Origin of the sequence: Shewanella sp. 10N.286.51.B2, assembly GCF_041469265.1 — a bacterium.
GTDB lineage: Bacteria > Pseudomonadota > Gammaproteobacteria > Enterobacterales > Shewanellaceae > Shewanella.
The window spans coordinates 5,234-50,673 of the sequence record NZ_JBFRKH010000060.1 but is presented as its reverse complement, the minus strand read 5'-3'; the positions used below and the strand labels follow the sequence as shown (position 1 = coordinate 50,673).

Genomic DNA, 45,440 nt, shown 5'->3' with positions numbered 1-45,440 from the left:
GTATCAGCAATACGGGTTAACTCTGTTTGCAATGCACCTAATTCTTTTTGCATTGCATCACGATCAGCTGATGAATTTGAGCCATTGGCTGATTGCAGTGACAAATCACGCATACGTTGCAAGATGTTGGTGGATTCTTGCATCGCGCCTTCAGCGGTTTGCGCAATTGAGATACCGTCATTGGCATTACGCATTGCCACCCCGATACCATTGATTTGGCTGGTCATACGGTTTGAAATTTGCAGGCCTGCTGCATCATCTTTAGCGCTGTTAATGCGCAGGCCAGATGATAAACGCTCCATTGAGGTTTGCAAGTTGCCATTAGCGCCATTTAAACTGTTTTGCGCTTTCATTGCGGTGACGTTGGTATTAACTGAAATAGCCATGATACTTTCCTTTTTTAGTAGCATTGCCAAGGCTAAGCGCTTGGCTAAACTTGTTAATAAAGTTATTGACCCAGCCGCTCTATCCCTATTGATTTGCGGCTGAAAACGGTTGACTCAATAACCTTTAAACAAAATTAAATGAATAAATTAACATTAAAAGTTGTTGTTAGCTTTTGGGTATTGGTTGCTATTTTATTTGGGCTTTTATTGATAAAACGATTAGTTATATCAGCCTATAAAACACCCTTACCCAATGACTGACATTGCAGTTTCATCGCGCTTGTTAAATGTAATCAAACAAGCTCGTTGAACCCACCTTGCTGAAAACACTTGATACGGCATTAAGTGCTAACTGCTGTTTTTCAAACTCAATAATGGCTTCGGCATAATCTAAATCTTCTAACATCGACAAGGCTGATGCGTTGATCACCTTCTCGTCGGTGTGATTCGATTTGTACTGGTCCATTACTTTTAAGCTGTTGCCAACCTCACCGCGCTTAGCGCTCATTTGATTGACACCACTATCGATATTATTCAACAACTGTGCCAACTCCGCTTTACCTTGTGGGGTTTGTATCTTGTCGCCACTTTGCAGCAAGCTAATTGCCTGGCTAAAACTGTCTAAAATACTGACCTCAGCCATAGGCTCAAGGGTAAAACTGTCGCCCGCCATCGGCTCGCCATCTAGCTTTACTTCCATGCCATTTATCTTAATTGGCATTGAACTATCAAAATCTGCCACTGTTGTCAGTACGTTATTGGCGCTGTCTCTGACTTCAACATCCACCCCACCTGCTCCATTGTCGATAAAAGCAAACTGATAAGTATCTGCATTATGTCCTGCACTATCGGTAATTTTGGCGCTATCGACGCTAAACTCACCTTGCTGGCCTGCCATATAATTGGCGCTATAATCGCCCATGGCATTGAGCGCGTTCATAAAAACAGCATCACCGGGCATATTGGTATCAGTGAGTACCCCTGAGGCAATAATGCTTTCGCGGGTGCCTGAGTCGCCGTTGTAAATAATTTGACCATTGGCATCAAACTCAAATGGTGCGCTGCCAGTTTTATTGCCAGCAAATAAGTAATTGCCTGACTCATCTTTTTTGTTGGCAATGGCCAACATTTGATCGAGCGTTTTTTGCATTTCATCGGCAATAGTTTGCCGCTCGTTGTCGGTCATGCTGCCGTTTGAGCCACGCAATAATTGCTCTTTCATGCTGCCAGCTAAATTATCTAAATCCCCCAGTAAGGTTTCTGTTTGATTAAGGTGGTTTTCACCGTAATCAATATTTCTTAAATACTGATCAACCAAGTTATTTTGCTGGTTTAACTTATCGATACCAATGGCGGCCACGGGGTCATCACCGGCGGTATTAATTTTTTTTCCTGTGGCTAATTGCAGGAGGGTTTTGCTGGTCTCAGATTGGCCTTTGGCTATGCTGTAGCTGTTTTGCTGAAACATTTGCGCCGTTGAAATTCGCATAATTAATTCTCCTAGCGAACTGAGCTAAGTAATGAGTCAAACATCTGCTGGGCAGTTGTCATGATGCGAGCTGAAGCTTGATACGATTGCTGAAAGCGCATTAAATTGGCCGCTTCTTCATCTAAATTTACCCCAGACTCGCTTTGCACTCGGTTATAGGCTTGCTGATACATGGCATCATTTGAGGCCAAGCTCACCGCTGCAGCTTGCGTTTTGCTGCCGATATCCAGTTTGGTGCCTTCAAACACCCCGGTTAAGGTGGTTGAGCCATTATTCATAATGTTGGCATCGGCCAATTGCGCCATTGCAACTGCATTACTGTTGTCGCCTTCGGCAAACGATAAATCAAAGCTGTAACTGTCAGTCACGCCAGCGGCAGATGAGTCGTCAATCTCAAAGCTAAAACCAAAGCCGGTGTCAATTTGCGGTGGGGTAAACGTGGCTGATGGCCCAACGATAGTGCCGTCGGCATCAATTACTTGAAAAGTGTTGTTGGCGGTATCAATTTTAACGGTGAGCTCACTACCCGTTTCAGGGAAGCTGGCATGAGTTCGGTCAATGTCTGTGAGCTTTACACTGGTGTTACCTGAGTTGCCTGAGTCAGCTGAGATATTAGGCCCAGCTGCAGCTATGCCTCTTGGATCTGTCATTGCCACATTGAGCCCTGCTGCAGCGCCCGCGTTAGGTCTAATTTCAAAACGGTCGCCATCAGCAAAACTGCCAGCATCAATTTCAATACTAAAACCATTGCCGCCTTCAAGCTGATTGCCATTAAGGGTTAGTGGCTCAACTTTGCCTGTTTGGGTGTCTTTAAGCTCATAGGTGTTTGGCGCAGTGAAAGATAATTCGTATGCGCTGCCGGTTAATTGGCCTACATCGTCAATATTAACTTTCAGATTGGCGTCACCAGTGTTGGTACTGTAGGCACCGACTCGACCTGCGGCCATGCTGGGGTCGTTAATATCAGTAAAAATATTGCTGCCAATATTGCCGTCTAGGTCAAAACCATTTTGCTGCATTTGGTTAAAGGCATCTGCCACGCCTAAGGCCAGTTGCCCTAGCTCTTGAGAGGCTGGAATTAAGGTTTGATCACGAAAGTTAAATAACTCGCCTAATTGGCCACCTAATTTAGAGCCGTCAATCACTAACGTGCTATTACCGGTTGATGTGGTTAGCCTTGGCTCATTCGAAAAGGGATCGCCTGTAGTGGTGCCGACTTGCATCGCCACTTCACCGGACACTAGCATCACTGAGCCGCCGAGCATGACGCTTTTAGCGCCATTATCTAGCGGGATAACATTAACTTCAGAATATTCGCTTAGCTCTAAAATCAGCGCATCTTGTCGGTCTAATAATTGGCTGTCAGCCCCTGGCGACTTCATGATCTCGAGGTTGATGTTGGCAAGCTCAGTACTGATCTCATTAATGCGATCAGCAACCGCGCCGATTTGCGCATTGGTTTGCTTCATTTGCGAGTCAAGGTGGCTTTGCATTTGATTAAGGCTGTTAGCCACTTGCCCGGCAGAGCTAAGCATGTTGTTACGCATACCGAGATCTGTCGGTAAATCGCCAACATTATTAATGCTGGTAAAAAAGTCATTTAAACTGGCTGGCACCATGGCGCCAATTTGCGAGAACAGCTGATCCATTTCGTTCATTTTGCTGTAACGGGTTTCAGCACCACTCATGGAGGTTTGGCCAATGCGCAGCTCTCTTGCGGCATATTCGTTATAAACCCTTTTCACATCAGATACGTAAGTACCTGTACCATAAAAGCTACTACCGATTTGTTGGGACCCTAATGACGATTGCTCTGCAACTTGGCGGTGATAGCCCACGGTATTGGCATTGGCAATGTTATTACTGGTGACGCCCATTTGCGATTGGGCTGCCATAACACCTGAACGGGCAATGTTTAATAAATCGATAGCCATTAGTTAGTCTCTTTTGGTAATACGGACTTAAGTCCATTGGTTACTGACTCCATGACTTTCAACACTTTATTGGCGTATTGAGGATCAGTTGCGTAACCTGCTTGTTGTAGGGCATGAATAAATTTGGCGGGCTGTGCTGCCACTTTTTTGGCTTCTTGGTAGCGCTCGCCATTGGAGATGAATGACACAAAGTCATTAAAGCTTTGTTCAACGTTGTCGTACATTCTGAAGTCTGCTTGTTGTTTTACTGCCACCCCTTGCTCAAACTCTAAGGTGCTGACTGAGGTTTTATCGCCGTCCCAGCGTCTGTCGGCTTTGATATTAAACAAGTTGTTGCTGGCTGTGCCGTCATCACGACGGATCATTTTTTGACCCCAGCCAGTTTCTAATGCCGATTGCGCCAGTAATACTTCAGGGGTGGTGCCAAGCTGTTTCGCGGCCTTTTCAGCATGGGGATAAAGCACTGAGACAAAATGTTGCGGGCTGTCAAACTGATTCGGCGTTGGTGCCATCGATTGCGGCAAGCTATTGCCACTAGTGGCAACACGATCACCAGCCAAAACTTGATCTAATTCTTGGCTATCAATTATCGGCTTAGCCATTGCAGCGTTCGCAGTTGAGATATTAACAGTTGAGTGATCAGACATTGAGTGATTAGGCATTGTGTGGTTAAACATTGACTGAGCAGCCTCTGAGCGCTCAGGGGCAGAATTTGCACTCACCACTGTGCTAAGAAAATCTACCGGCTTATTCGTAGAGTTAACTAATGACTGTGCACTGTTAGCGTCAATATTACCGCGCAGCACTGAGGCTGGGGTAAAACCGCTTTCTTGGGGAGAAAGTTGCTGCACCATCATGTCTGCGATGCCCAACATACCTTTGTTTGATAAATCCACCGACATTTGTTGATCGCGCATGTTTTCAAAAAATTCGGTGGTTTCACTGTTCATCGGGCTGTCTGATTTAAAGACTGCGTTAGCTTCACGCATACTTTTCATCAGCATTTGAATAAATATCCCTTCAAACTGTTTGGCGACTTCTTGTAATGCCGCCTTCTCGTCTTTCTGGGCCTTGGAACGTAATGAGTCTAGTCCCCCTAGATCCAGATAGTTCGATGAATTTGACAGCTTTTCCATATTCATACCGACAATTTTTAGATGATGATAAGCTCTCCATGCAAAGCGCCTGCCATCTTTAACGCTTCTAATATTGCCAGTACATCTGAAGGGGCAGCGCCCACCAAATTTACCGCTCTGACTAGCTCATCGAGCGAGGTGCCAGGGTCAAATAAAAACATTCGGCTATCGTCTTGGGCAACATCTATGGTGCTATCGGTTGTAACAACCGTTTGACCATCCGAAAACGGATTAGGTTGTGATACTTGGGTCGCTTCAGCAATGGTGACGGTTAAGCCACCATGGGTCACAGCTGCTGGCATTAAGCGTACATTTTGCCCCACCACTATGGTGCCCGTACGCGAATTGACTATCACTTTGGCTGACTCATCGGCCATATCAACTTGAATGTTTTCAAGGGTCGATAAAAATGACACTCTTTGGGATGCATCACGAGGCGCACTCACTTGCACCGAGGTAGCATCAAGCGCCCTTGCCATACCGGGGCCAAGCAAATCATTAATGGCTTGTTCCATGTTTTTGGCGGTTGAAAAATCTGCACGGCGCAAGTTAAAGGTGAGGTGATCGCCACTGGCAAAAGGTGACATCACGCTGCGCTCCACAATAGCGCCGCTAGGAATACGCCCAACGGTAGGAGTATTTTGTATCACCCGTGAACCGTCTTGACCTTCTGCGCTAAAGCCACTGACCACCAAGGTGCCTTGGGCAATGGCGTAAACATTACCATCAACCCCTTTTAAGAAGGTTTGCAGCAAGGTGCCGCCACGTAAGCTTTTTGCTTCACCAATACTTGATACCGTGATGTCAAGATTTTGACCGGGCTTAATAAAGGCAGGCATTTCTGCATGCACGGCTACCACAGCGGCATTTTTGGTTTTAGGGTTAACATTATCGGCTAAATTAATGCCGAAGTTTTTTAGCATGGTTCTAAAGGTTTGTTCGGTATAACGGGTTTTTTCACCTGTGCCGGGTAACCCCACCACTAAGCCATAACCAATTAATTGGTTACTTCGTACCCCTTGGACATTGGCAATATCTTTAATGCGCTGGGCTTGAATTGGCTGTGACAGCAACACCATGCTGAGCAATAATAAAATGAGGGATTTGATTTTCATGGTTAACTCCTTAGAAAGGCCACCATTGGCCCATAAAGAAGGAGCTTAACCAACCCACTTTTTGGACATCGGCAAAAGTGCCGGTACCGCTATATTGAATCCGAGCATTGGCAACACGGGTGGATTCAACGGTATTATCAGGAGTGATATCTTGACTACGTACCATGCCAGTAACGCGAATAAACTCATCACCATTATTAATTGAAATCCACTTTTCGCCGCGAATAACTAAATTGCCATTGTTAAGCACTTGCATGACATTGGCTGAGATGCTGCCGTCTAAACTGTTTGACTGATCGGCATCTGACTCACGCTTGGTATTCATGTCATCTGAATAACGAAAATCTAGCGGAATTCCTTTAATCGACAGATTGCTGCCACCGGCATAAACCGGATCGACGCTTAAATCAGAGCCTCTTTTAATTTCGTTATTGGCACTTTTCTTCGCTTGGGTCGACTCATTAAGCAATACGGTAATAATGTCACCCACTTTGTGGGCACGAATATCCGAGTACAAACTGGATGATTGATGATCCATGTAAATTGAACCCGTTGACACCATTTGGGTTGGCGGCGCTTCTGGGTAAACAGGCGCATAAAATGGATCATCGGCTATGGGTTTTTGCTGAGTTGAGCTGCAACCCAGCATCACAAATGCTGATGCTAAGACTAAAACCTTATTCATCATCCCCTCTCTTATCATCAAAGCTTATAAGTTCTGTGTTACGTAAGACATCATCTGATCAACAGCTGATATCACTTTCGAGTTCATTTCGTAATTACGTTGACTTTGGATCAAGTTAACCAGTTCTTCAGTCACGTTAACGTTTGACGTTTCAAGCGCCCCTTGACGAATAGCCCCTAAACCATCCAATGAAGCCGTGCCCTGAATCGGCGTGCCACTGGCACCGGTTTCGGTGTAAAGGTTTTGCCCTAGTGGGTCTAACCCTGATGGATTAATAAAGTCGCTCATGGCTAACTGACCAATGACGGTATTTTCTGTAGCACCTGAAAGTTTCACTGAAACTTCACCTTCAGATGACACTGTGATTGAAGTGGCATCATCAGGAATGGTGATGGCAGGCTGGATGACATAACCCGAACCTGGGGTCACAATTTGGCCATTTTCATCTAGGCTAAATTGGCCGTTACGGGTATAAGCTGCGGTGCCATCTGGCATTTCAACTTCAAAAAAGCCTGGACCTTCAATCATTAGATCTAAGGCATTGTCTGTGGTTAACATATTGCCTTGGGTAAACATCTTTTGCGTGGCAACCACTTTGGTACCCGCACCGAGGTTTAAGCCATTAGGTAGTTTGGTGTTATCAGCACTGACGCCGCCCGCTTGGTTAACGGTTTGATAAAGCAAATCTTCAAACACTGCGCGGCTTTTTTTATAGCCAATGGTACTGGCGTTGGCCACGTTGTTAGAAATAACCGAAATGTCGGTTTGTTGGGCATCTAGGCCGGTTTTACTGATCCATAAAGCAGGATGCATAATAATTACTCCTAACTAATTCTCATTAAAGCTGACGAGGCGCGATCAAGATCTTCGGCGTTTTTCATCATCTTCACTTGCATTTCGTATTGGCGCTGAATATCAATTAGCGCCACCATTTCAGATACCGCATTGACATTACTGCCTTCAACTGCGCCACTTTCAACTTGAACATTGGGATCATTAGGGATGTTTTGCCCTGTGGTTAAACGAAACAAGCCATCCTCACCGCGCATCATGTCGGCGTTGTTGGGGTTAACCAATTTAATCCGCGCAACTTCTTCGACTATGTCGGCTGTGGCGCCTTGGGGTCTAACCGAGATAATACCGTCAGGGGAGATTTGCACTTTTTCAACCGGCAGTGGCAGCACAATTGGCCCAGCCTCCCCCATAATCGGATTGCCACGCGCATTAGTGAGTAAGCCGGTAGTGTCAAAATTTAGACTGCCTGAACGGGTATAGGCTTCACCGCCATCAGCAGCTTGCACAGCTATCCAGCCTTTATCTTTAACGGCAATATCTAAATCACGACCTGTGGTTTTAAGTGGGCCTGAGTCAAAGTTATGCCCGGGGCTTTCTGTCATTGCAAAAACACGAGTCGGTAAACCTTCGCCAAAAGCTTGCATAGAGCGTGCTTGAACCAAATCAGCTCTAAAGCCGTCAGTATTCACATTAGCTAAATTGTTGGCTCGCACCGCCAAAGCATTCATATTCTGCTTAGCGCCGCTCATGGCAACATAAAGTAATTTGTCCATTTACCGCTCCGTCAAACTTTCTTCATAACAAAAGATATACACAGAACTAGCAATCAACGTGCCAAAAAATTAAGGGTTTGAGTTTTAGATGAAATTTGCAGTTATAAACAGCGGGGAAATTTACAAGATAAGCAATATTGGGCAGGTTAATGGCTGTAGTAACGAGGTGAAGAATGAGGTGAACAATAAGGCAAAGAGTTGCCATGGCGGCAACTCTTTACTAAAGCGCGAGATTACTAAAGCGCGAGATTAATTAGCGGATCTGCAATACCGTTTGGTTAAGGGTATTGTTCACTTCAAGGGTACGTGAGTTGGCTTGGAAGTTACGTTGAGCTGAAATCAAATCCACCAGCTCGGTGGTTAAATCAACATTTGATTGCTCAAGTGCTGACGAGCGAATACTACCAAAAGTGCCGCTATTGGCCTCACCTGCTAGTGCTGGGCCTGAGTCTAAGCTGGCTTTCCAAGAGGTATTACCTACTTGAGTTAAGCCTTGCTCATTAGAAAAGCGTACTAATGCTACCCGAGCTAATGGCACGGTTGAACCGTTACTGTAACTGGCTGTTACTAAACCGTCATCGCCGACACCGACATTGGTTAAGCGCCCGACTGTGGTGCCATCTTGGGTTAACTCTGTCACTTCAAACGGTGAGGCGTATTGAGTAGGATTATTAAAATCGATGTTCACCTTTTGCGAGCCGTCAGCGCCGGTGCCGATAACACCTGCGCCATTACTACCTAGTTCAACCGTAGACACTACCGCAGGATCAGATCCTGTATAAGTTCCAGCATCATTAAATGTAAGTACTGAGCCTTTCCAGCCGGATGCGTTTTCAGCGGTACCAGTTGAATCAGCAATACCATCACCAGTAGTATCTGTTGGGAATGAACCACCCGTTGGCGCATCAATATCCACTTGCTTGCCATCAACAGCATAAAAGGCAACCCAGTTATTCTCACCAGTATGGGAACCACCTTCTGGTTTAACAAAATAAGTGGTCAAGATATGAGCCTCACCAAGTGAATCATAAATAGTTACTGAGGTTGAGTTATTGTAAGTATCTGCGTCATCTGGATCAAAGTTTGCGGGATCAAGTTCTTCATCACCAACATTGAGGTTCATTTGAAAACCAACGTTACCGGTTTTCACTGGGCTACCTGCAGTATCGGGGATTTTAATCGGTTGGGTGGTGGTTAAACTCACTGAAGTCGAATTACCATCAGCATCCACAGGGAAACCCTGTAAATAGTTACCGGCTGAATCTGTCATAAAACTTTCTGAGTTTACTTTAAATGCACCAGCACGGGTGAATGCATGATCTTGGCTGCCCGCTTCAGATGAAGTAACAAAGAAACCACCGCCACTAATAGCCATATCTAAGGAGTTGTTGGTAAACAGTAAGCTACCTTGCTGAAACTGTTGCGCTACGTGAGTTGTGGTTGCGCCGCCGCCCACTGCGGTATTACCATTTGAAAAAATTGAATTAGCATAAACATCGGCAAATTCAGCGCGAGACTCTTTAAAACCAATGGTATTGACGTTGGCAATGTTATTAGCCGTGGTGTTGAGATCTTTTTGAGCAGCTGCGATACCACTCAATGCAATATTAAACGACATAAATCACCTCTTAGCGCTTTAAATTAGGTTCTGTGTGGCTGCCAGATTTCTGGCAGCTTATTATTGTTTGTGTTATTAACTTTCTGCCACTGCCAGTACATCAGACAATTGAATACCACCTAGGCCTCTGAGGTTAAGGATCGGACCGCTGGCGACACTGCCTAAAGACACACTAGTGACATGGGCATAAGTTGAAACCGCTAAATCTTCGGCGTTGCCATCAACTTTACCGTTAGCTTTAATGGCATACATGCCTTCTTCTACGGGTTCGCCATCTTTATCAAGGCCATCCCAGCTGACATCAATGTTGCCGCCTGCAGAGCCATCAACCTCAAAAGTTTTAATCACTTGGCCTGACTCGTCTTCAATGGTGACGGTAATGGTATCGATTGGCTGTGGCGTACTAATGACACCGTTAATGACTGGGTTTTCTTCTGAGACATGGCCAATATCTGATGGAATGAGCACCTTTTGCCCCACTAAGCCCGAGGCTTGTAATGCCTGACTTGAGCTCATCACACTGTTCAAATTCAAAATTTCAGCATTTAAGTTGGCAATACCATCAACGGTCGCGAAGGACGCCATTTGTGCGATCATCTGATCGTTTTCAACAGGTTTAAACGGGTCCTGCATTGACAGCTGTTGACTCAAAAGCGCAAAGAAATCCGATTGGGTTAGCTCTTGGCTTTTAGCTTCTCCGGTTTCGGTGGTGCTAGCTGATTGCGCAGCGGTTAGGCTATCTAAAAAGCTACTGTCTGATACCTGTGTAGTTTGTGAGTTTGTCGCCACTGAATTAGTGGAGACGGTGGAAGCCGTGGTAGACGTCTGCAACTGCGGTAATGACTGACTACTGTAAGGATTAACGAGGCTCATTGTTTACCTCCAACTAAATTCATATTACTTACCCATACGAAGCGTTTGCTGCAACATTGATTTGGCGGCATCAGCCACTTGAACATTCATTTGATATGACCGAGAAGCAGAAATCATATCGGCCATTTCTTCCATCACATTGACATTGGGTTTATAAATAAACCCATCGTTATCAGCCATTGGATGATTAGGTGAGAATTCTTTTAATAACGGTTTATCGCTTTCTACAACGCCTTTAACACTGACACTATGAGAACTATTTTGCTGATGACTGGCTTTGGCCATTTCAGCCTCAAAAATAGGATGACGAGCTCTATAGGTCTCACCGACACTGCTTGATACTGTGTTGGCATTAGCAATATTACTGGCGGTGGTATTTAAGCGCACCGATTGCGCAGACATACCCGAGCCTGACACATTAAAAATATTAAAAAGACTCATAATTAATCACCTCTAATGGCTTTACGCATGCCAGAAAACTTACTTTCAAGAAAGCCCAGTGACATTTGATATTCCAAAGAGTTTTGCATAAATGCAGATTGCTCTTCTTGCATATCCACCGTATTACCGTCACCTGTGTCTGGCTGATTTGGCACCCGAAACTGCACATGCTCTTGGCTTAACGCTTTAAGGTCAAAGTGCTTGTCAGTTGTTTGACTCATTTGCAGCCCTTGCTGATGAGAGCGGGCGCTATTCATGGCAGAGGCAAAGTCTACATCACGGGCTTTGTAACCCGGGGTATTGGCATTGGCGATATTACTAGATAGCACTTCAGCCCTTTGAGCACGTATGCCCAACGAGTATTGATGTACCCCTAAACCATTTTCAAAATTAATCGCCATAAAATTGCCTCCATCAGCTAACTGTCACTAACAAAGCAAACCTTATGCCAAAATATTGCGGTTTTAAGATGAGAAAGGATAAAAATGAAAAATGCCGACGTTAGTCGGCATTTTATTAACTAAAAACATATTAATTCATAAACTTACAATATATTTTTCTTTTGATAGTAAATCCCTGGGTTACAACGCACCATCGTAAATTCATCACTTAAACCTGAGATAGATTCTGACGCCCCTAAAAATAAAATCCCATTGGGATTAAGGGCGGCAGCAAATTGCCGCAAAATTTTAGCTTTTGCCTCTGGAGAAAAATAAATCAACACATTACGACAAAAGATAATATCGAACTTACCCAATAAGCTATAACTTTCAAGCAGGTTATGACTTCTAAAATTCACTAACCGCTGAACATTATCTTTCACTTTCATATGACCTGACGGCATTGGATCAAAAAATTGTCGCTTTCGCTCATCTGATAGCCCACGGGCTAAGGCTAAGCTGTCATATTCGGCCTTTTTACAACGTGCTAGCATTGAAGGTGATAAATCGGTGGCTTGGATCGTCGCGCTACCAGGCAATGCCCCCGGCTTACGCTGCTGATACTCTAAAATAGTCATTGCCAATGAATAGGGCTCCTGCCCTGACGAGCAAGCGGCTGACCATATTTTTAACGGCCGACCTAAGCGGCTATATTCAGGTAATAAAGCATCATGAAGTAATTCAAACGGGTATTTGTCTCTAAACCACAGAGTTTCATTTGTGGTCATAGCGTCAATCACTTCCGCCCGTAAATGCCGCTCCATTGGCTTCATTGAGCGCTTAACCACTTCCGATAATGAGGGCAAATCATGCTTGCCCATTAAAGGCGCTAAGCGACTTTTTACTAAATATTGCTTGTTGTCACCTAATACAATGCCACTGTGTTGCTCTAAAAAAAGCTTAAACTGATTATATTCTGCTTCAGCAAGTGATTTGTTCGGCACTTTTACATCCTATTTTAAAGAGGCGCTTTACATTGTTTGCAATTTAAAGCCGCCGCTTTGTTTGGTTACCGAGCGCTTGGTAACAAACGTGAAATCTACAACCTATGGTGAATCATCAGCCCTAGGTTGTAGATTGAATTATTATAAAATGAGATGTTTGTTGACCGCTGACGCTAACTCATCGGGATTAAACTTAGCGATAAAGTCGTTTGCGCCGACCTTTTCAACCATGGCCTGATTAAACACGCCACTTAATGAAGTATGCAGCACCACTTTAATATCTTTAAGTTTTGGATCGTCGCGAATTTCCGCCGTTAAGGTATAGCCATCCATTTCTGGCATTTCAATGTCTGAAATAATCAGTGGAATTTCATCGGCAACATTATCCATCTCAGTGGCAATCGCTTTTAATTTCTCTAAGGCATCTTTACCATCAATAGCGGTGTCAATTTGCAGGTTCAATGACGATAATGAACGGATAATTTGCTTACGAGCAACTGCAGAGTCATCAATCACCATAATATGGTAATGCTGCTCTTTATCAATGGTAATAGCATCACTGGCAGCTTGGCTTAATTCCGTTTTTACTGGTGATATTTCATCAAGAATTTTTTCAACATCTAAAATCTCAACCAATTCACCTTCGATTTCGGTTACTGCAGTTAAATAAGAGTTGCGCCCAGCCCCTTGTGGCGGTGGCATAATTGATTCCCAATTCATATTAATAATGCGCTCTACTGAGCTAACCAAAAAGCCCTGAATACTGCGGTTATACTCAGCAATAATGATGAAGCAATTTTCAGTCGATGCCAACGGACGGCCACCGGTTGCCGCACTTAAATCAATCACTGAAATAGTCGAGCCCCGAATGTGAGCAATGCCTTTAATCATTGGGCTTAAACGGGGTAACTTTGTCAGTGGCGGACACTGTAATACTTCTTTTACTTTAAAAACGTTGATACCGAAACGTTGGCGACCATTAAGTTTAAAAAGCAGTAACTCCAGTCTATTTTGGCCTACCAGTTGGGTACGTTTATTAACTGAATCAAGAATGCTCGACATAACCCTGCCTTGTTTTATGAATGCTTTCCCTAGTGGGATTTATTATTAGAGTTCACTGTTAATCAGTGTTTTAAAGCGACAGTAAAACCATTTTCGCAAATTGTAACACAGTAATTTATGCCAATTTGCTGGTTTAGCGCTTAAATTTAGCTATAGGCATAGTTTTTGCTTGATTGTGGTCACATCGCATTTAAGCGACGATTTCAATGAAAAAAGTCAAACTTCTGACAAAGATAACATTGAGAATGTTTAGCCTTATCATTGCTAATTAAAATTGAAGTTTAGAGGTAACCTGGCCAATCAAGCTAGTTAGAATATTATGAAGAAAAACATTCTACTATTGATCATTATTTTTTTATCTTTACCGGTTAACGCCAGTGAAGATGCCACCATAACTTACTCTCTATCGACCATTACTGAATTAGCTAAAGAGGTAGTAGCAAAAAAAATTGCTAAAAAGCCCAATGCGGTGATCAACATTAGCCCGCAAAATCTTGATGGCCGATTAACACCGCCAAGATGTTTGCCACCCATTAGTGTTGAAATGGCCAGTGACCGCGAAATTAGCCGCACCAACACAGTCAAAATTAGCTGTATCAGCCCTGATTATGACTACCCATGGCAAATGTTTATCTCGGTTAAAGTTGAGGTTATGTATCCAGTGGTGACAGCATTGGGAATTATTGAAAAAGGTGAGTTAATCACAGCAGATAATGTGGCAATTAACTATGTTGACCAACACAGTATCCGCGGGCAGTTTTTTTCTGAGATCTCACAATTACTCGGTACCCGCTCAAAAAGGCGTGTGTCAGCTAAAGCGCCTTTGCTAAACAATAATTTATGCTTTGTTTGCAAAGGAGATTCGGTATCTATTTATGCTAAAACAAACGCATTTGAAATAAAAACTGCCGGAGAAGCACTAAGAGATGGTAATATTGGCGATGCTATTAGAGTCAGAAATAGCAATTCTAACAGGCGATTAGATGTCATTGTCACAGGCGTTGGCGAAGTTGAAGTTAGAATGTAAAATATTCTAAAGTTTTTTCTGACAAGGCCGATAACCTGTTTGGAAAACCCTAACATTACGCTGGAGCCTCACATGGCAATTGATATTAACCATCTAAAAACAGCTTCTCATGCTCAGTTGCGCACCAATCGCGACGCAGGAGCAACAACGCAAACAGCTGACTCAGCGGCTAAGACCACGGCTGCCCCAGTAAAAACGGATTCGGTCAGTATTACTGCACAAGCGCAGCAGCTGCAGGGAGTGCAGAGTAATATGGCATCTTTACCAGAAGTTGACCAAAGCAAAGTTGATGCAATTAAATTAGCAATTTCAGAAGGTCGCTACAAAGTCGATCCTGAAAAGTTAGCTGCTAACATTGCTAGCTTTGAAGCTGATCTTGACGGATTAAATTTCGACCAAGAGTAACCTCATCGTTACTCTTGATATTATCGGCCACACATTACTTAACGGGTAATGTGGGTTTTAATAAAGAGTAACTTATGACTGAATTACTACAGCTGTTATCTTTTCAGCACGACACCTTGTCGTCGCTGAAATTACTTGTATCTGAAGAAAAATTAGCCCTTACTGAACGTGACGCAGATAAACTACTGTCACTGGCAAAAGACAAGGTTGACTGCCTAAACAACCTCAAACTTAATGATGAAAAGTTAGCCTCTCACCCAGAAAAAGCATTATTAAACGCTGAGCCAGAACTAATTGTTAAAGTCGAAGAAGCCAAAGCGATTCTAGACGAGTGCAAGGCCATCAATAGTCAAAATGCCAGCTTAATTGAGCTTAATATAGCCAGCCTTAATCGCTTCTCTCAAGCGCTGCAAATGAGCCGTAATGCATCAAGCCTGACCTATAATGACAAAGGCCGAACTTCAACGATTTCCTCTTTAGGGCAAAACCTTAAAGCATAATCGAGGCGGTAATTAACTGCCCTGCGAGTTGCTAGATTGTGTTTTAAAAACCAAAAAACCGCTCAAAGAGCGGTTTTTTTGTACTTCAGTTAAGTTAATTTAAATGACTGGATTTAAATAATTAAATTTAACTAAAAGTAAGTCACATGCTTAATCGTTCTAGGCCTATTTTGCTGCTGATATAGGCTCCATACCTGTGAAAAATCCAGTTCTAACTCAGTCACATACATATCACCAGCCGGATAGCTTTTGACCACTTTAGCGCCTTTAATCATGCCCGAGACACTGGCGGTAACGGTTTGCTTATTCAGCAACCAATCATCGACCTGGCTACTGGCATCAATCTGCTGGCCATACACTTGCTCAGCCAGTTCACGATAAGCGGCAATTTTAGACGCTTGCATCGCCATTAACACCTTGTGAGATTGCTCTGTTGCCGGTTGCGTTGCTAACGGCGCATAACCAATAGCGGTTAGTTTAGGAAATTGTTTAGGCGCCTCGGTTTCCCATTGCACATACTTGTCGTTTACCGCACACCCGGACAAGGTGAGGGCTGCTGTCAGGGCTGCAAACAGTATTGCCTTCATTGGTTATCTCCTAAAATAGTCACGCTTGCCATACCTGCATGCTCGTTTCGATACAAGATGCCGTCTTTTGAAATCACCTTATTGGCAGGTGTTAAATAGCCTGGCAGGCTGTGGGTTTTAACAAAGGTTTGTACCGCTGACACTACTCGATTATTGCTAGTATTGACAATTCTGGCATTGACCACCACACCCTCTGAGGTAGTGCCCATTGTGGCTACGACCACATGGGATACCGCTAAATCTGTGGCAAGCTGCTTCCAGTCGCGGCTTAAAATAAACTCACCCTCCGCAGTGGCGCGAAGTGAACTAGCCACATTCATATCAACAAGATTAAATTCATTGGCATGAAATGCAGTCAACATGCCTTGCTGCAATTGCTGCCCCAGCAAATTAGTTTGTCCGTAATCATCAAGCATGACAGGTGTGGTGATCAGCAGTGGTTGATCAGCTCGTAAGCTGTCGTTTTGTAGCACTAATTCATTGACAATTTTTTCCGCCAAGCGGTTAACCCCAGCTTTGGGCGCTATGCCTGACTGCTGAATATCGTAGCGAATAACATGATCCGTTTTGGGCTCAGACTCATACCAAAAATTCATCTCATAGCCTTCATTGACATAAGATAAATCATCATACTCTGTCGGTTGTGAGCCAGCACAAGCTGTCATCAACATCATGATTGGAAGTAAACCAATTCGGCGCATATTGCATTCCTGTATTTAACTCAAGCATTGCTATGGGCTAAGGCGTTTGAGGCCTAAAGGTTAAAAATGAATTCTAAAAACACTATCGGCAATCAGGATAAAAACTTTAGATAATTAATCCCTTTCAGCATTGGCTTAACGACTTATATATTGAAAACCAATAACAGGCACATTATTTGCATTTATTCTCAAACAATCGCTCCTAGTACTTTAACGCCATAAACTTGGCACTGTATTAGTCGTTCATCGTTATCTTTAAGCAAGTGATTAATATGAAAATATGCAGTAAAACAACCCAGCGACTCTACTCCGCAGCCATATTGCTGTTTGTCAGTATCTTGAGTCTGCCGTTAAAAGCTGAAATTATTGAAGTAACAGGCCATGCGAATATCATTAATGGCAATGTAGATAAGGCGCGTGAAGTGGCGATCAGCCAAGCGCTAAGCTATGCCAGCATGCAAGCTGGGGTTGGTGTTAACGTTAATAGTCAATACATCTCGGGTCAGGGGCAGTTAAGCCAAGATGCATTTCAGTTTAGTCATATAGGACAAGACAATAATATTGAACTGGTATCTGAAATGCTCACCAGCACTGACATTACTGTATTACTAAGATTAGATCTTCAAGACGACTCAGCTCAGCAATGCCGAGGTCAGCAATTAAGAGCGGCAATAATGGTGCCTCAGGCCAGTATTCAAGATCGCGCTCAATTACGTTATGGTCAGTTATTAAACTTTACTCAAGCACTATCACAACAGTATGGCGTGCTACTAAATAGTCACTCCCATAATAGCTTTGCCCGCATTCACGCCGATGAAGCACTCGATCACAGCAATGAGTTAATCAATTTTAAAGGTAATCGCATCCCAAGTTGGTTAGGCGAAATCACCGATAGCCAATATATCTTACAACCAGAAATCCTCGATATGTCAACCGAGCCCACCTCAGGATTAATATTTGGCTTATTTCACGGCTATCCACAAAGACAAATCAGCTTTAAGTTAACTTTGTATCACGCTATTAGCGGTGAAAAAGTCTGGAGTAAAGATTACTCAGCACAGGCGCAGTGGGAGTTTAAACGTGACGAAACCGTATCACCCACCACTAAACGTTTTTGGCGCTCAAGCTATGGCCAAACGGTTAACCAGCTTATGCAGCAAAGCACTGCTGACATTGATAATTTGCTAAATTGTCGCCCGCTGCTGGGACAAATTGTGGCTAAACAAGGCAATAGAATAATTATTAACTTAGGCCGTAAGCACCATGTGAGAGCCGGTGATAGCTTTCAAATTGTATTGCAACAAAATATCCCAGACAGAGTGAATTTAATGCGCGCCGTTGCCACACCAAACCGCGCAACAGTCACTATTGATCAAGTATCAGAAGAAAGTGCCACCGCAGTATTACAAGGCATAGACGCAACAGGGAATATTCAAATACAAGATATCGTGATTAAGATTTAAGCAACTAAATTTAAAGCCTTTTAATCAAGATTAAAACTTGTATAATTGCGCTTAGTCTCCCTATAGCTCAACAGGATAGAGCAGTCGCCTCCTAAGCGATCGATCAGGGTTCGAGTCCTTGTGGGGAGACCATATTTTTTATTGATCGTTCGCTATCCTTCGGATTTTCAGTTCAAGTTTGTAACGCTCAAGCACCTTCCATTTTATTGCTGAAACTCAAACTAAAGTTGCTACCGCTAAACGTTCTTTTTACTAGACTTAATTTCATAAAACATAGTGCATACCATTTTTGGTATGCACTAACTATATGCACTATAAGCACTATAAGCACTGTAATTAGGAGCGTGTTATGTCTGGATGGTTCGAGTTAAGCAAAGGCAATAATGGTCAGTTCAAGTTTGCATTAAAGGCTGGCAATGGCGAGGTGATACTGACCAGTGAGCTATATGCCGCTAAAAGTGGCGCTAATAATGGTATCGCCTCGGTGCAAGTCAATTCTCAAAGCGAAGATAAATTCACTAAAGAAACCGCTAAAAATGATAAGCCCTATTTCAACCTTAAAGCGGCTAATCATCAAATTATTGGTACCAGTCAGATGTATGCCAGTGTCGCATCACGAGATAATGGTATTCGTTCAGTGATGGATAATGGTAGCTCTACCACCATAAAAGATCTCTGTTAACTCGTTTTAAATATCATAATAAAAGCTCTCGAACCTTTTGCTTTGGGAGCTTTTACTATTTACAACCGATTAACTATCTACAACTGATTAGCTATCAACAACTAAATTATGCCAGCAGCATGCGCCACCACAGGCCCACTACGCTAGTCATCCCTGTTGTATAGGATGTGAGTTTACCTTTATTAAATACCATAATGGTTGGCGCGACTTGTACCGACCAGTCATTGCTGAGTTCACTTTGCTGATCGTTTATCACTTCAAAGCTATAGCCTTTATCATCAAGGTAAGCTTGTATTTCATGATTGTTGCCTGACGCCATTGCCACGCTGATCACCGGATAATAAGCCGACATGGTTTCAACGGCTGGGCTTACTGTGCGGCATATTGGGCACCAGCTTCCCCAAAAATACACCAACACCGGCTTATCTTGGCTAATCGCCAATACATCGACCCTTTCACCTTTAAGGGTTACTCCCTGTAATTCAGGTAAGTTATCATGCTGAATGTCTTTGCCGCGCCATAAATCCATTAAACCCGTAATGACCATCACGAACACAATCAGTATGACGATTTGCTTTAACCAGCCGAAGATCTTTTTCCCTAAAGGCACTTTGTTACTAGCATCTGGCAACTTACTATCTAGCTGGCTCTGATGTTGTTGTTTGCTATCAGAAGAAAACAAGCGACTCATGATTTACCTCTTTATATGTTTTACAAAATAGGGAAATGACAGGCACTTGATGGTGCAACCTAAAATCATTAATTAAATCGTTCGCGCTGCTGAATAAGCAGCCGGAAATTTACATTATTTATTGTCACATAAGCTAAAAAATATTAATTAGCAGCTCATTGGGTTTTAAAGTCAGCATCTAAAAGTGAAAGTAGTTTTCATTAAAGCGCTTTGTTTCGCTTATACGCTAGCATACTAAAAGCTAATGTCAGTATGTATCAGTTTAGTTACTGCTGATAAACCCCAACAAATACAACCAAACAAAAACACAATAACACCAAGCGTGAAACGTAACTTTAAAATAAAAAGCTCTGTGGAAACAAGCCAGTCACAACTTCAATTTATACTTGTTAGCCAGCTTTTCAGGTGTTTAAAATCCCTTAGCTTCCAAGAAAGGAGGCATATATTTATAATAATGGGGTTAAAAATGAAAGTGTTAAAAACAGCTGCTGCCATGGCAGTGAGTGTTGCTTTACTTGCTGGTTGCAATGACGAAACTAATAATTACTATCCAGGTGAACCAGCACCTGAAACAACTGATGTACGCATCGGTGCTTATAACTTGTCTTTCGATCGTTTTACTTATGAAGATCTTGTCGCTGAAATGGCGTTAACCGTCGCTGAGCAAGATGAATTAATGAATAAATGGTTCGATGAGTCACTTAGCGACGAAGAACTCGCTGTGGCAGAAAAGGTTATTCAAATTCGTAACGTTGCAGCAATTATCCAAACTGAACGACCTGCAATCTTATGGATGGGTGAATTCAATAACGATGGTACAGCAGAAAACCAACAAGCAATCCAAGGTTTCCGTTTAAACTACCTGACTGTGCCACAAAATGCTTTAGGTTCAACGTCTGAAGAATTTAAAGCCCTTGAGCCAATCCAGTTTGGTTATTTTGAAAACTTCGCCACTAATACAGGCCTATTAAGTGGTCACGATTTAAACCGTGATGGCAAAGTGGCGCTACCTGATGACGCCTGGGGCTTCGGTTTCTACCACGGTCAATATGCATTCAGCTTACTGTCTCAATACCCAATTGATACAGATAATATCCGCACATTCCAAGATTTTAAATGGAAGGATATGCCTGGTGAAACTAACCCAACAATTATTAATTGTGACGATGAAAACAATCCAATTCCGGAAGGAATGGCTTGTGGCGATGAGTGGTACACTGCTGAAGCTTGGGCAGAAAGACCAATGTCATCTAAAAACCATGTTGATGCACCTATTATTATTCCTACAGCAGATGGCGATAAAGTGATTCACTTATTAATGTCGCACCCAACACCACCTATTTTTGATACGGTAACTGAAAATAACAAGTTACTTAACCGTGCTGAAATCAAATTCTGGGACGATTACACATCAGGTGAAGGTAGCTATATTTACGATGATGAAGGTAACAAAGGCGGTATCGATAGCGATGCATCATTTGTTATCTTGGGTGATTTGAATGCTGATCCTGAAAGTGGTGACGGCTACTTAGATACCATCAAAGACTTAATGTACAGTGACCAAGTTAACCAACTTGCTACTCACGGAATTTACGCACCAAGTAGCTTAGGCGGACCAGAGTGTTTGTCTAACGGTGAATGTCGTGCAGAAAACTGGGACACTAAATACCCAGATGCGGTTACTAGTACTTCAGGTTTACGCTTAGACCATGTTATTCCATCAAGTGATTTGAATGTCACTGACTCAGGGGTGTTCTGGCCTGCAACTTTCGAAGAAGGTCGTTTAATGATGAATGACGAACGTGTAGGTAAATGGGGCGGCGGCGGAAAGTCGGTGTCTTCAGACCACCGTTTAGTGTGGATCAACGTAGCGCTTTAATTAGCACTTATATTAGCTCAACTGGTTTAACATGAGTGCTTTAAGCACTTGTGTTAACTACAGATAAAGCCCGCATTTGCGGGCTTTTTGTTTTAACTTTTTGTTTTTAACTATGCGCTCAATAGCAGCTAAAAGTGTTAATCAGGAAATATTACATCTTGTCGGCTTTCAAGCCATAGAGGATATTTAGTCATCACTTTACTGAACATTTTGCTTTGCAGATAAGCATTAAGCCATGCTCTTACATGTGGATATGGCGACTGCAAATACCATTGCCGCTCTACTCGGGCAAATTGCCTGATAAAAGGTAACAATGCGATATCAGCTAAACTCTCACGATCCGCAAACAAAAATTCATGCTCGGATAACAACAGCTCAAGTTGTTGTACGTAGACTTCACAGGCCAGACGACATTCCACAATATTTGATTCGCTATAGCGTTTGGCGCATTTGTAGTTTTCAAGGCAGGACTTAAATTCACTATCAAAACGATAGATAAGCGCAAGCATCGAATCAAATTTAGAGGCGTCAGTGGCAAACAGTAAATCATCAGGATCGCTTTGGCTTAATGCCCACAACATCACTTCATAACTTTCTTCTATCACCTGCCCTTTTGGGGTCACGATCACCGGCACTGTGGCCTTAGGGGAAGCAGCTAACATTTCAGCGGGTTTGTCACTTAATACAATATCTCTAAGCCAAATAGGCTGATTTGACTTATAAATGGCAATTCTTGCTCGCATGGCAAAGGGGCAATTCCTTAGAGAATAGAGTACAGGTAAATCTATGATTTTATTCATTGTTATATGTTAATCCCAACTACATATATGCACACTGGCTAATTAATTATCTACTTTAACCATATTCATTAGTAAAATATACGGGTAACATCCCTGCATTAAAATTAACGGAGCAAGTCTAAAACATGAAACCTAAGATTGAATTATTAGCCCCTGGCGGTGATGTCGAGGCGATTAAAGCCGCAATTATTGCTGGTGCAGATGCTGTTTATTGCGGCTTAGATACCTTTAATGCTCGTAATCGCGCTGCTAATATTTCTTTTGACCAATTGGTTGGGATCATTCGACTTGCCCATCAGTACGACTGCGAAATCTTCTTAACCTTGAATATCGTTATTCTTGAGCAAGAATTTAAAACCTTAATGAAGTTACTTAATAAGTTGGTAAATACCACCTTAGACGGCGTTATTGTGCAAGATTTGGGCTTACTGTATGTACTGAGAAAACATTTTCCGACTTTAGCTATTCACGCTTCAACCCAGTTAACCACCCACAATGCAGGCCAAATCCCGTTTTTAAAGCATTTAGGCGCAGAGCGGGTGAATTTATCCCGTGAACTAAACCTACGTGAAATCACTACCCTTGCAGAAGTTGGCCGCGAGCATGACATGCTCCTTGAAGTGTTTGTCCATGGCTCATTATGTGTGGCGTTTTCAGGTTTATGTTACTCAACCTCAGCCAGCGCGGGTAACTCAGGTAACCGAGGCCGCTGTAGCCAAGCTTGTCGTGAAGAGTATGAAACCACTGAATCAGGTAATAATTTTCCGCTAAACATTAAAGATAACTCCGCCTTTTTTGACCTACCGGCGTTAATTGAAGCTGGAGTGTATTCATTTAAAGTTGAAGGCCGTATTAAAGGTGCCAGTTACGTACATACTGTGATTGATAGTTTCCGTAAGCAAATTGATGGCTATGTTGAAACAGGTGAATTGACCCAAGATGGCGAGCGCTTATATAAAGTATTTAACCGCGACTTTACCAACGCCTTTTTACGCGGCGATTTAAACCAATCAATGTTTATTGATAACCCACGGGATAACTCTAAAAATCATTTGGTTGACCAATTAAAAGCAGAAAAAGGTGAGTCGATTTCAGTGGTGCAAATCCACGATGCCCAGCAGCAATTGCAAATCGATAAGCAGCAAATTAATGCCTCTGTGGATGATAAAATTGCCCACTTAAGTATTGAGAAAATCAAGCTATCATTGGCCTTTGCCAGTAAACAAGGTCAGCCCTTAAGCCTGACTGTTACCACTGAACAAATGAGCAGTAAACTGGCCTCGGCAGAGCAGCAAACCTTAGTGCTGCATTCAAGCAGTAGTATGCTGCCAAGCGAAAAACTCAGTGTTGACCAAGAAGCCATTGAAAAGCGTTTTAAAAATATCAATAACGCCAATTATGAATTAATCAGCTTAGATTGCAGTGGTTTAGCAGATGGCTTAAGTATTCCATATCGCGAGATCACCACCCTTAAAAATCAGCTGTTAGCTTATTTAAACGATGGCATTGAAGTGATCCCAACGGTTGAGTTACCAAAACTTGAACGCCACCCTAAAGTGGCAGTAAAAGCTGACGCTGAAACAGCCCAGCCACAGTTATCTATTTTGATTTGTGATGAAGCGGATGTGGCACTAGCCCAAGCAACCGATGCTGATATTTATTTCAAACTGCCAGATGCCTATAAACGTGGCTGCACTAAATATGTGGAATTCTTCAAGCAAAACCCACGCTTAATTCCATGGTTCCCGCCAGTATTGATTGGTAAAGATTACGATGCAGCGCTTAATATTTTACAACAAGTAAAACCTGAGCTTATCGTAACTAACAATACAGGTATTGCTTATCACGCCCAAAAGCTAGGTGTTAAATGGATTGCTGGACCATTTTTAAATACCACCAACTCATACGCTTTATTAGCCTTAAAAGAAGGCTTTGATTGTAGCGGTGCGTTTATTTCAAATGAAATTAACCGCCAACAAATGAAGCAATTAGCCCGACCTAAAGACTTTAAAATGCTTTACAGCATTTATCATCCAATTTTGTTAATGGCCAGCAGACAATGCTTCTTCCAACAAAGTGTTGGCTGTGAAAAACCACGTATTGATAATGGCTGTATGCTGTCTTGTGATAAATCCACCAGCATTAAAAACTTAAAAGGTGACTCTTTTGCCATTGATAAGCAAAAAGCTGGTTACCCAAGTATTTATAATCAAGACCAATTCTTGAACATGGATATCGTTGACGATTTAGCTGATTTATTTGACGGCTTCATGATTGATTTAACCAACATTGGTGCAGGCAGTCGAGTCTCACCTGACAAGCTGGCATTGATAAAACAGTTTGAGCAATTGCTACAAGGCAATCAAAACGTTAAGTCAGAACTTGCCGCCATGGTGCCAGAGTCAACGGTTGATCAGTACATCAACGGTTTGTAATACCAACCCGCTGATTTATTGATAACACAGTAACAAAGCCCTGATGTAGCTCGCGACATCAGGGCTTTTTTGTCTTCACAATATGATTTTTGGGGATAGGTAAGGTATTTAAAATCAGCAACTAATGCTAAAAAAATCCAAATATTACCACGTTAAATGTAACAATTTGAATCGCGCGTTGAATGTTATCAAAATATTTAAACGCTTGTTTTAATAGCTGCTTTTAATACACCTTAAATCCCTTCTCGATTTTAGCGTCGTAACTTACGGAATTTACACTGTTATTATTTGTTGCTTAAATTGCATTCACCTTAAAGTGAGGTCAGAATCACACCACCCAAGTTTACTTGATCTTAGTCACAAAATAATAAGAAAAAATATGACAGCACGTATAACAAGTAATAAAGAATATCTGTTCTCACCTGATAAACCATTAATTTCCAGCACTGATCCACAAGGGGTTATTACCCACTGTAACCAAGCATTCATCGACACCAGTGGCTATAGCCGAGAAGAGCTAATTGGTCAGCCGCATAACCTTGTTCGCCACCCAGATATGCCCAAAGCGGTATTTGAAACTATGTGGCAGACATTAAAGTCTGGCAAGGTATGGATGGGGCTGGTAAAAAATCGCCGCAAAAATGGAGACTATTACTGGGTGAGTGCTTTTGTCACTCCAGTTTATGATGGTAATAAACTGGTGGGCTATGAGTCGGTACGTGTGCAAGCTGAACCCGATGAAAAACTACGTGCGAGCAGTGCTTATGCGCGCATCAATGCTGGCAAGTCAGCATCATCGCTGCGCAGTCGCCTAAAATTGGGCTTCACTAAAGCATTACCAATTATTCTGCCCTCACTAATACTCACCTTAATGCTTGCTTGGCAAGGTAACAGCGTCGCGGCTACAGCCAGCTTAATCGCTGGACTAGTAAGCCTTGGCTGGAGTTTGCAGCAACAAGCTAGTCAGTGGAATAAACTACTATTAATTAGCCCTAAATCATTTGCCAATGAAACTGTTGCCCAAACCTACTTTGATGATACTGGCACCAGCGCCCAAGCTAAAATGGCTTTCATTAGTGAAATAGCCCGCTGCCGCACAGCATTAACTCGTATCGATGAGTCAGTTAGTGGCTTAGACAAAATTTCCAATATCAGTAAAACTCAAGTGTCAGTGACTCAAGCAGCGGTAGAGCATCAAGGCTTAGCGACTCAACAAATTGCCTCAGCGATCACCCAGATGTCCCAAGCTATTCAAGAAGTCGCCCAAAAAATTGAAGAAAACTCTCACAGTGCAGAAAATGCCATTAGCTTTGTTGATTCTGGCGCAGCGCTGGCCGATGAGTCCCTAAGCTCAATCCACCAGCTAAGTCATGCGGTTGACAGCATTGCTATTACGATTAAAGAGTTAGCCACCTCAACTGAAGAAATCGGTCAAGCGGCCAATTTAATTTCCTCCATTGCTGAACAAACCAACTTACTGGCTCTCAATGCTGCCATTGAAGCGGCTCGGGCTGGAGAGCAAGGCCGTGGCTTCAGTGTTGTCGCCGATGAAGTGCGCGCCCTTGCCTTAAAAACCCGTGAATCAACCGACCAAATCCACAGTGTCATTAAGCAGTTGTCGGCTCGTACTAATGCCGCTGTTGATATGTCACACCAAGGTGAAATTGCCACTAAAAATGGCCTTGAAGTAGTTGAGAAAACTCGCTCATCACTGGAAAAAATAAAAGGTGCGGTGACGAATATTACCGATATGACCTTTCAAATGTCCTCAGCAGTTGAAGAGCAAAGCGCTGTTGCAGAGCACATCAACCAGCAAATTATTGAAATTGCTGATGGGGCAACAGATACGGGCTCTGCGGCCAATAAGTCACTCAATGCCAGTGAAGAGTTAGAAAAAAATATCAAGGTATTTCACTCTCTTATTCGCCGTTTTAAATTATAAGCCGCTATAGGGAAAACTGATCTCAGTGCGCTGTATTGGGCGCACTGAAGTCATGATACCCCTCTTGGCAAGCTTGTGTAATGAGCCTGCTTCAATCTGCCTGTTTCAATATCAAGCGATGCAATACAGGCTGATCCCAAAACAAGCCAGCCTCAATAAAGCCCTTCTCTGTGTTCTTATCCCAAAGCTAGGCAATAGCTAGCACTATTTATAGCGAAAAGTTATAATTGGCCACTTAATTACCCTTTAAACCCTAGGAGCTATTTTTGGCACACACTTACATCCCGCTAGATGTGTATAAGCGCAAGTGGATTTTTAACCATAAAGATTTGCCTGTTGCTGATGAAGACAAAGCATTAATCAAACCGTTAACGGACAAAAGTGCCATGATGGTTTGGAATCAATGGATAAGTAATAAGTGTAATCGTGCTGAATTATTTTCTAAGGGTGACTGGGCAGCTAAGCAAGATGCTTGGAAGCAAACCGAGCACTGGCAAGCGGCATGGGACTCTGAAGATAATAACCTGCCAGAACCGATTGCTGAGTTTATTGACTGGAGTGACGATACCCAAGTATTTTTCTGTTATGAAAAATACCAAATCATCGAAACCACCTGGGCAGTGTTTGCTCAAAACTGGAAAGCCTTTTTGTTTTTCGATGATGGTCCAATTTTGATCGCCCCGAAAAAGAAACAAGCCATTATGTTCGAGCAAAATGGCCAATATAAGCTAGGAACGCGTTCGTAATCTTGTTGTGCAAAATCAGCACACAGCCCGTATAAATCACACTTTATAAAATGAGTTGCCCATGAAACGACTTTCAATAATTGCCCTCACCGCTGCGTTAGTGTTACCACAAATGGCTGAAGCTAAAACCGTTTCAGGTGTTGAGCTGGCGGATAATATGACGATTGCAGAGCAACAGCTTGCCCTTAATGGCGCAGGGGTGCGCAGCAAGTTCTTTATGGACTTATATGTTGGCAGCTTGTACTTAGCAACACCTGCAACCAATGTAGATGCGGTTATCGCCCAGCCGATATCAGTGATTAGGCTCAATATCACTTCTGGAATGATCACCGCAGATAAAATGACTGATGCCATTGTCGAAGGTTTTGATGCAGCCACCAATGGCGATAGCGCATCCATTCAAAGCAGTATTGATGCGTTTATGGGACTATTTAACGAAGAAGTCAGCAAAGGCGATCAATTTACCTTTGTCACCCATAAAGACGCTGGGGTAACCAGCTTTAAAAATGGTCAAGAACAAGCCACAATTGCCAATGAAGCGTTTAGACAAGCGTTAATCAAGATTTGGCTAGGCGATGAGCCTGCTCAAAAAAGCTTACGCAAAAACATGTTGGCAAAATAAACGCTGTTAATAGCGCTTAACCCACAGCCACAAAAAAGCGACCTGATGGTCGCTTTTATAGCTAGTTTTATGTAACACCTTTGCTAAAAGGCTAGTTAATAAAGCTTAAAACTTAATATCAATGGCTAAACCTGCTGCCGCTTGATTTTCAATATCATCAGACACCTTAGGTTGACTTAGCTCCATTTCACCAGCAAAGAAGTAACCACCATAGGCATTAATCGATACTTTCTTGCTGATATTCCAGCCCGCACGAATAAAACTAACCCACTCTTCTACTTCAATAGTTTGCTCAGCATCAGTCACTAGAAAGCGCTCGGTACGTCTTGAAGCCCCTAAACCAAAATTCCATTTGTCATCAAGTTTATAAGATAGCTCCAAACCTGCTGGGCCACTAAAGCCTGCTTGGAATGGATTACTTAACGACAGTTTATCGGTTATGTTCCATTTTACCGCTAGGTAAGGAATGGTTTTTACTTCAGAGATATCATTTAAGTACGCCACCCCAACCCCAAGCATGTTACCTGACTTAAAGCGGTACATACCTGAAGCCACAACCCCATAACTTTGCGCATCTGAAGACGATGCCGTATTAGCATAGGAATATTGTAATTTCGGTGCGAATAAAAACATCCACTGGGCATTAGGGCGATAACTTAAAGATAAACCGGCACTGTATTTATTGATGGAACTCCAAGGGGTAACGTTACCTTGCAGTAGGCCTGCGCCAACATTTTTAAAGCCATAATCGAGGTTGTCATAACCTACATTGGCGCCGATAGACCACTCTTTGCCAATAGGCATCGATGCCGACAGCTTCATGCGCCATACATCACGTTGCAGTTCGGTATCTGAGCTGCCGACTTGAGCCGCTTCAGTTGAAGTGCGCGATACATGAAACTTAAACGGTGAGTAATCGTAGGCAGAAGCGGTTGCGCTAAACGCTAAGCTAGACACTGCTGCTAGCTTGGCAACATAGGGAATAGAAAGCCTTTTTGAATAACGCTTTTTAACTTCAAAGGCAGTTTGCTCTGGCACGAGGGACAAACTTGAAATCGTTTTCATTAATCGCTTCCTTTCTCATTATTATATCGATCGAAATTATCAGGTATAAATCATAACGTCTATACTGGAACGCTTTTAAATTGGATCACTATTTCAATATTTTATGGCACTTTTTAGCGCTGATAACCATGTTATCTAAGCCAGTTTGCGATAACCCAGCTTACCGCTGCTACACTCGATGGGCTTTTAAAAACATCTGCGTGGTATCTTCAATATATTGCGCCCGTTTAGGCATTAAGTCTGTGGCATCTAGGCGCAGCTCTAGACGCAGCTTCAGCTCACCAAAAAGCATTAAACTTAAGCGAACGGCGCTGTCATGGGGCTGGGGGAAATAATACTCACCGTGCTGATTCACCGCGGTAAAGTAATCCGCCAGCAAGGCTAAAATATGCTTAGGGCCGGCATCAAAATACAGCTTTGATAGCTCTGGATGGGTATCAGCATGAGCAAGACAAGTTTTGAAAACTGCTAATACTTCTTCACTCACAACCAAATCACTAAACTGTTTCGCAAAGGTAACTATTGTTTGCTCAGCATTGAGTGAGTCACTTAATAAGTTGCCGGTCAGTTGATGCACCACACACTTAGATTCTATCGCCGCGACAAATAACTCATCTTTAGAACCAAAGTGTGAATACACCGTTTGCTTAGAGACTTCAGCTTTTTTCGCGACCAAATCCATACTGGTATTAGGAAAACCTTGCACGCAAAAAAGCTCAATGGCTGCATCTAAAATCCGCATTCGTTTTTGTTCGCTACGAGTTTTCACCGCACCATGATTGCACGGTGCTGAGTTTGCTTCATTTATCATAATCACATCTTCTTGTATTTATGTTTTTTTCGCTATAAGCGCAACCACGCCTTAACAATAAATAACATTTAATCACAAATTAGACTGGACAGTCTAGTTTTATAGAAATAAACTAAAACCCAAATAGACTAGACAGTCTAGTTCATTATTAGCCCAGCATCACATGATGTATTCAATTGGTCAATGCTATTAAGCCTTGGTTTTATTGAAATTAAGGAAGTTGCAATAGGAATGTTCACCATGAATAAGGTCACCGTACAGCGTCGCGTCAATAAGCTTGGCATTATCATCAGTTTGATTTTGTTAACGGCCTGTAATGAGGCCGCAATATCCAATACGGCAGCAGTGACTATTCCTAATGTGATGACCCAGCCACTTAATGCCAGTAGCAGTTACCTTCAGCAGCAGCGATACACGGGTATTGTGCGCTCAAGCGATACCACCGCCATAGGCTTTGAACTGGCGGGCAAATTAAGCGACATTGTTGTTGATAGTGGCGATAGCGTCATTAAAGGGCAACAACTGGCCAAGCTTAATACCCAATTACTTCAGGCTGAGCAGCAACAATTAGCGGCGTCACTACTGCAAACCCAAGCCGATTTAGATTTAGCGCAAAGTAATTTTAATCGCTCCGTTAAGCTGAAGAAAAAGCAGTATGTATCCCAGCAGCAGTTTGATGAAAGCCAGCAGCAAGTCGCCAGCCTGCAAGCCAATCAAAAACGCCTACAAGCCTCGCTTCATGCCACCGAATTAAAGCTAGCAAAATCCACATTAGTGGCGCCTTTTGATGGCAACATCAGTAAGCGTCACCATAATATCGGCGAAGTTATCGCCTTGGGTAGTCCGGTGTTTACCTTAATTGGTAACAACCAGCAGCAGGCTTATATTGGGGTGCCAAACACGGTCGCGATGACCATGCAAACCAATCAAAGCGTCAACATCACTGTTGGCAATCAAACCTACACTGGCACCATTGCCGGGATCAGCGCAGAAATCGATGCGGTCACTCGCACTGTGCAGCTGCGGGCAGACTTACCCAATAACAGCCGCATGATCAATGGTGAAATCGCTTATCTTGAATACCAACAACAGGTCAATAGCGCCGGTTACTGGGTGCCCATTTCCGCACTCACTGATGGTATGCGAGGCTTATGGAATGTGTTTGTGGTCACCAAAAATGCTGACGGACAAGCCCAACTAGAGCGCCGCGACGTTGATATTATTTACACCAACCAGCAACAAGCCTTTATTAATGGCGCGATTGATAAAAATGATGTCATAGTCACTCAGGGCTTACATAAATTGGTGGTTGGCCAAATTGTTAGCCCAAGCTCACAAGCTGTTGCGAGGTCATTATGATTAAGGCCTTTGTTGAAAATGGCAGGCTAGCAAGTTTAATGATTGCCCTGCTATTGGTGGCGGGGTTAGGCGCCATTAGCAGTTTACCCCGCACTGAAGACCCTAACATTACCAACCGCTTTGCTTCGGTGGTGACTCATTACCCCGGCGCATCGGCTGAGCGAGTGGAAGCTTTGGTCACTGAAGTGTTAGAAAATCAACTGCGCCGCTTAGAAGAATTAAAGCTAGTGCAATCTACCTCGCGCCCGGGCATTTCCGTTATCCAGTTAGAGCTTAAAGACACGGTAACTGACACAGCTCCGGTTTGGTCTCGAGCCCGTGATTTAGTCGCCGACAGTAAATCTACACTGCCGCTACCGGCGCAAAACAGCATTTTGGATGACCAAACAGGTTACGCCAACACCGCGATTTTAGGCTTAGTGTGGCAAAACGACAGCCCTATTCGAACTGACGTACTCAAGCGTTATGCTAAAGAGCTGCAAAGCAAGTTACGGGTACTTAATGGCACTGACTTCGTCAACTTGTCTGGCACCCCAGATGAAGAAATTCTGGTTGAGCTTGATGGCAATAAAATCAGTCAACTTAAATTAACTCCCGCTGCTATTGCCGCTATTTTGTCTAATGCTGACAGTAAAATATCAGCTGGTGAAATCCATAACGCTACCTTTAAAGCGCTGATAGAAGTATCAGGCGAGCTTGATTCAATCACTCGCGTGGGCCAAGTGCCGTTAAAAATTGATACTAATGGTCAGATCATTCGCCTAGGTGATGTCGCCAATATTAGCCGTCAACCTAAAACACCTGCCACCAGCATTGCGCTGATTAATGGCGCTGAAGGGGTATTGGTGTCGGCCCGAATGCTTGACGATAACCGAGTTGATCAATGGCAAGCGCAAGTAAGCCAAGTGGTCGATGACTTTAGCGCTAACTTACCGGCTAACATTCAAGTGCAATGGCTGTTTGATCAACAAGGCTATACCAGTGTGCGCCTAGGGGATTTAGTCATTAATTTAATCCAAGGCTTTGTGATTATTTTACTGGTACTGATGCTCACCCTTGGGCTAAGAAATGCGCTGATTGTGGCATTATCACTGCCGCTAACGGCCTTGTTTACCCTCGCCTGTATGAAGTACACCGGACTGCCCATCCACCAAATGTCAGTCACTGGTTTAGTGGTGGCACTGGGGATTATGGTGGATAACGCCATTGTAATTGTTGATGCTATTGCCCAGCGCCGCAAACAAGGCTTAAGTAAACTTGAAGCCGTGAGTAAAACCTTGCACCACTTATGGCTGCCGCTTGCGGGCTCAACCATTACCACCATGTTGGCCTTTGCTCCGATAGTTTTAATGCCCGGCGCAGCAGGTGAGTTTGTTGGTGGTATCGCCATTTCAGTGATGTTTGCTCTACTGGGCTCATACTTAATTTCACACACCATCATTGCTGGTTTGGCGGGGCGTTTTAGCCAAGATAATGCGTCTATGGCGTGGTATCAAAAAGGCATGGCCTTCCCGCGTCTTAGTCATGCTTTTCAAACCAGTTTACGCATTGGCTTAAAAAGACCGGTGATCACCGCTGTGCTGATTGGTATTTTGCCGGTTGTCGGTTTTGTTGCTTCAACTAAAATGACCGAGCAGTTTTTCCCGCCATCGGATCGGGATATGTTTCAAATTGAAGTGTATTTAGCGCCATATGTGAGCTTAGCCAATACCCGTCAGCAAGTTGAACAAATTGATCAGCGTTTACGGGCGCTTGAAGATGTTGAAATGAGCACTTGGGTCATTGGCGGCAATACGCCATCGTTTTATTACAACCTGACCCAGCGCCAACAAGGGGCGGCTAACTACGCCCAAGCCATGGTCAAAGTGACCGACTTTGATGCGGCGAATCGACTGATTTTATCGCTACAAGCTGAGTTTGATGATGCTTTTCCCCAAGCGCAAATTTTAGTGAGAAAACTAGAACAGGGCCCACCATTTAACGCCCCAGTTGAATTACGCATTTACGGGCCATCATTAGATGTATTAACTCAGCTAGGAGAACAGGCCCGCGGCTTGTTTATGCAAACCAAAGATGTGATCCATACCCGCGCCACCTTAAGTGCAGGCTCACCAAAGGTGTGGATGCAAATCAATGAAGATGCCAGCTTAATGAGCGGCTTAAGCTTAACTGATATCGCCAAACAAATTGAAATGTCTACCACAGGTATCATAGGCGGCAGTATTTTAGAGCAAACTGAATCGCTACCAGTAAGAGTAAGGTTAGCAGATAGCTCAAGAGAGCAAGCCACTCGTTTATCTGAGCTTAATTTACTGTCTAATAATGGCAATATTATTCCGCTGTCAGCCATTTCCCACAATGAAATCAATGTCAGTCGCGGCGGGATCCCAAGGCGCAATGGCGAGCGGGTTAACACCATTGAAACCTACATTGTCAGTGGCGTACTGCCCGGAAAAGTACTCAATGATGTTAAAGATAAACTCGCCCAAATTGAGTTGCCAGCGGGTTACCATATCGAGATCGGCGGTGAAAGCGCCAAACGCAATGAAGCGGTGGGCAATTTACTGTCAAACATCGTAGTGGTGGTGACCTTATTACTGGCAACAGTGGTGCTGTCTTTTAACTCATTTAGATTAACTGCGATTATCTTATTAAGCGCATTTCAATCAGCTGGGCTTGGTCTGCTGGCAGTGTATGTGTTTGGGTTTCCGTTTGGCTTTACCGTGATTATCGGCTTATTAGGCCTAATGGGGCTGGCCATTAATGCCGCTATCGTTATTTTGGCAGAACTTGAAGACATGCCAGAGGCAAGACTTGGCAACCTTGAAACCATCATCAACATTGTTAGCGGCTGCGGCAGACATATTGGCTCAACCACCATCACCACCATTGGCGGCTTCTTGCCACTGATTATCGCAGGCGGCGGTTTCTGGCCTCCCTTTGCAATAGCGATTGCTGGCGGCACCTTACTCACCACCTTGTTATCGTTAATTTGGGTGCCAACTATGTACCTATTATTAATGAAGAAAAAAGCCTTGCAGCAACCAAGCCTTGAGCCAATAAGCGTCTAATATAAAGGCGGTTATACCTATAACAAAACGGCGCTATTAAGCGCCGTTTTTTATGTTTAATTGTTCTAGGATTTCGGTTCACAATGTAATTTTAAAATGACTTGGGCTTGCTGCCATGACATAGTTTAGGGTGGCAAATTGTTTCATCCGCATTGATGAGTTTTGCGGCACCCCCCTAATACGTACCAGTAAATACGTACCAGTAAATGCGCACCAGTAAATCAATGGCCTCTTGGGCGGGGTCCATAAAACTGTCGGTTTGATGTATTTCAAGATTCAAGAGTGGATACAGCTCTAACAGCTCGGATAAAAAAGGAGAAATATGTAACCGAGCAAAAGCCACTGGCGCGCTAATTTTAACAGTGCCACGGGGGCTATCAGCTTTTTGCTCTATCCGCTGAGATACTAAATCATACTGACGGATAATCTCAGCACTGTGCTTAGCAAAAGCAATACCTTCTTCAGTTAATGAAATAGCGCGCGTATGACGGTGCAGTAACTTAGTACCGACCTTCTCTTCTAATTGATTCATTTTGCGTGACACTGAAGACGGCGTCATATCTAGCCTGCGAGCAACTTCAGAAAAATTGCCAAACTGGTGCGTCATTAAAAACAGTTTTATGTCGTGCAAAGAGACATCGTAGTTCATAGCAAGATCCCAAGTTGATACCTTAAGAGCATAAGCGATAAACACAAAATCGCACACATGAACCAAGGCAAGTGACTTTTGACACTTAAACAACAGTCATCTTGTTAAAACCAAACAGAAATGATCATAGAGTAAAATCATCAGGTATTTGGCAAAGCGACTATAAAACCAATTACTTAATTAGCAATGCCCTAACCCTCATCGATTACTTATTGCATTTATGAGAAAGTAAACCCGCACATTTGCTTTTTTACCTCTACTTTTTGCAAATTTAAAACAGTACATTAATCCTCCTAAATGTCACAGCGCTATTTTTATGACCTTAATTAGCGCTGTGACCTATCAGTTACTCTTATTCTTAACAGAGAATATGCTATGAAAATTGCACTGTTTATACCTTGTCTCGTCAATCAAATGCTGCCAGAAGTCGCCGTTGCTACGCTTGAATTATTAGAAAAGCTTGGCCATGAAGTGATATTGCCTTCAGGTCAAACTTGCTGCGGCCAACCGATGACCAACTCAGGCTGCTTTAACGAAGCAAGAAACACCACCATGAAGCTACTTAACGCTTTTAAAAATGTTGAGTGTGATGCCATTGTTTGCCCTGCTGCATCTTGCTTAGTGGCTGCCAAAGAAAATTTCCATGAGTTTGACAATAGCCCAGAAGCCCAAAAGGTTATCAGCAAGCTGTATGAACTGACCGAATTTTTACATGACATTGCCCCAATTAAGCAATTTTCGAAACCTCTGAATACCAAGGTTAGCCTACAAATGAGCTGTCACGGGATCAGAATGCTGAGTCTTGCCACTCCAAGCGAAAGCATGGGCAGACAATTTAATAAAGTCGAAGCAGTGCTGCAAAATATTGACGGCTTAACCATTGTCTATCCCGATCGCCGTGATGAGTGCTGCGGCTTTGGCGGCACCTTTGCCGTAGACGAAGGCGCAGTATCGGCAAAAATGGGCAAAGATAAAGCCCAAGCCCACGCAGCCACCCAAGCTGAATTTGTTGTGGGGTTTGACCCATCATGTTTAATGCACCTTGATGGCATGATCCGCCGCCAACAATTACCGATCCAAACTCGCCATATCGCGCAAATCATTAACTCAGTTCTATAGGAGGCTTTGCTATGTCAAACAATCATTCATCTGAAGCGACTCACGCTAGAAAGGCCGACATTTTTTGCCGCGATGAGTCTCGCGTCGATTGGCATTCAAAAGCCTTATGGTTACTCAGAGAAAAGCGCGATCGCGCTGCAAAGCAAATTCCTGAGTGGGAAAAATTACGCCAATTAGGTTCTGAAATTAAACTGCATACCTTAAGTAACCTTGGCCAATATCTTGAGCAATTTGAAGCTAAATGCCTTGAAAATGGCGTGCAGGTTCATTGGGCTAAAGATGCCGCTGAGCATAATGAAATTGCCCATCGTATTTTGGCAAAGCACAATGTCAAAAAGCTGGTCAAATCAAAGTCAATGCTCACTGAAGAGTGTCATTTAAACCCGTACCTTGAAGAGCGCGGCATTGAAGTTATTGATACCGATTTAGGTGAGCGCATTATTCAGCTTGCCGGTATGCCGCCATCACATATTGTGGTGCCTGCTATTCACATGAAAAAAGAAGAAGTGGGTGAACTATTTCACCACAAGCTTGGCACCACTGCTGGTGAGTCTGATCCCACTTACCTGACCCGCGCAGCTCGCGCCCATTTAAGAGCGCAATTTTTATCTGCTGATGCGGCAATGACAGGGGTCAACATGGCCATTGCCGATCAAGGTGGCGTCATGGTGTGCACCAATGAAGGCAATGCTGATATGGGGGCAAACTTACCTGCGCTGCAATTGCATTCTATGGGCATTGATAAAGTCGTGCCCAATTTAGACAGTGCTGGGGTACTATTAAGAACCTTAGCTAGAAATGCCATTGGCCAACCTATTACCTCTTATTCGTCTTTCTACAACGCGCCAAAGCCAGATGGTGAGATGCACATTATTATTGTTGATAATGGCCGCAGCGCAATGATGCAAGACAGTATTTTAGCCGAGTCACTGAAGTGTATTCGTTGTGGTGGCTGTTTAAATACCTGCCCTGTGTATCGCCGCTCTGGTGGTTATAGCTATAACTACACCATCCCTGGCCCTATTGGGATTGCAGTAGGCGCGCAGCACGACAAAACGGACTCTATGCCTTGGGGATGTACTCTCTGTGGCAGTTGTAGCTTTGTCTGCCCAACACAAGTGCCGCTGGATAAAATTATTGCCCGCCACCGCCGCATTAAAGCCGAGCAAAACCGCTTACCTTATGGCAAAAAGCATTACATGCCATTAGTCGGTAAATTTATGAGTAGTACCATAGCGATGAACTGCTCAATGAGCGCGGCAAGAACATCATTACGTATTTTACCCCATAGCTTATTAAAGCCATTTTCTGGCGCTTGGGGTAAATACCGCGAATTACCACAGGCACCAAAGTCGAGCTTTGAAGCTTGGTTTAAACGTAATAGAGGCCAATAATATGTCCAGTAAAAATACCATTTTGGCAGCATTGCAAAAATCTGCCGTGGCAACAGCCACTATGCCAGTTATCGATATCCCATTACGAGATATGGACTTAGTCAGTGCATTTAACACTAACCTCAGCGCCGTTGCCGGTAAACTGATTCAACAAGGTGGTATTGCTGCCTTAAACAGCTATACCCATGAGCTGATCAGCCAAGGTAAACAAGTGTTATCAATGGTTGATGGCGTCAGCGGCAACCGTCAGCAGCCTGACACTGCCCATGCGATGCAAGACATTGACTTTACCGTACTGAAAGGCGAGATAGCAGTAGCTGAAAATGGCGCAATTTGGGTATCGTTACCCCAAAGCCATCGAGTGACGCCGTTTATCTGTGAAAACCTGATTATCACCATTGCTGCCGATGACATAGTACAAGACATGCATCAAGCGATAAAGTTAATTAATAGTGCTGTACCGTCATTTGGGGTGTTTATTGCAGGCCCTTCAAAGACAGCCGATATTGAGCAAGCCTTAGTCGTCGGTGCCCATGGGGCTTGTAGTTTAGATGTTTACTTAGTTTAAGTATCTATCGACAAACTACACCCTGTTTTTGGCTAGCAACAGTTCAGTTGCTAGCCAAATATAGAGGCTGACTTTGACAACATAAAATCTAAAAACAATTGTACTTTTAGTGGCTGATGACTGCGCTGATGGTATAACAGCGAAATACGCCGCGTCTCACCCTGCCACTGAGCTAGCACTGGCACTAACGCCCCAGATGCCACTTCTTGCTCAACAAACTTAGTGGGACCATACATGATCCCCGCTCCTGCTACAGTTGCTTTCACCGCGCCGTGAATATCCGATAAGGTCAGTTTTGCCGGGCCCTCATAGTAAAACTCCCCCAACTGTTTATGAATTAAAACCCAATTAAACAGCGGCCACATTTTTACTAAATTATGCTCAACTAGCTGCTTAGGATGGCTCACTGCTGCCGCTTTGTCTAAATAACTAGGCGCGGCAAACAAACCATAATGCAGCACCCCAAATAACTTAGACACCCAAGATGAATCTGGCTGCGCTCCGCCTACAATGGCGACATCAACACCTTCATCAATTAAATCAATGGTCTGGTTATTTTGGCTAATGTGCAATTGAATATCAGGATACGCGATAGAAAACTCGGTTATCGGTTCCATCAGCAACATCGAGGTAATAGAAATTGGCGTAGCTAAACGCAGGGTACCTTCGGGCTTCGCTTTCGATGGATGGTTTAGCACATCAAGTTGCGCTATCACCCCTTGATAGCGTTCAAACAATGCCCCGCCTTCTTCTGTTAAGCGAATTCGCCGAGTACTACGCATAATCAGCTGCGTATTAAGGTGGGCTTCAAGCTTCGAAATTTTGCGGCTTACGGTAGCCACAGGCATTTGCAGCTCTTTGGCCACTTGAGTAAAACTACCCGCATTGACTAAATGCACAAACAAATGGATTAGCGCAATCTCGGCACCGGCATTATTGGACATATCAACTCTCTGGTAGCGAAATAACTATTGTAATAAAAAGTCCCTCTGTCACCTAGTGGGTTATGGGCCTTATTGGGGAAATAATGAGAATCAGCAGCCTACTAATTTAGAACAAGGAAAAAACAATAAAAAAAACCTGCGCTTGTCTATTCAAAGGGATGCCACACTGCTGTTTCGGGCCATATATAATCTATTAGAAAACGCCACTAAATACGCAGGCGTTAATGCCGCCATTAACGTTGAGCTAACCGCCAACGGTTTTATCATTAGTGATAACGGCCCAGGTATTTGTGATAGCGAGAAAGACAAGGTGTTTCAGCCAAACAGGGAATGCAAACCAGTGAGCAGTTAAGTCAAATCACAACCAGTATTGGTGAACTTGCCACTTTCTCTAGCAGTATCGCTAGCGCCACAGAGCAGCAAAGCGCCGTTGCTGATGAAATCACCCGCAACTTGCATCAGATGTCGTCCTTTGCCAATGAAGGGCAAGAGCGCGCCGGAGAAACCGTTGAAGTCGCTGACGGGCTAACAGCGCTAGCAGGAGAGCTAAAAACCAAGATTAACTTCTTTAAAATTTAATCATTTGTTTGTAATAAAAGATTGTTAACTCAGGTCGTTATAAGGGGCATGAACGGTAAAGTTCATGCCCCTTTATTTGATAATGAGGTTACGATTAACTACCACTTTAATGACAGAACAGGTACAGAATGAAAAAACGCACCGTTATCGCACTACTTTCAACCCATGCACTCGTACTCGCCATTGGCTTTGGCGCGGGCATTTATACCTTACCTATTCTTACTGCACCAGATGCACCAAGTCGCGAGCAAGTGCAGTCAATTGACTCTGTGCAACGCTTTACAGGTCAATTCAGCCGTAAACTCAAAGATAGCGACGCATTGCATTGGGGCGAAGGCAAAGTGACCCTAGGCGATGAATTTATTGCACTGAATGGCAAGCTGTCACCAGGTCCTGACTTTAAACTGTATTTGGCCAAAGAGTTTGTAGAAACAGAAGCGGATTTTAACCGTTTAAAATCAACGATGGTGCAAGTTGCCGACATCAAAACCTTCAACAATTTCTTAGTGCCAATACCAAAAGAGGTGGATATCGCAACTTACAACACCATCATTATTTGGTGTGAAAGCTTTGGTCAGTTTATTACCGCAGCCCAGTACCAGTCTATTTAAGCGCTTTAAAAACGATAACTCATTCAACCTTTGTAAGCTTGCTTCCCTTATTTCACCCATCAGCTAATTTTAAACAATAAAAAACCCTGCACTAGGCAGGGTTTGATATTTTACAACTTAAAACACTTACTTATTTTTAGCTTCAGACTCGCTAATACGGTCTAAGTTTTCAGTGTTTTCAAGCCAAAGCGCATTAATGATGCCAAAAGCACAGGCCAGTAATACACCTAAAATCCAAGCGAAATACCACATAATGGCTCCTTAATTAATAAAGTGATGCTTTGTTCTTTTCAATGAAGTCGCGGTTTAAGCGACCAAACATCTTGTAGTAAGTCCAAATGGTGTAACTTAATACTGTCGGTACGAAAATAATCGCCGCCCAAGTCATCACATTAAGGGTCATTTCACTTGCGGTTGCATCCCACATCGTTAAGCTCACATTTGGATCAAGCGATGAAGGCATGACGAATGGGAACATTGATGCGCCACATGTCACGATAATGCCTGCAATAGCTAGTGAGCTAAATAAGAATGCAAAACCACTTCGGTTAAAGCGACTTGCTAGAATCACCAAGATTGGCATCAACAAACCTAATGCTGGGAACAGCATAGTCAGAGGATACTTGTCATAGTTAACTAACCATGCGCCTGCTTCTATAGCAACAGTTTTAGCCGTTGGATTAGAAGGACCAGCAGTATCGATTACTGAAGTAACCACATAACCGTCAATACCATTTACTAACCAAACACCCGCAGCAGCAAACAACACTGTCACTAACAAACCACACACTTGTGATGCTTTAGCAGCGCGAACACGTAGCTCACCTTCGGTTTTCATTTGTAACCATGAAGCACCTTGCATCATCATCATAAGTGCACTGATTAAGCCAGCTAATAAACCAAATGGGTTTAGTAGGCCTAGTAAGCCACCTTGATAAGTTGCACGTAGGTATTCATCGAACTCAAACGGTACACCTTGTAATAAGTTACCAAAAGCAACACCGATAACTAATGGAGGTACAAAACCACCGACAAACAAGGCCCAATCCCACGACTTACGCCATTTTGGGTCTTCAATTTTTGAGCGGTAATCAAAACCAACAGGGCGCAGGAATAAGGCGAATAACACCAACATCATTGCCACATAAAAACCCGAGAACGACACGGCATATACTGTTGGCCAAGCGGCAAATAACGCACCACCTGCAGTAATTAACCAAACTTGGTTACCATCCCAGTGAGGGGCAATCGAGTTAATCATGATACGGCGCTCAGTGTCGTCTTTACCAATAATTGGTAATAACGCACCCACACCCATATCAAAACCATCTGTCACAGCAAACCCAACTAGCAATACGCCAACCAGAGCCCACCAGATAAATCTTAGCATTTCATAATCAAACATAATCAGGTCCTCAGATTAAGCATCTTGGTTTTCAAAATGATATCTACCTGTCTTAAGGCATGATGGGCCAAGACGAGCAAACTTAAACATTAAGAACATTTCGATCACTAATAGTATTGAGTAGAACACAGTGATTGAAATGATACTGAACCATATATCACCTGGCGTTAGCGTTGATGCTGACATAAAGGTCGGTAAGACTTCTGAAATGGTCCAAGGTTGACGACCATACTCTGCCACAAACCAACCACATTCAATTGCAATCCAAGGTAGTGGCAAGCTGTATAGCGCTGCACGTAATACCCATGGTTTTTCTTCAATTTTATGACGGGTGCTTTGCCAGAATGCCGCAGCAAATACCAATAGCATAATCACGCCACACGCAACCATGATACGGAATGACCAGAACATAGGGGCAACGTTAGGAATAGAGTCTTTAGCGGCAGCTTTAATTTGCTCTTCTGTCGCATCGACTACATTTTCTGTGTAACGTTTTAGCAGTAGACCATAGCCTAAATCGCCTTTGGTCATTTCAAAATCAGCACGAATTTGCTCTGTTTCATTACCTGCGCGAAGTTGTTCTAGTAAAGAGTAAGCAATCATACCGTTACGGATACGAATTTCATGCTCGTCGATTAAGTCGATAATACCAGTCACTTGCTCATCTAAAGAACGCGTTGCAATGATCCCCATTACGTATGGGATCTTAATCGCGTAGTCAGTGTGCATGGTTTCTTGATTTGGGAAACCCACTGCAGTAAAGGCCGCTGGTGCTGGCTCAGTGTGCCATTCCGCTTCAATTGCCGCTAATTTAACGCGCTGTACTTCACCTACTTCATAGCCAGACTCATCGCCTAGTACCATTACCGATAGGATTGACGCCATACCAAAACTTGCAGCAATCGCAAACGAGCGACGGGCAAACGGTAAATCACGACCTTTAAGGATAAAGTAAGAACTAATTGCCAAGACGAACATCGCGCCGGCAACATAACCTGATGCGACTGTATGAACAAACTTAACTTGCGCAACAGGGTTGAACAGTACTTCAGCGAAGCTGGTCATTTCCATACGCATTGTTTCATAGTTAAACACTGACCCTACTGGGTTTTGCATCCAACCATTAGCAATCAGGATCCATAAAGCTGACATGTTAGAGCCGATAGCAACTAACCAAGTAACCGCTAAATGTTGACGCTTACTAAAGCGATCCCAACCGAAGAAGAACATACCCACTAAGGTAGATTCTAAGAAGAAAGCCATTAAGCCTTCAATCGCCAGTGGAGCACCAAAAATATCACCCACATAATGTGAGAAATACGCCCAGTTAGTACCGAACTGGAATTCCATTGCTAAACCGGTGGTAACACCTAAAGCAAAGTTAATTCCGAATAACTTACCCCAAAACTTAGTCATGTCTTTGTAGATTTGGTTATTAGTCATCACGTAAACGGATTCCATAATAGCCAAAATAAACGCTAGACCTAAGGTTAAAGGTACAAATATAAAGTGGTACATGGCTGTTAGCGCGAACTGTAACCGTGACAGTTCAACAACCTCTTCAATAATCATTGGCGACTCCTTACCCAGTACATCCAAATGTCATGTCGACTTCCTCAAAAACAAAAGTGTTATTGCAGGAAATAAATTTATTAATCTAAAGCAGCACCCAAAAAAACAGGTTAATGAATTGTTATTTTAAGACTACCGTAACTCAATTTCGTTTTTAGTTTATTTCGCCTTAGCACCACAATAGTGAGACGTTTATCACACCAAGATAGTAAAGGGTGACACAGCGCAAATAAACCAAGCCCACCAAAATCATAAAATCAGCAAAAACAGTTACTTATAAAAATAATTAATGGTGCACACCTCTATTTTATATCATCTAAATTTGATTCAAATCAATCAAACTTGCCACCCTTAATGGGTTTTCTGTGGGTTTTGGGCAATAGCGCAAACTACCAACTTTTATGTATTGACCAATACCCCAAATATTGCTAGGAATTTTTTTACATTTTTTTAATATAGTGTTCCCTAATCCATGTTTTGCTAATGAATTTAGCCTAAGTAACAAAATTAGATCAAAAAAAACCATGGGATATATATTTTAACCCTTACAGCTTTAATTTAAATAATTAAACCATTGAATATAAATAACAAATAAAAATAATAGTTCAAAAACAAAGCAGGAAGCCATACCTCATTCATTAGTTTTGCTAATGCGTTAGATTAATTTAACTCGTTTGAGAAAAACATCGGCAGGCTTTAATATTCGCCCCGTGTTGAGAGAAGGTCGATTGGACTTGAACAGAATGGATTTCAAGTTACATCCCCAACTCTACTAATTTGAAATTATTACTGAGTGGAGATTTAAAAGATGACTAAATTATTTGATCGCGTAATCAACAGCTACAAACGTATCTTTGTTGAAATGCACAAATCGTACTAAACGCTATTATGTTGTTGCTAGCATCAATACCTACAATTTAGGTGAGTGTTAGCAGCAATAAAACTAAAGACGCATTAAGTATGCAATTGCTTGCTAAATCCGTTGGACGTTTACCCTTGATGTTTTGTTAGCGCAAAACAGCTCTTGCAACATAGAGCAATAATCGGCCCTTTAGGATTAATATTCTAAGGGGCTTTTTATTGTCTAATTTAAAGTTTGCTTATCATTGGCGCTTGCAACAGAGTAATCAATGAATAGCCATAACCTCTAAGTTAGGACACATAAGTTAGGACACTACTGCTTATATAATCATATAATAATCTATATATTGCCCATTAGTTGCCCCCGCCCAATACTCGTTGGCGATGAATCCTAAAGAGATGACATATGCATGAACAAAAGCTAAGCCTTGTTATTGAAAGCGGCCACCCTGCCTATGAATGGGCAAAAAAGCAGTCTGACGCCGTCGGCGCTTTTGGTCACATAGGTACTCATATTGATTGTTACGATTCAGAGCCATTAGAAGCACAGTATGAAGTCGATGTCGTTGTTATAAATTGTACTCACGAAATGCCGTCAGTGGATGATTTAGAGCCTTTAGCGTTAGCAGACAAAGCATTGGTACTTTTTACCGCAAACATTGAGCAAAATGGTTACGGCACGCCAAACTATGGCGTTATGAATACTGCGCTAACCAGTGATGCTATTGAGCAAATTCTACTTAACGCGCCCGCCTTTATCGTTATTGACAGCTACGGAATAGGATCCCATGGTGATGAACACATAGGTTTTGATAAAAGATGCGAGTCGAAAGGCTGTTTCGTGATTGAAAATGTGAACTTATCTGCAGCAGTAACACACTCAATGGTAAAACTTAAAATAGCCTTTGATAAGGACTCTAAATCGACAGGAAAAAGGTGCGATATTAGCGCAATTTGCCGCTAACTATTTATAGTTTAATAATGCTATCTAACTAATTGTCTCGAATTAATTTCACCTAACAAATCGCATCTAACTATATGTCCCAAATTAATCCCACCTAATAAATTGCACCTAACTATTTGTCTCTAATTAATTCCACCTAACAGATTACGCCTAACCTACTGTATTTAAATGTTTTTATTTAACATTTTGCATCTAACTATTTGTCTCTAATTAATTCCACCTAACAGATTGCGCCTAACCTACTGTATTTAAATGTTTTTATTTAACATTCTGCATCTAACTATTTGTATTTAACTA

The 45,440-nt window shown here is 42.9% G+C and carries 43 protein-coding genes, 1 tRNA gene and 1 pseudogene; 20 read left to right on the top strand and 25 right to left on the bottom strand.

The features are described from left to right. From AB4140_RS16180 to AB4140_RS16115, 14 genes and pseudogenes are all read right to left on the bottom strand, one after another. A pseudogene (locus AB4140_RS16180) lies at positions 1–386 on the bottom strand (flagellin); the annotation flags it as partial. A 283-nt stretch (positions 387–669) separates the two neighbouring features. After that, positions 670–1,875: a flagellar hook-associated protein FlgL gene (gene flgL / locus AB4140_RS16175; protein WP_372001734.1), complete on the bottom strand. Its 1,206-nt coding sequence runs from the start codon at positions 1,873–1,875 to the stop codon at positions 670–672. An 11-nt stretch (positions 1,876–1,886) separates the two neighbouring features. Beyond that, positions 1,887–3,809 carry a flagellar hook-associated protein FlgK gene (gene flgK, locus AB4140_RS16170; protein WP_372001732.1) on the bottom strand — a complete coding sequence of 641 codons (1,923 nt, stop codon included), beginning with the start codon at positions 3,807–3,809 and terminating at the stop codon, positions 1,887–1,889. Further along, positions 3,809–4,945 carry a flagellar assembly peptidoglycan hydrolase FlgJ gene (flgJ, locus tag AB4140_RS16165; RefSeq protein WP_372001730.1) on the bottom strand — a complete coding sequence of 379 codons (1,137 nt, stop codon included), beginning with the start codon at positions 4,943–4,945 and terminating at the stop codon, positions 3,809–3,811. The genes flgK and flgJ overlap by 1 nt, the downstream gene beginning before the upstream one ends. Positions 4,946–4,962: 17 nt before the next feature. Next, a complete protein-coding gene (locus AB4140_RS16160; RefSeq protein WP_372001736.1) occupies positions 4,963–6,024 on the bottom strand; it encodes a flagellar basal body P-ring protein FlgI in 1,062 nt (353 codons plus the stop codon). Positions 6,025–6,070: 46 nt separating this feature from the next. After that, positions 6,071–6,745: a flagellar basal body L-ring protein FlgH gene (gene flgH / locus AB4140_RS16155; RefSeq protein WP_102439334.1), complete on the bottom strand. Its 675-nt coding sequence runs from the start codon at positions 6,743–6,745 to the stop codon at positions 6,071–6,073. Between the two features lie 24 nt (positions 6,746–6,769). Beyond that, positions 6,770–7,558 (bottom strand): flagellar basal-body rod protein FlgG, encoded by a 789-nt coding sequence (flgG, locus tag AB4140_RS16150; RefSeq protein ID WP_102439330.1) that lies wholly within the window; start codon positions 7,556–7,558, stop codon positions 6,770–6,772. Between the two features lie 11 nt (positions 7,559–7,569). Beyond that, a complete protein-coding gene (gene flgF, locus AB4140_RS16145) occupies positions 7,570–8,313 on the bottom strand; it encodes a flagellar basal-body rod protein FlgF (protein WP_076540191.1) in 744 nt (247 codons plus the stop codon). Positions 8,314–8,566: 253 nt separating this feature from the next. After that, on the bottom strand, positions 8,567–9,931 hold the full coding sequence (flgE, locus tag AB4140_RS16140) for a flagellar hook protein FlgE (RefSeq protein ID WP_102439331.1): 1,365 nt from the start codon (positions 9,929–9,931) through the stop codon (positions 8,567–8,569). A gap of 75 nt (positions 9,932–10,006) precedes the next feature. After that, on the bottom strand, positions 10,007–10,804 hold the full coding sequence (flgD, locus tag AB4140_RS16135; RefSeq protein ID WP_102439332.1) for a flagellar hook assembly protein FlgD: 798 nt from the start codon (positions 10,802–10,804) through the stop codon (positions 10,007–10,009). Positions 10,805–10,828: 24 nt separating this feature from the next. After that, the gene (gene flgC, locus AB4140_RS16130; protein ID WP_102439333.1) at positions 10,829–11,245 is read right to left on the bottom strand and encodes a flagellar basal body rod protein FlgC; all 417 of its coding nucleotides are present in this window, start codon (positions 11,243–11,245) and stop codon (positions 10,829–10,831) included. 2 nt (positions 11,246–11,247) lie between these two features. Then, positions 11,248–11,646, bottom strand: coding sequence for a flagellar basal body rod protein FlgB (flgB, locus tag AB4140_RS16125; RefSeq protein ID WP_076540181.1), 399 nt, complete (start codon positions 11,644–11,646; stop codon positions 11,248–11,250). A gap of 143 nt (positions 11,647–11,789) precedes the next feature. Then, positions 11,790–12,629, bottom strand: coding sequence for a protein-glutamate O-methyltransferase CheR (locus AB4140_RS16120; RefSeq protein WP_102519869.1), 840 nt, complete (start codon positions 12,627–12,629; stop codon positions 11,790–11,792). Positions 12,630–12,770: 141 nt separating this feature from the next. Further along, the gene (locus tag AB4140_RS16115; RefSeq protein WP_102440676.1) at positions 12,771–13,691 is read right to left on the bottom strand and encodes a chemotaxis protein CheV; all 921 of its coding nucleotides are present in this window, start codon (positions 13,689–13,691) and stop codon (positions 12,771–12,773) included. 319 nt (positions 13,692–14,010) lie between these two features. Here AB4140_RS16115 and flgA point away from each other — a divergent pair, with 319 nt between their 5' ends. From flgA to AB4140_RS16100, 3 genes are all read left to right on the top strand, one after another. Further along, complete coding sequence (gene flgA, locus AB4140_RS16110) at positions 14,011–14,718, top strand: flagellar basal body P-ring formation chaperone FlgA (protein ID WP_102440677.1); 708 nt, start codon at positions 14,011–14,013, stop codon at positions 14,716–14,718. 72 nt (positions 14,719–14,790) lie between these two features. Next, positions 14,791–15,123 carry a flagellar biosynthesis anti-sigma factor FlgM gene (gene flgM / locus AB4140_RS16105; protein WP_102440678.1) on the top strand — a complete coding sequence of 111 codons (333 nt, stop codon included), beginning with the start codon at positions 14,791–14,793 and terminating at the stop codon, positions 15,121–15,123. 74 nt (positions 15,124–15,197) lie between these two features. Then, on the top strand, positions 15,198–15,623 hold the full coding sequence (locus tag AB4140_RS16100) for a flagella synthesis protein FlgN (protein ID WP_102440679.1): 426 nt from the start codon (positions 15,198–15,200) through the stop codon (positions 15,621–15,623). Positions 15,624–15,754: 131 nt separating this feature from the next. Here AB4140_RS16100 and AB4140_RS16095 read toward each other — a convergent pair whose 3' ends face one another. Further along, positions 15,755–16,210 (bottom strand): LPP20 family lipoprotein, encoded by a 456-nt coding sequence (locus AB4140_RS16095; RefSeq protein ID WP_102530793.1) that lies wholly within the window; start codon positions 16,208–16,210, stop codon positions 15,755–15,757. Next, positions 16,207–16,911 (bottom strand): FlgO family outer membrane protein, encoded by a 705-nt coding sequence (locus AB4140_RS16090; protein WP_102519870.1) that lies wholly within the window; start codon positions 16,909–16,911, stop codon positions 16,207–16,209. The genes AB4140_RS16095 and AB4140_RS16090 overlap by 4 nt, the downstream gene beginning before the upstream one ends. A 272-nt stretch (positions 16,912–17,183) precedes the next feature. On the opposite strand from AB4140_RS16090, the gene AB4140_RS16085 reads away from it, so the two are divergent. The 3 genes from AB4140_RS16085 to AB4140_RS16075 all read left to right on the top strand — a co-directional run bounded on the left by AB4140_RS16085 (position 17,184) and on the right by AB4140_RS16075 (position 19,056). Then, positions 17,184–18,374, top strand: a complete 1,191-nt coding sequence (locus tag AB4140_RS16085) for a flagellar assembly protein T N-terminal domain-containing protein (RefSeq protein WP_372001725.1) — start codon at positions 17,184–17,186, stop codon at positions 18,372–18,374. Positions 18,375–18,430: 56 nt separating this feature from the next. Beyond that, positions 18,431–18,506: transfer RNA gene (locus AB4140_RS16080), tRNA-Arg, on the top strand. A gap of 217 nt (positions 18,507–18,723) precedes the next feature. Then, positions 18,724–19,056, top strand: coding sequence for a YegP family protein (locus tag AB4140_RS16075; RefSeq protein ID WP_102438708.1), 333 nt, complete (start codon positions 18,724–18,726; stop codon positions 19,054–19,056). A 106-nt stretch (positions 19,057–19,162) separates the two neighbouring features. Here the strand turns inward: AB4140_RS16075 and AB4140_RS16070 are convergent, their stop codons facing one another. Further along, positions 19,163–19,747: a protein disulfide oxidoreductase gene (locus AB4140_RS16070; protein ID WP_102438710.1), complete on the bottom strand. Its 585-nt coding sequence runs from the start codon at positions 19,745–19,747 to the stop codon at positions 19,163–19,165. Positions 19,748–20,213: 466 nt separating this feature from the next. Here AB4140_RS16070 and AB4140_RS16065 point away from each other — a divergent pair, with 466 nt between their 5' ends. Next, complete coding sequence (locus AB4140_RS16065; RefSeq protein ID WP_303414356.1) at positions 20,214–21,626, top strand: endonuclease/exonuclease/phosphatase family protein; 1,413 nt, start codon at positions 20,214–20,216, stop codon at positions 21,624–21,626. A gap of 137 nt (positions 21,627–21,763) precedes the next feature. Here AB4140_RS16065 and AB4140_RS16060 read toward each other — a convergent pair whose 3' ends face one another. Beyond that, positions 21,764–22,426, bottom strand: coding sequence for a glutathione S-transferase (locus tag AB4140_RS16060; protein WP_372001723.1), 663 nt, complete (start codon positions 22,424–22,426; stop codon positions 21,764–21,766). A 125-nt stretch (positions 22,427–22,551) separates the two neighbouring features. Here AB4140_RS16060 and AB4140_RS16055 point away from each other — a divergent pair, with 125 nt between their 5' ends. From AB4140_RS16055 to AB4140_RS16040, 4 genes are all read left to right on the top strand, one after another. Then, positions 22,552–24,861: a peptidase U32 family protein gene (locus AB4140_RS16055; RefSeq protein WP_372001721.1), complete on the top strand. Its 2,310-nt coding sequence runs from the start codon at positions 22,552–22,554 to the stop codon at positions 24,859–24,861. 379 nt (positions 24,862–25,240) lie between these two features. Beyond that, positions 25,241–26,803, top strand: a complete 1,563-nt coding sequence (locus tag AB4140_RS16050) for a methyl-accepting chemotaxis protein (RefSeq protein ID WP_372001719.1) — start codon at positions 25,241–25,243, stop codon at positions 26,801–26,803. A 266-nt stretch (positions 26,804–27,069) separates the two neighbouring features. Next, entirely contained in the window at positions 27,070–27,549 is a 480-nt protein-coding gene (locus tag AB4140_RS16045) for a DUF2947 domain-containing protein (protein WP_102438718.1), read from the top strand. Between the two features lie 61 nt (positions 27,550–27,610). Next, a complete protein-coding gene (locus AB4140_RS16040; protein WP_102438720.1) occupies positions 27,611–28,171 on the top strand; it encodes a chalcone isomerase family protein in 561 nt (186 codons plus the stop codon). A 105-nt stretch (positions 28,172–28,276) separates the two neighbouring features. Here the strand turns inward: AB4140_RS16040 and AB4140_RS16035 are convergent, their stop codons facing one another. Both AB4140_RS16035 and AB4140_RS16030 read right to left on the bottom strand, forming a co-directional pair. After that, positions 28,277–29,236: a DUF6268 family outer membrane beta-barrel protein gene (locus tag AB4140_RS16035; protein WP_133126422.1), complete on the bottom strand. Its 960-nt coding sequence runs from the start codon at positions 29,234–29,236 to the stop codon at positions 28,277–28,279. Positions 29,237–29,405: 169 nt separating this feature from the next. Continuing rightward, positions 29,406–30,047 (bottom strand): TetR/AcrR family transcriptional regulator, encoded by a 642-nt coding sequence (locus AB4140_RS16030; RefSeq protein ID WP_372001717.1) that lies wholly within the window; start codon positions 30,045–30,047, stop codon positions 29,406–29,408. A gap of 240 nt (positions 30,048–30,287) precedes the next feature. Here AB4140_RS16030 and AB4140_RS16025 point away from each other — a divergent pair, with 240 nt between their 5' ends. Together AB4140_RS16025 and AB4140_RS16020 are read left to right on the top strand one after the other, a co-directional pair. Continuing rightward, positions 30,288–31,406 carry an efflux RND transporter periplasmic adaptor subunit gene (locus AB4140_RS16025; protein WP_372001715.1) on the top strand — a complete coding sequence of 373 codons (1,119 nt, stop codon included), beginning with the start codon at positions 30,288–30,290 and terminating at the stop codon, positions 31,404–31,406. Next, positions 31,403–34,477 carry an efflux RND transporter permease subunit gene (locus tag AB4140_RS16020; protein WP_102475421.1) on the top strand — a complete coding sequence of 1,025 codons (3,075 nt, stop codon included), beginning with the start codon at positions 31,403–31,405 and terminating at the stop codon, positions 34,475–34,477. Before AB4140_RS16025 ends, AB4140_RS16020 begins: the two co-directional genes overlap by 4 nt. Before the next feature lie 175 nt (positions 34,478–34,652). On the opposite strand, the gene AB4140_RS16015 is transcribed toward AB4140_RS16020, so the two are convergent. After that, positions 34,653–35,126 (bottom strand): LysR family transcriptional regulator, encoded by a 474-nt coding sequence (locus tag AB4140_RS16015; RefSeq protein WP_372001713.1) that lies wholly within the window; start codon positions 35,124–35,126, stop codon positions 34,653–34,655. A 375-nt stretch (positions 35,127–35,501) separates the two neighbouring features. Between AB4140_RS16015 and AB4140_RS16010 the strand changes: the two genes are divergently transcribed. The 3 genes from AB4140_RS16010 to AB4140_RS16000 are packed head-to-tail and all read left to right on the top strand — an operon-like array spanning position 35,502 to position 38,207. Further along, a complete protein-coding gene (locus tag AB4140_RS16010) occupies positions 35,502–36,245 on the top strand; it encodes a (Fe-S)-binding protein (RefSeq protein WP_076540150.1) in 744 nt (247 codons plus the stop codon). Between the two features lie 11 nt (positions 36,246–36,256). Continuing rightward, a complete protein-coding gene (locus AB4140_RS16005; RefSeq protein WP_372001711.1) occupies positions 36,257–37,639 on the top strand; it encodes a lactate utilization protein B in 1,383 nt (460 codons plus the stop codon). A gap of 1 nt (position 37,640) precedes the next feature. Further along, entirely contained in the window at positions 37,641–38,207 is a 567-nt protein-coding gene (locus AB4140_RS16000) for a lactate utilization protein C (protein WP_372001709.1), read from the top strand. A gap of 50 nt (positions 38,208–38,257) precedes the next feature. Here the strand turns inward: AB4140_RS16000 and AB4140_RS15995 are convergent, their stop codons facing one another. Next, positions 38,258–39,151, bottom strand: coding sequence for a LysR substrate-binding domain-containing protein (locus tag AB4140_RS15995; protein ID WP_372001707.1), 894 nt, complete (start codon positions 39,149–39,151; stop codon positions 38,258–38,260). A 142-nt stretch (positions 39,152–39,293) separates the two neighbouring features. Between AB4140_RS15995 and AB4140_RS15990 the strand changes: the two genes are divergently transcribed. From AB4140_RS15990 to AB4140_RS15980, 3 genes are all read left to right on the top strand, one after another. Beyond that, positions 39,294–39,503, top strand: coding sequence for an ATP-binding protein (locus AB4140_RS15990; protein WP_241903527.1), 210 nt, complete (start codon positions 39,294–39,296; stop codon positions 39,501–39,503). After that, the gene (locus AB4140_RS15985; protein WP_372001705.1) at positions 39,482–39,730 is read left to right on the top strand and encodes a hypothetical protein; all 249 of its coding nucleotides are present in this window, start codon (positions 39,482–39,484) and stop codon (positions 39,728–39,730) included. Before AB4140_RS15990 ends, AB4140_RS15985 begins: the two co-directional genes overlap by 22 nt. Before the next feature lie 128 nt (positions 39,731–39,858). Next, positions 39,859–40,341: a DM13 domain-containing protein gene (locus tag AB4140_RS15980; RefSeq protein ID WP_372001703.1), complete on the top strand. Its 483-nt coding sequence runs from the start codon at positions 39,859–39,861 to the stop codon at positions 40,339–40,341. Positions 40,342–40,467: 126 nt separating this feature from the next. On the opposite strand, the gene cydX is transcribed toward AB4140_RS15980, so the two are convergent. Genes cydX through AB4140_RS15965 form a run of 3 tightly spaced genes read right to left on the bottom strand, consistent with a single transcriptional unit; the run spans position 40,468 to position 43,318 of the window. Further along, positions 40,468–40,593 carry a cytochrome bd-I oxidase subunit CydX gene (gene cydX, locus AB4140_RS15975; protein ID WP_102438737.1) on the bottom strand — a complete coding sequence of 42 codons (126 nt, stop codon included), beginning with the start codon at positions 40,591–40,593 and terminating at the stop codon, positions 40,468–40,470. A gap of 13 nt (positions 40,594–40,606) precedes the next feature. Then, on the bottom strand, positions 40,607–41,746 hold the full coding sequence (gene cydB, locus AB4140_RS15970) for a cytochrome d ubiquinol oxidase subunit II (protein ID WP_102438739.1): 1,140 nt from the start codon (positions 41,744–41,746) through the stop codon (positions 40,607–40,609). Positions 41,747–41,761: 15 nt separating this feature from the next. Continuing rightward, entirely contained in the window at positions 41,762–43,318 is a 1,557-nt protein-coding gene (locus AB4140_RS15965; protein WP_102438741.1) for a cytochrome ubiquinol oxidase subunit I, read from the bottom strand. 1,267 nt (positions 43,319–44,585) lie between these two features. On the opposite strand from AB4140_RS15965, the gene AB4140_RS15960 reads away from it, so the two are divergent. Further along, positions 44,586–45,143 carry a hypothetical protein gene (locus tag AB4140_RS15960; protein ID WP_102475426.1) on the top strand — a complete coding sequence of 186 codons (558 nt, stop codon included), beginning with the start codon at positions 44,586–44,588 and terminating at the stop codon, positions 45,141–45,143. Positions 45,144–45,440: the final 297 nt, after the last annotated feature.

Coding starts and splice junctions, on each gene's coding strand:
- flgL (WP_372001734.1), bottom strand. CDS start 1,875: ATGCGAATTTCAACGGCGCAAATGTTTCAGCAAAACAGCTACAGCATA.
- flgK (WP_372001732.1), bottom strand. CDS start 3,809: ATGGCTATCGATTTATTAAACATTGCCCGTTCAGGTGTTATGGCAGCC.
- flgJ (WP_372001730.1), bottom strand. CDS start 4,945: ATGGAAAAGCTGTCAAATTCATCGAACTATCTGGATCTAGGGGGACTA.
- AB4140_RS16160 (WP_372001736.1), bottom strand. CDS start 6,024: ATGGTGTTGCTGTCACAGCCAATTCAAGCCCAGCGCATTAAAGATATT.
- flgH (WP_102439334.1), bottom strand. CDS start 6,745: ATGAATAAGGTTTTAGTCTTAGCATCAGCATTTGTGATGCTGGGTTGC.
- flgG (WP_102439330.1), bottom strand. CDS start 7,558: ATGCATCCTGCTTTATGGATCAGTAAAACCGGCCTAGATGCCCAACAA.
- flgF (WP_076540191.1), bottom strand. CDS start 8,313: ATGGACAAATTACTTTATGTTGCCATGAGCGGCGCTAAGCAGAATATG.
- flgE (WP_102439331.1), bottom strand. CDS start 9,931: ATGTCGTTTAATATTGCATTGAGTGGTATCGCAGCTGCTCAAAAAGAT.
- flgD (WP_102439332.1), bottom strand. CDS start 10,804: ATGAGCCTCGTTAATCCTTACAGTAGTCAGTCATTACCGCAGTTGCAG.
- flgC (WP_102439333.1), bottom strand. CDS start 11,245: ATGAGTCTTTTTAATATTTTTAATGTGTCAGGCTCGGGTATGTCTGCG.
- flgB (WP_076540181.1), bottom strand. CDS start 11,646: ATGGCGATTAATTTTGAAAATGGTTTAGGGGTACATCAATACTCGTTG.
- AB4140_RS16115 (WP_102440676.1), bottom strand. CDS start 13,691: ATGTCGAGCATTCTTGATTCAGTTAATAAACGTACCCAACTGGTAGGC.
- flgA (WP_102440677.1), top strand. CDS start 14,011: ATGAAGAAAAACATTCTACTATTGATCATTATTTTTTTATCTTTACCG.
- flgM (WP_102440678.1), top strand. CDS start 14,791: ATGGCAATTGATATTAACCATCTAAAAACAGCTTCTCATGCTCAGTTG.
- AB4140_RS16100 (WP_102440679.1), top strand. CDS start 15,198: ATGACTGAATTACTACAGCTGTTATCTTTTCAGCACGACACCTTGTCG.
- AB4140_RS16095 (WP_102530793.1), bottom strand. CDS start 16,210: ATGAAGGCAATACTGTTTGCAGCCCTGACAGCAGCCCTCACCTTGTCC.
- AB4140_RS16090 (WP_102519870.1), bottom strand. CDS start 16,911: ATGCGCCGAATTGGTTTACTTCCAATCATGATGTTGATGACAGCTTGT.
- AB4140_RS16085 (WP_372001725.1), top strand. CDS start 17,184: ATGAAAATATGCAGTAAAACAACCCAGCGACTCTACTCCGCAGCCATA.
- AB4140_RS16075 (WP_102438708.1), top strand. CDS start 18,724: ATGTCTGGATGGTTCGAGTTAAGCAAAGGCAATAATGGTCAGTTCAAG.
- AB4140_RS16070 (WP_102438710.1), bottom strand. CDS start 19,747: ATGAGTCGCTTGTTTTCTTCTGATAGCAAACAACAACATCAGAGCCAG.
- AB4140_RS16065 (WP_303414356.1), top strand. CDS start 20,214: ATGAAAGTGTTAAAAACAGCTGCTGCCATGGCAGTGAGTGTTGCTTTA.
- AB4140_RS16060 (WP_372001723.1), bottom strand. CDS start 22,426: ATGAATAAAATCATAGATTTACCTGTACTCTATTCTCTAAGGAATTGC.
- AB4140_RS16055 (WP_372001721.1), top strand. CDS start 22,552: ATGAAACCTAAGATTGAATTATTAGCCCCTGGCGGTGATGTCGAGGCG.
- AB4140_RS16050 (WP_372001719.1), top strand. CDS start 25,241: ATGACAGCACGTATAACAAGTAATAAAGAATATCTGTTCTCACCTGAT.
- AB4140_RS16040 (WP_102438720.1), top strand. CDS start 27,611: ATGAAACGACTTTCAATAATTGCCCTCACCGCTGCGTTAGTGTTACCA.
- AB4140_RS16035 (WP_133126422.1), bottom strand. CDS start 29,236: ATGAAAACGATTTCAAGTTTGTCCCTCGTGCCAGAGCAAACTGCCTTT.
- AB4140_RS16030 (WP_372001717.1), bottom strand. CDS start 30,047: ATGATAAATGAAGCAAACTCAGCACCGTGCAATCATGGTGCGGTGAAA.
- AB4140_RS16025 (WP_372001715.1), top strand. CDS start 30,288: ATGAATAAGGTCACCGTACAGCGTCGCGTCAATAAGCTTGGCATTATC.
- AB4140_RS16020 (WP_102475421.1), top strand. CDS start 31,403: ATGATTAAGGCCTTTGTTGAAAATGGCAGGCTAGCAAGTTTAATGATT.
- AB4140_RS16015 (WP_372001713.1), bottom strand. CDS start 35,126: ATGAACTACGATGTCTCTTTGCACGACATAAAACTGTTTTTAATGACG.
- AB4140_RS16010 (WP_076540150.1), top strand. CDS start 35,502: ATGAAAATTGCACTGTTTATACCTTGTCTCGTCAATCAAATGCTGCCA.
- AB4140_RS16005 (WP_372001711.1), top strand. CDS start 36,257: ATGTCAAACAATCATTCATCTGAAGCGACTCACGCTAGAAAGGCCGAC.
- AB4140_RS16000 (WP_372001709.1), top strand. CDS start 37,641: ATGTCCAGTAAAAATACCATTTTGGCAGCATTGCAAAAATCTGCCGTG.
- AB4140_RS15995 (WP_372001707.1), bottom strand. CDS start 39,151: ATGTCCAATAATGCCGGTGCCGAGATTGCGCTAATCCATTTGTTTGTG.
- AB4140_RS15985 (WP_372001705.1), top strand. CDS start 39,482: ATGCAAACCAGTGAGCAGTTAAGTCAAATCACAACCAGTATTGGTGAA.
- AB4140_RS15980 (WP_372001703.1), top strand. CDS start 39,859: ATGAAAAAACGCACCGTTATCGCACTACTTTCAACCCATGCACTCGTA.
- cydX (WP_102438737.1), bottom strand. CDS start 40,593: ATGTGGTATTTCGCTTGGATTTTAGGTGTATTACTGGCCTGTGCTTTT.
- cydB (WP_102438739.1), bottom strand. CDS start 41,746: ATGTTTGATTATGAAATGCTAAGATTTATCTGGTGGGCTCTGGTTGGC.
- AB4140_RS15965 (WP_102438741.1), bottom strand. CDS start 43,318: ATGATTATTGAAGAGGTTGTTGAACTGTCACGGTTACAGTTCGCGCTA.
- AB4140_RS15960 (WP_102475426.1), top strand. CDS start 44,586: ATGCATGAACAAAAGCTAAGCCTTGTTATTGAAAGCGGCCACCCTGCC.